Raw genomic sequence first — 55,263 nt, 5'->3', positions numbered from 1 at the left:
GGAACCTGACAAGCCACCGGATCAGGCCATCCGGTAGTTGGGGCTTTCGCGGGTGATCTGAACATCGTGCACGTGGCTTTCCTTCAGCCCCGCTCCGGTGATCCTCACGAAGCTGCAGTTCTGCCGCATCTCTTCGATGGTGGCGTTGCCGGTATAGCCCATGGCTGCGCGCAATCCGCCCACCAGCTGATGCAGCACCGCCGTGGCCGTGCCCTTGTAGGCCACCTGCCCCTCGATCCCCTCGGGCACCAGCTTGTCGCTTGCGGCATCCTTCTGGAAATACCGGTCGGCCGAACCGCTGGCCATGGCGCTGAGCGAGCCCATGCCGCGATAGGCCTTGAACGACCGGCCCTGGTACAGGATCACCTCGCCGGGGCTTTCATCGGTGCCTGCAATCATGCTGCCCACCATCGCGCAGGACGCGCCCGCCGCGATGGCCTTGGCGAAATCGCCCGAAAACTTGATACCGCCGTCGGCGATCACCGGTGTGTCGCCCGCCGCCAGCGCGCAATCCATGATCGCGGTCAGCTGCGGCACACCCACGCCCGCGACCATGCGCGTCGTGCAGATAGAGCCCGGGCCGATGCCCACCTTGATCGCATCCGCCCCGGCGCCGATAAGAGCGCGGGTCGCCTCGGCCGTGGCGACATTGCCCGCGACCACCTGCACCTCGTTCGACAGCTGCTTGGCGCGCTCCACGGCCTTTGCCACGCCTTCGGAATGGCCATGAGCGGTGTCGATCACAACCATGTCGACGCCTGCATCGACCAGCGCGGCGCTGCGCTCGTATCCCGCATCGCCCACGGTCGAGGCTGCGGCGACCCGCAGCCGCCCCAGCCGGTCCTTGCAGGCGGTGGGGTTCAGCACCGCCTGTTCGGTGTCCTTGAGGGTCAGAAGCCCCGTAAGCTTGCCGTCCTTGTCGGTCACCAGCAGCTTTTCGATGCGCCGGCCCTTCATAAGGTTGATCGCCTCGTCGCGGTCGGCCGGTTCGCGCAGGATGGCCAGGTTTTCCGAGGTCATCATAACCTTGACCGGCGTGTCGTCGCTGGTGGCAAAGCGCATGTCGCGGTTGGTCACGATCCCCATGACCCGGCCCTTTTCGTCCACCACCGGAAAGCCGGTGAAATTGTACCGCTCGATCAAGGCCTTGGCATCCGCCAGCGTCTGGTCGGGGCGCAGGGTGACCGGGCTGTAGACGATGCCCGATTCAAAGCGTTTCACCCGCCGCACCTCGCGGGCCTGTTCTTCGACCGTGAGGTTGCGGTGGATGACCCCCATGCCGCCCGCCTGCGCCATGGTGATGGCCATGCGCCCTTCGGTCACGGTGTCCATGGCCGAGCTGAGCAGCGGGATGTTCAAAGCGATGGATTTGGTCACCCGCGTCCGCGTGTCCGCCGTGCTGGGCAGCACGCTTGAGGCGGCCGGAACCAGCAACACATCATCGAAGGTGAGAGCCTCGCGAATCTCCATGGGAGTACCTTCCTCGGGAAACGTCGTTGGCGCGTGCCTATCGCATGGTTGCGGGATCAGGGAAACCCCCCTTGCGCCTTTGCCCCGGCCCGCGCCATCCTGTCGCAAGACCACTTCGGGGGACCCGACCGCATGACCCACAGCTACGCCACAGGCCGCCTGAACTTGCCGTTTACCGGCATCTGCACCTTTGCCAAGAAGCCGTATATCGAAGACTGGGATGGGATCGAGGCTGATGCCTGCATCCTGGGCGCGCCCTTCGATGCGGGCACGCAGTTCCGCGCAGGCGCCCGGTTCGGCCCTCGGGCGGTGCGCGAGGCCTCGACCCTCTTCAGCTTTGGCCACGCCGGGGCCTACGATCACGAGGATGATGCGACCTATCTGGGCGAAGACGTGCGGATCGTCGACCTGGGGGATGCGGATATCGTCCATACCGATACCGAGCGGAGCCATGCCAACATTGAGTCGGGCGTGCGCGCGATTCTGGCTGCGGGCGCGCTGCCGGTGGTGATCGGCGGCGATCATTCGGTCAATATCCCGGCCTTGCGGGCCTTTGACCGCCAGGGCGACATCCATGTGCTGCAGATCGACGCGCATCTGGATTTCGTCGATGAACGCCACGGCGTGCGGCATGGCCACGGCAACCCGATGCGCCGCGCCGCCGAACTGCCCTTCGTCACCGGGCTGACGCAGGTGGGCATCCGCAACGTGAGCTCGACCGCGCGCGAAGGGTACGAGGACGCCCGCGCCATGGGGTCGGACATCCTGTCGGTACGGCAGGCGCGCAAGCTGGGTGTCGCGGCGCTGGCGGACCGGGTGCCCGACGGCGCGCGGGTCTACATCACGCTCGATATCGATGCCTTCTGCCCCTCCATCGCGCCGGGCACCGGCACGCCCAGCCACGGCGGGTTCCTGTACTACGAGGTGCTGGAACTGCTGCAGGCCGTGGCACGGCGGCACGAGGTGGTGGGGATTGATCTGGTCGAGGTCGCGCCGGACTACGATCCGACCGGGTCGACCGCGATTCTGGCCGCTCAGGTGCTGATGAATCTGCTGGGACTTGTGTTCCACGCGCGCGGCTGACCCGGCGGTCCAGCCGAAACGCGCGCATTTGCGCCATTCCCCCTTGCGGCCCGCCTGCAATCCGCCCCAATGAGTCATGCTGCAGTTGCAAAATGACCGGAGGATTCGGGCATGACACTTCCCCTGTCGGGCATCACCGTACTGGACCTGACCCATGTGCTCGCGGGGCCCTTCTGCGCCCTGACGCTGGCCGACCTCGGGGCCAGGGTCATCAAGATCGAACGCCCGGGCAGCGGCGATGACACCCGCGCCTTTCCGCCCTTCAAGGATGGCAAGAGCGCCTATTTCGCCGCCATAAACCATTCCAAGAAATCCATCGCGCTCGATCTCAAGAAAGACGCGGACCGCCTTGTTTTTGAACGGCTTCTGGCCCGGGCCGATATCCTGTTGGAAAACTTCCGCCCCGGCGTGATGGCACGGCTGGGCTATGGCTGGGACAGCCTGCACGCCACCCATCCCTCGCTTATCTACGGGTCGGTCTCGGGCTATGGCCAGACCGGCCCCGATGCCAAGCGCCCGGCCTATGACCTGATTGCCCAGGCTCGGGGCGGCGCCATGTCGATCACCGGGGAGCCGGGCCGCGAGCCGGTGCGCGCGGGCGCGTCCATCGGGGATATCGTGGCCGGGATGTACCTGACCCAGGGCATCCTGGCCGCGCTTTACGACCGGCAACAGAACGGCCGGGGGCGGCGCGTCGACATCGGGATGCTGGACGCGCAGCTGGCCATTCTGGAACATGCGCTGGCGATCACCACCGTCACCGGCAAGCCGCCTGTGCCAACGGGCACCCGGCACCCGTCCATCGCGCCTTTCGAAAGCTTCCACGCCTCCGATGGGCTCTTCGTCATCGCCGCCGGCAACGACGTGCTGTTTGAACGGCTCTGCATCGTGCTGAGCCTGCCGCTGGCCGACGATCCGCGGTTCGCCACCAATGCCGAACGCTGCCGCAACGCCCGGCTGCTCAAGCGCCTGATCGAGGCGGTGACGCTTGACGGGACAAAGGCCCACTGGATCGCCAAGCTGACGGCGGCGGGCATTCCCACCAGCGCGGTGCAAAGCATCGACCAGGTGCTGAAGGATCCGCAGATCCTGGCGCGGAACATGGTTGTCGATGTGCTGGACCGCAACGGCCGCGCGGCGTTCAAGGCCGCGGGTAACCCGATCAAGATGTCCGATGCCGAGGATCGCACCACCCGCGCCCCCGCCCCCGATCTTGACGGCAACCGGGGCGAGATCCTGCGCTGGCTGGACGAAGGCTGAGACCACCCGGGCCCGCGGGTGCCGCCGCACCCCACCTGACGCAATCTGACACAGAGGGTCGGTTCATGGCTTTCCCTGCGCCGCACAGGCGATATGGTGCGCCAAACCGCAGCAGGGATACCCCATGACCACCGATCCTCTTGTCGTCTTCACCCCGTCGGGCAAACGCGGACGCTTTCCCAGGGGCACGCCGGTTCTGACCGCCGCGCGGCAGCTGGGTGTCGACCTGGATTCCGTCTGCGGCGGGCGCGGCATCTGCTCCAAATGCCAGATCACCCCGTCTTACGGCGAATTCTCGAAACACGGGCTGACCTCGGCGCAGGGCGCATTGAGCGAATGGAACGCGGTCGAGGCGCGGTACGACGAAAAACGGGGGCTGAAGCCCGGGCGGCGGCTGGGGTGCCAGGCGCAGATCCAGAGCGACGTTGTGATCGACGTGCCCGCGGAAAGCCAGGTGCATCGGCAGGTGGTGCGCAAGGCAGCCTCGGCCCGGACGATCATCATGGACCCCGCCACCCGGCTTTACTACATCGAGGTGGACGAGCCCGACATGCACGAACCCACCGGCGATCTGGAGCGGGTCAGCCGCGCGCTTCGGCAGCAGTGGGAGATCGCCGAGATATCCACGGACTTGCCCACACTCGCCAAGTTGCAGCCGATCCTGCGCAAGGGTGGCTGGAAAATCACGGTGGCCCTGCACAAAAACGATAAAGACGCAAAACCGCACCTGATCGCCGCCTGGCCCGGCCTGCACGAGGCGGGGCTTTACGGTCTGGCCATCGACCTCGGCTCGACCACCATCGCGGCGCATCTCACCGATCTCGATACCGGGCTGGTCATCGCATCGGCGGGGGTGATGAACCCGCAGATCCGGTTCGGCGAGGATCTGATGAGCCGCGTGTCCTACGCGATGATGAACCCCGGCGGCGACAAGGAGATGACCCGCGCAGTGCGCGAGGCTATCGACACGCTCGCCACCGACATCGCCACCGAAGCGCGGATCGACCTGTCGCTGATCCTCGAGATGGTGTTCGTCTGCAACCCGGTCATGCACCACCTGCTTTTGGGCATCGACCCGGTGGAACTGGGTCAAGCGCCCTTTGCGCTGGCGACCTCGAACGCACTCAACCTCACCGCGCGCGATCTGGAACTCAAGGCGCTTGAACCGGCAGCCCCCGTTTACCTTCTGCCCTGCATCGCGGGCCACGTCGGGGCTGACGCCGCCGCCGTCGCGCTGTCCGAAGAGCCGGGCAAATCCGAGGATCTGGTTCTGGTGGTCGATGTCGGCACCAATGCCGAGATCCTGCTGGGCAACAAAACCCGCGTGCTGGCATGCTCATCGCCCACCGGCCCCGCGTTCGAGGGCGCGCAGATCTCCAGCGGGCAGCGCGCCGCCCCCGGCGCGATCGAGGCGATCCGCATCGACCCCGAGACCAAGGAACCGCGCTTTCGCATCATCGGGTCGGACCTCTGGTCGGACGAGGACGGATTTGACGCCGCCGCCGCCGCCAACGGCATCACCGGCATCTGCGGATCCGGCATCATCGAGGCGGTGGCCGAACTGCGGCTTGCCGGGCTGATGGACCCATCCGGCCTTTTGGGGTCGGCGGACCAGACCGGCACAGCCCGGATGATCCCCGAGGGCCGCACCCATGCCTATGTCATCCACGACGGCACGAAGGACGGCGGGCCGCTGATCACCGTGACCCAGGGCGACATCCGCGCGATCCAGCTGGCGAAATCGGCGCTTTATGCGGGCGCGCGGCTTCTTATGGACGAAATGCAGGTCGACAAGGTCGACCGGGTGGTGCTGGCCGGGGCCTTCGGCGCGCATATCTCGGCCAAGCACGCCATCGTTCTGGGCATGATCCCCGATGTGCCGGTGGAAAAGGTCACGTCCGCCGGCAATGCCGCCGGCACCGGTGCGCGCATCGCGCTATGCAACCTTGCCGCCCGGGCCGAGATCGAGCGGACAGTCCGACAGATCACCAAGGTGGAAACCGCGATCGAGCCGCGGTTTCAGGAACATTTCGTCGCCGCCAACGCGATCCCGCACAAGACCGACCCGTTCCCGGAATTGGCCAAGGTCGCAACCCTGCCCAACGTGTCGTTCAACGCCAAATCCGACGGCGGCGGGGGTGGGCGCCGCCGACGCCGCGCCTGACGTTATCGCTCTTGATCCCGGGGCCGGTTGCGGGTACGCAACGGTCCTGTGATGCGGGTATGGTGAAAAGGTATCACGAAAGCTTCCCAAGCTTCAGTTACGGGTTCGATTCCCGTTACCCGCTCCAATCTCTGACCCCTCGGCACATCATGGCGTATCTGACGCTTGGCGCTAGCCAAAACGCTTGCGCGGGGCCGCTGGCAGCGCTAGGAACAAATTAAGAACACGGCCGCAAGATAAATCGCGGCTTGATCTGGGCGACCACAACGGGTTGTATGTGCGAAAAAAGGGCGGGCAACATGCTGACATCCGTGGAACTTTGCGCCGGTGCGGGCGGTCAGGCCCTGGGGCTGGAAAAGGCCGGGTTCGCCCACACCGCGCTGGTCGAGATCGACAAGCACTGCTGCAACACCCTGCGGCACAACCGCCCCGAATGGAACGTGCTCGAGGAAGACGTGCGCCTCTTCAAGGAGCGCGCCGCCGATTACCGCGGCATGGACCTGCTGGCCGGCGGCCTGCCCTGCCCGCCGTTTTCCGTTGCGGGCAAGCAACTTGGCGAACGGGACGAACGCAACCTCTTCAACGATGCCATCGACATCATCGACGCCGCCCGTCCGCGCGCCGTAATGATCGAAAACGTGCGCGGGTTTCTGGACGCGGTGTTTCACGACTACCGCGAACGCCTGAAATCGAAGCTGGACAAGCTGGGATACACTACCGACTGGCGGCTGCTCAACGCGTCCGATTACGGTGTGCCGCAGTTGCGGCCCCGCGTGGTGATCGTCGCGGTGCAGAAGGCGCGGGCCGAGCTTTTCGACTGGCCCGATCCCAACCCGCACAACCCGCCGACGGTCGGGGCGACCCTGCGCGATCTGATGGCCGCGCGCGGCTGGCGCGGGGCCGAAGATTGGGCGGAAAAGGCGGACGAAATTGCCCCCACCATCGTCGGCGGGTCGAAAAAACACGGCGGCCCCGACCTTGGCCCGACCCGCGCGCGCGCGGCCTGGGCCACGCTGGGGGTCGAAGGCCGGACCATCGCCGCAGAGGCGCCGGACCCCGTCCACAACGGCATGCCGCGTCTGACCGTGCCGATGGTGGCCCGCATCCAGGGCTTTCCCGACGACTGGCACTTTACCGGCGCCAAGACCAACGCCTACCGGCAGGTGGGCAACGCCTTTCCGCCCCCCGTCGCACAGGCCGTGTCGGGCCAGATCGCCAAGACCCTGCGCAAGCGCGTCCTGCGCGCCGTTGGGGCCTGAGCTTTTCACCGCGCGCAAGCTGTGACAGCGTAGGCGCAGAGCCAGGAAACTCAGGACAGCGCGCGCGTGAAGAAGAGCATTCCCGAAAGCACCGTCATTGCGGGCCATCCCGATCACGACCTGCTGAGCCGGATCGCCGACCACATCGTGACGCGCGCGGGCGGTGCCGACGCATTGGCGTCGCGATTCTCCGCCATGCTGCGGCAATGCGTCGACGATGTGATTATGACACCCAAGACCGGGCGTCGGTCATACGACGAGTTGGAGAAGACGGAAAAGACCTATATCGGCACCCGGGTCGAGATCGAACTCCGCGCGCTGCTGAACCTGCCCAGGGGCAAGCTCGACACCGTGATCCTGGGCCACGATGTCGACATCAAGAATACCATGGGAAGCAACTGGATGATTCCGACCGAGGCGGTGGATCATCCCTGCATCCTCGTGGCCGCGGACGAGGCGCGCGCGGCCTGCTATCTGGGCCTGATCGTGGCCCGCCCCGATTACCTCACGCAAGGCCAGAACAAGGATGCGAAGAAGAGCGTGTCGGCCCTGGGGTTCGCCAACATCCTGTGGCTGCTACGGGATCATCCCTATCCGCCGAATGTCTGGCGCACCATCGCGCCGGATGTGATCGAACGGATCTTTGCCGGGACGACGGGCAATCAGCGCATGGCCACCCTGTTTCGCGAGGTGCAGCGCCAGCCGATCACCCGCGACGTGGTGCAGGCCGTGGCGCAGCAACAGGATTTCATGCGGCGCATCCGGTCCGATAACGGGCGCGGCACCCGCGATCATCTGGCACGCGAAGGCATCCTGCTGCTGTCGGGGCATTACGACGCGCCGCTGATCGATGCGTTGGGTCTGCCGGAATGTTCGGGCAGCGAGTTCGTCTCGTACCGCCCGGTGACCCGACAGGAGGCTGACCTGGCTGCGGCGCATGGCGTCCCCTTGGAACTGCGATCCGACGCCAGGCAGCTTCCTCTTTAGAGCGGGATCCAGACAGATTGAATCGCGCGCGAGCAGCCGCGTCATTGCAGTCGCGCGCGGATGCGATCAGGTCTTTCCGCTGCGCGCTTTATGTCAGCCAAGTCCGCACGCCACCGCCGCTTTGCACCAAGCTCAACCAAATCGCAGACGCGTGGGCGCGCGATTGCCCCTCTCGGCAGACTTGGCAAAGCCAAGTCGCCTGCCGGACAATGGATGGCGCGGCGGCCTTCGGCCTTGAGTCCGCGCCGGGTGCTTGGCTCGTACGTCCGCTCAAGACTGCTTCAAGCCAATCGTATCACACATTAGTCGGCCACCAGCCGGGCGCGCAGCTGCCGCACCGCGTGGCGCACCTCGTCGCGCACGGGGCCATGGCGGGGGGTGTCGCGCAAGGTGCTCAGCAGCGCCTCGGCAGGCTGCGCCTTGCGCACCCAGCTGAGCGCACGCAGGATCGACTGCGCCTCTGCAGGCAGGCGGTCGGGCACCTCGTGCCCCACGATCGTGGCCCAGACGCCCGACCACAGGCGCGCCACCGTCCAGGGGTTGTAGCCGCCGCCGCCCGACACGATCAGCCGGGGCGACAGCGCCCGTAGCGCCGCGACGGTGCGCCAGTGGGCGTTGTTGGACAGCGCCAGGCGCGACAGCGGATCCTCGGTCACCGCATCCGCGCCGCATTGCAGGAACACCGCGTCGGGCCTGAAATCGGCGGTGGCGGGCAGGATCACCTCGTTCAGCACAAGATCGAATTCGCTGTCGTTGAACCCGCGCGGCACCGGCAGGTTGAAGGCGGCACCGGCGGCATCGTCCTCAAGCGCGCCGGTAAAGGGCCAGCGCGCCGCTTCGTGGACCGAGATCATCCGCACCGCCTCGGACCCGTCGAACCCCACCGCCACGCCGTCGCAATGATGCGCGTCGATGTCGACATAGACGATGCGGCGCAGGCCCATGGAAAGCAGGCGCTTGATCGTCAGCACCGGTTCATTGAGATAGCAGAAGCCCGCGGCGTAATCCGGCATGCCGTGATGCGTGCCGCCGCCGGGGTTGTAGACCACGCCGCCATCGGCCACCAGTTCCGCCGCCAGCAGCCCGCCACCCACGGCGGTGGCGGGGCGGCGGTACATCTCGGGGAAGACGGGGTTCGACAGGCCGCCCAGCCCGTGCCGGTCGCGCATCAGGTCCGTGGCGCTTTGCGCGGCCTCGGCGGACATGAGCGCCGACACGTAAGGTTCTGTATGAAAGGGATAAAGCGCGCTTGGCTTGGCGCGTGGGCTGGTGCGGTAGTTGTCGGTGTCCAGCCACCCCAGATTGCGGCAAAGGTCGATCACCGTGGGCACCCGGGGGATCGACAGCGGATGCAGCCGTCCGTAGGACGAACCGCGGTAGATGTTGGAACCGATGAAAAGCGGGCGCATGGCGGCAAGGTAACCCACGCCCGCGCCGCGCCAAGGGCGCGCTATTCGGCCTCGGCCTTTTCCTCGAGCGTCAGCCATTCTTCCTCGGCCGCCGCCAGCGCCTCCTGACGGGTCACCAGCGCCTCTGTCGCTTTCTGGAACTTCACCGGATCGCGGGTGAAAAGCGCAGGGTCGGCCAGCAATTGCTCGAGCTTGCCGATCTCGGCCTCGAGCTTGGCGATGATGCCCGGCAGCGCCTCGAGCCGGTGGCGTTCGGTAAAGCTCATGCCCTTGGCCGCAGAGCCGGATTTCGCCGCAGGTTTCGCCGGGCGCGGCGCGGGCTTGGCCGGGGCATCCTCCGCAGGCGCCTTGCGCTGGCGGCGATAGTCGCTCCAGCCGCCAGCATAGACCGTGGCCTTTCCGCCGCCCTCAAGCGCGATGGTCGTGGTGGCGACGCGATCCAGAAAGTCGCGGTCGTGGCTGATCAGCAGCACGGTGCCGTCATAGTCGCCCAGCAGGTCCTGCAGCAGGTCCAGCGTTTCGACGTCCAGATCGTTGGTCGGTTCGTCCAGCACCAGCAGGTTGCTTTCGCGCGCCATGATCCGCGCCAGCAGCAGCCGTGCCTTTTCCCCGCCCGACAGGGCCCGGACCGGCGCGCGGGCCTGACGTTCGTCGAACAGGAATTCCTTGAGATAGCCCACCACGTGTTTGGGCTGGCCGCGCACCAGGATCTGGTCCGCCTTGCCCGACACCCGCATCTCGGGATCGCCGGTCAGGTTTTCCCAAAGCGAGGCGTCGGGATCGAGCTGCGCGCGGGTCTGATCGAAGATCGCGGGAACCAGGTTCGTGCCCTGGGTCACGGTGCCGCTGTCGGGTGCGATCTGGCCCATCAGCATCTTGACCAGCGTCGTCTTGCCCGCGCCATTGGGGCCGACGATGGCCACCCGGTCGCCGCGCTGCACGGTCAGCGTGAGGCCGCTGACGATGGTCTGATCGCCGAAACGCTTGGCGATGTCCTTGGCCTCGATCACCTTCTTGCCGGATTGGGGCCCGCTGCTCAGATCCATGGCCGCAGCACCCTGACGACGGACCATGCCCGCGCGTTCCGCACGCAGATCCTGCAGCGCGCGCACCCGGCCCATGTTGCGCTTGCGCCGGGCGCTGATGCCCTCGACCGCCCAACGGGCCTCGGACTTGATCTTGCGATCTAGCTTGTGGCGCTGCATGTCCTCGTCGTCCCAGACCTTGTCGCGCCAGGCCTCGAAGGCGGCGAAACCCTGCTCCTGGCGCCGCACAGCGCCTCGGTCGATCCAGAGCGTGGCGCGGGTCAGCTCGTTCAGGAAGCGCCGGTCGTGGCTGATCAGGACAAAGCCCTTGCGGGTGGATCTGAGCTCGTCCTCGAGCCAGCCGATCGCCTCGATATCAAGGTGGTTGGTGGGTTCGTCCAGCAGCATCAGGTCCGGGTCCGACGCCATCAGCTTGGCCAGGGCCGCGCGCCTGCGTTCGCCGCCCGAGGCGGTCGCGACCGGCTGATCGGGATCGAACTTGAGCCCCTCGCCCGCACGCTCCACCCGGTAAAGCTCTCCGGGGTCGAGGCTGTCGGTGGCATAATCTCCCAGCGTCTCAAACCCCGAAAGATCGGGATCCTGCTCCATGTAGCCCACGGAAATACCGCTGGGCACGGTACGCTCGCCGCGGTCGGGCTCCACCAGCCCCGCCATCACCTTCATCAGGGTGGATTTGCCCGACCCGTTGCGCCCTACCAGCGTCACGCGGTCGCCGGGCTGGACCACGAGGTCAAGCGCGTCAAAGATCGGATCGCCGCCGAAGGTGAGAGAGATGCCGGAAAGCTGAAGAAGGGGTATCTGTGCCATGCGCCCCGGCTAGGCCCGGTTGCGCAGCCCGTCAAGGTGGCGCGTTCCGTGCCACGGGGCGGCAGCGTTTTCTTTGAAGAAAACGGTCCGGAAAATTTGGAATTTTCCGGCGCCCTACCCGGCCACGGCGCGCAAGAGCCGCTTGCGCGCGGGTGGAATCGCCGCAACCTCGACCCCGGTAAAGACGTGCAGCGTGTTCATCCGCGCATCGACCACCGCGTGATCGCTGACCCAGCCGCCCATCAGCAGGTAGGTTCGCAAGAGCGGTGGCAAACCCGCCTGCGCCTTGCGCGCATCGGGCCGGTGCCGCAGCCGCGCGGCAAAGCGAAAGACATCAGGCGCCTTCACGCGCGGCCGCCACCGCCCGGGCGCCAGATGCCGGGCGCTCAGCATGGCAAAGGTGTCGTGATAGGCCTGCGCGTCGGTCCCCGCAAAGGACGAACAGCCGAAAAGCAGCTTGATCCCCGCCGCATCTACGTATGCGGTGATGGCCCCCCAGGCGACGCGCAGCACGTCCGGATCATGCACATCGGGGTGCAGGCAAAACCGCCCCAGTTCGACCATTGGCCCGTCGAAGGACGCAAGCGCTGTCAGTTCGTAGAACTGCGCCGAGTAGCTTTGCCCGATCTGCGCCCCGCTGGGCAGCGGCAGCAACCGGCAACAGGCGATCAGACGCCGGCTCGCCGCCTCTTCGATCAGGATATGCAGGCAGACAGCATCGAAGGCGTCCGCATCCAGCCCCGCCGTCTTGTGAAAAGCCAGGTGCCGCAATTCCTGCGCCGCGCGAAGATCCTCGGGCGTCTCCGCCAGCCGGGTGCGATAACGCCCCTTGTTCAGACCGATCATGCCGCTGCCCCCGACCGCTGCCATCCCGTTTGCCAGTGGCGTGTCAGAGATTTGCGGCAGGGCCATGACGCCCCGCCGTCAGTTCAGCAGGTTTTCGGCAGAAATTCGGCCGATGTTGCCAAAAAGCTTGCGGATAAAGCTGATGTCGGCATCGCCGGACCGGGTGATGCGGCGCGCGATCGGAACGACCTGGCCGTCCTGCAGACCGTAACGTTCGATATTGCGCACGATCCCGGCGTCGTCGAAGGAAATCGCCAGAACTTCGCGGTCCACCACCTCGGGCCGTTTCCACGCGTAATGCCGCACATCCGATTCGATGTAGTAGAAACCGCTGGAGTTCAGCACGCCCGAGGTCGAGGGCACGCCCACCAGATCCTCGACCGAAGCGCGGGTATCGACGCCGACGACAATCTGTTGCAGGTCTTGCTCGTTCGGCACGTAGCCATGGCTGCGGAAGCGTTCTGTACAGGCCGAAAGCGCGACACAGGCCGCCGCGAGAAGCATCAGCTTCATCCCAGATCGTGTCCCCTGCATGTCGCCCCTCTTGTCATGGCCTGAAACGCCTTCTATCCCGCTTACATAACGAAACAGGATCGTTCAAGTAAAGGAAACCCTACCCGTCATGGCAGCCCCCAAATCCGCACCCGGCGTTTTTCGCGTGGCGGCCCTCTCGACGGGCCAGCCGACGGCCTTCGACCTGCGCCCGGACGCCGAGGCACGGCGCGTCATCGCCGAGGAAATCGGCCTTCTGGCCCTGCGCAAGCTGAGCTTTGAGGGCACGCTGACACCGACGGGCAAACGCGGCTGGGAGCTGAACGCCACGCTGGGCGCCACGGTGGTGCAGCCCTGCGTCGTGACGCTCGAGCCCGTGACGACCCGCATCGACGAGCCGGTGATCCGGCAGTACCTGCCCGACCTCGACACCCGGCCGGTCGATCCCGGGGCCGAAATCGAGATGCCCGAGGATGACACGATCGATCCGCTGGGCGACGTGATCGACGCCTCTGCCGTGATGATCGAGGCGCTGAGCCTGGCGCTGCCGCTCTATCCCCGCGCGGATGGCGCGGAACTGGGCGAGGCGGTCTTTGCCGAGGACGGCACCACCCCGATCCGCGACGCCGATCTCAAGCCCTTCGCGGGCCTCGAGGCGCTGAAAAACAAGCTCGAGGACAAGGACTGACAGCCGCCCCGTGCAGCGCGGCAACAATCTGCTTGCGTCGGAAAATTTTGACCGTATTTTCGCGCCTTCATCAGGATTCTGGGTTGTATCGGTGCCTGCCATACGTCAAAGAGGCCCGACATCCCCACAACCGGGCATGCGCGCCATGCCCTATCACGAAAGATCGAGGTCGAGACATGGCCGTTCAACAGAACAAAGTATCCAAGTCGCGCCGCAACAATCGCCGCGCCCATGACGCACTTGTTGCCGGAAACCCGAACGAGTGCGACAACTGCGGTGAGCTGAAGCGCCCGCATCACGTCTGCCCGTCCTGCGGCCACTACGCCGAGCGCGAAGTCGTCGCCCTGAACGACGAGATCGACCTGGACGAAGACGCAGCCTGAGCTGATCCAGGGCCCTCCGCATGACCTCGACGCAGGATCAAACCAAGGCGGGCACGAAACAGGCTGTTCTGTCCATCGATGCGATGGGGGGCGATCTGGGGCCGGCGGCGGTTGTCGCCGGCATTGCCGCGTCCGCGAGCAAGAATTCCGATATCCGGTTCATCCTGCATGGCCCGGCCGAGGAGCTGCAGCGGCTGGTCGCCAAGAAACGCGGCCTGGCCGAGGTCTGCGAGATTCGCGATGCCAGCGGCGTCGTCAGCATGGACGACAAGCCCAGCCACGTGATGCGCAACGGCAAGAACACGTCGATGTGGTCGGCGCTCGATTCGGTGCGCAATGGCGAAGCGACGGTCGCGGTCAGCTGTGGCAACACCGGCGCGCTGATGGCGCTGTCGATGGTGCGCCTGCGCAAGCTGCCGGGCGTCAACCGCCCCGCCATCGCGATCCTCTGGCCTTCGCGCAACAGCCACGGCTTCAATGTCATGCTGGACGTCGGTGCGGACATCCGCGCCGATGCCCGCGATCTTTTGCAATACGCGCTGATGGGCGCCTCTTACGCCCGCAACGGGCTGGCGCTGGAACGTCCGCGCGTCGGGCTTCTGAACGTCGGCACCGAAGAGCACAAGGGCCGGGCCGAGCTGAAAGAGGCGCATGACCTGATCGGTGAGCACGCCGAAAGCGCCAACTACGAATTCGTGGGCTTTGTCGAAGGCGGCGACATTCCGGGCGATGCGGCGGATGTGATCGTGACCGACGGCTTTACCGGCAATGTCGCGCTCAAGACCGGCGAAGGCACCGCCAGCCTGATCGGCGACTTGCTGAAAGAAGCCTTCGCCTATTCGCCCCTGTCGCGGCTGGCATCCTTGCTGGCGCTGACCTCCCTGCGCCGCCTGAAGAAACGCATCGACCCGCGCCGGGTCAACGGCGGCGTCTTCCTGGGGCTGAACGGCACCGTGGTGAAATCGCACGGATCGGCCGACGCCACCGGCATTTCCGCCGCGGTCAAGCTGGCCTTCAAGCTGGCGCAGACCGGCTTTGGCGACAAGGTCGCCGCGCGCGTCGCATCGACCGTGGCGCTGGACGAGGCCCCCAAAGACACCGGCGCTTCCGAGGAAACACAAACATGACCCTTCGCGCCGTGGTCGCCGGTGTCGGCCATTATCTCCCCGCCCGCGTGGTGCCGAATTCGGAATTCGAACGCACGCTCGACACATCGGACGAATGGATCCGTTCGCGGTCGGGCATCGAACGCCGCCACATCGCGGCCCCGGGCGAAACCACCTCCGGCATGGCAACGCAGGCCGCGCTGGCGGCGCTCAGGGATGCGGGGCTGGGCCCCGATGACGTCGACGCCATCGTTCTCGCCACCTCGACCGCCGATCTGACCTTTCCCTCGGCAGCGACCATGGTGCAGGCCGAATTGGGCATGACCCGCGGTTTTGCCTTCGACGTGCAGGCGGTCTGCGCGGGCTTCATCTACGCGCTGACCAATGCAAATGCGCTGATCGTGTCAGGCCAGGCCAACCGCGTGCTGGTGATCGGGGCGGAAACCTTCAGCCGCATCATGGACTGGTCCGACCGGTCGACCTGCGTGCTGTTCGGCGACGGCGCGGGCGCGCTGGTGCTCGAGGCGGCGCAGGGCACCGGCACCAATGCCGACAGGGGCGTGCTGTCGACCGACCTGAACTCCGACGGACGGCACCGCGAGATCCTTTATGTCGACGGTGGTGTGTCGACCCAGACCACCGGCCATCTGCGCATGGAAGGCAAAGAGGTGTTTCGCCACGCGGTCGAAAAGCTCGCCGCCACGGCCACCACGGCGCTGACCAAGGTCGGGCTGACCGGGCAGGATGTCGATTGGGTGGTGCCGCACCAGGCCAACATCCGCATCATCCAGGGCACCGCGAAAAAGCTGGGTCTGCCGATGGACCGCGTTGTCGTGACCGTGCAGGACCATGGCAACACATCTGCCGCGTCGATTCCCCTGGCGCTGTCGGTGGGTCAGGAACGCGGGCAGATCAAGCCCGGCGATTTGGTCGTGACCGAGGCGATCGGCGGCGGTCTGGCCTGGGGTGCCGTGGTTCTGCGCTGGTAGCAGTTCGCCCACCGCCTAAAATCCGTGTTCCAAGCCGTTGATATTGACTCGGAAAATCACAACCGCCTATGCTGCCCAAAATCTGGAGGAATGGTTATGGGCGACAAGACCTTGACACGCATGGACCTGAGCGAGGCCGTGTTTCGCGAGGTGGGGCTTTCGCGCAACGAAAGCGCCGAACTGGTGGAAAGCGTTCTGAGCCATATGTCCGACGCGCTGGTCGCGGGTGAGCAGGTGAAGATCTCGTCCTTCGGCACTTTTTCGGTACGTGACAAGGCCGCCCGGGTGGGCCGCAACCCCAAGACCGGCGAAGAGGTGCCGATTCAGCCGCGCCGCGTGCTGACCTTCCGGCCGTCGCACCTGATGAAAGACCGCGTCGCGGACGGCAACAGGCGCTGAGGCGAACAGATGGCAAAATCCCGCGACGCGTTCCGCACCATCAGCGAGGTGGCGGAGTGGCTTGATACACCCGCGCATGTGTTGCGGTTCTGGGAAAGCAAGTTCAGCCAGGTGAAACCGGTCAAACGTGCCGGAGGGCGCCGCTATTACCGCCCCGCCGACATGGAATTGCTGGGCGGGATCAAGCGGTTGCTGCATGATGAGGGCATGACCATCAAGGGTGTGCAGAAGATCCTGCGCGAACAGGGTGTCAAGCATGTGAGCGCCCTGTCCGACCGGGTGGATGAGGAGGAGGCCGTGGCCGACGCCCCGTTCATCGATGCGCCCGAAGCATCGGAAACCGTCGTGCCCTTCGCTCCCGTCTCTGCCGCTGGACCCGAGCAGGAGGAAGAATCCGCGCCCGAACCTGCGGCAGAAGCTGATCCCGCACCGGAGCCAGAGCCCGATCCGGAACCTGCGCCAGAGACACAGCCCGAGGAAGCGCCCTTGTCCGCTGCCCCGGTCGCCGAGGACATGCCAGCCATGGCGGAAACCCCGGCCCCGGTGGAAGAGGTCGCGGCCGAGCCGGTGTCTGAGGACGTAGCCCCGGCAGAAGATGCGCCAGCGGAAGAGCATTTCGCGCAGGACGACACCCAAAGCCCCCTGCCCGACTTCCTGCGACAGCCGCTCAGCGCCGATGCCGAAACGCCGACCGAAGACGAGACGCCTCCTGAACTCACGCCCGCGCCGGAACCCGAGGTCGCCGCCGTGCCAGGGGTCGCACCCGTGCCAGAGGTTGCCGACGAGGCCGATGTCGCGGCAGAGCCGGAAAAGGCCGTCGAGCCGGATGTCGCAGCCGCCCTCGAACCCGACCCCGAGCCCGAGCCGGACGAAGGCCCCGCGCCGGCCCGCGCGATCCCCGATCTGCCCGACCTTGACTCGATCACCGTCAGCCCCGGCGCGATGACCGCGCTTGTTGGCATCAAAGGGCTGTCTGCCGACCAGGCCGCCGAGATCGCGCCGGTGCTGGTGCGGCTGCGGGACCTGCAGGACCGACTGACCGCCTCCCGGCGATAAGACCGCGCGTCAGGCGCAATTCGGGCTTGCCCCCACACGCAAATCCGGTATGACACCCGCAGTCGGGCTATAGCGCAGCCTGGTAGCGCGTCCGTCTGGGGGACGGAAGGTCGCAGGTTCGAGTCCTGCTAGCCCGACCAGCTACCACACTTGCGGGGCACAGTTTCCCCCAAGAGCGCATTATAAGCGCATTTTCTGCTCCCCCTCGTGAAATCGACTTGATAATCAAGGGCACCACGAAGGAGAGGCGCATGACCGGCGTTCTGGCAAGCCAACAGATTTCGCAGATGATCGCCGACGGCACATTGTCGGCCGAAACGCCCGTTATGGATGCGCAGATCCAACCTGCCAGCCTCGATCTGCGGCTGGGGTCGGTGGCCTACCGGGTGCGCGCATCGTTTCTGGCCGGGCGTGCCGCCAGCGTGGCCGACCGCATCGCGGAGTTCGAGATGCACCGGGTCGATCTGTCCGACGGCGCGGTGCTGGAAAAGGGCTGCGTTTACGTGGTGCCGCTTCTGGAACGGCTGGATCTGCCGCAGGGCGTGCAGGCCATCGCCAACGCCAAAAGCTCTACCGGACGGCTTGATCTGCTGACCCGCACGATCACCGATGGCGGGGTCGAATTCGACCGCATCCCCGAAGGCTACAGCGGCCCGCTTTACGCCGAAATCTGCCCGCGCTCGTTTTCGGTACTGGTGCGCCCCGGCATGCGGCTCAATCAGATCCGGTTCCGCAAGGGCCGATCAGTGCTGAGCGACACCGAACTGGCGGCGCTGCACGACAGCGACAGCCTGGTCAACGGCGGCCCGGCGGTGATCAGCGACGGCCTGGGCTTTTCCGTCGATCTGCGCCCCGAGGGCACGGACCTCGTCGGCTACCGCGCCAAGCCGCATACCGGGGTGATCGACCTCGATCGGATCGGCCAGTTCGACCCGGCCGAGTTCTGGGAAGAGATCCGCACCGACCGAGGCCGGATCATCCTAGATCCGGATGCCTTTTACATCCTCGTCAGCCGCGAAGCGGTGCATATCCCGCCCCAGTATGCTGCGGAAATGGCGCCTTATCTGGCGATGGTGGGCGAATTCCGGGTGCATTACGCGGGCTTCTTCGATCCCGGTTTTGGCCATGCGGATGCGGGCGGCAGCGGCTCTCGCGGCGTGCTCGAGGTGCGCTGCCACGAGGCGCCCTTCGTGCTGGAACACGGTCAGATCGTCGGGCGGCTTGTCTACGAGCGGATGGCCGAGGTCCCCGCGCAGCTATACGGCACGGGGATCGCGTCGAACTACCAGGGCCAGGGCCTGAAACTGTCGAAACACTTCCGCGCCTGAACACTGCGCGCAGGCTCAGGTGCCCTCGGGCCTCGGGATCGGTCGGCCTGTGGCAGGGCGCGGCGCGTCGTTCTCTTCCCGCGTCTCCGCAACCGGGGCCGCATCGTTGGTGGTGTCGCCGTTCTTGTCTTCGGCGGTCTGGTCGGTTTCGGGCTTGTCCTCAGGCTTGGACTTGTCGGCGCTGAAGACGCTCCGTCCGAATTTGGCGATGCTCGAGAACGCGCTTTCCGCCATGAATCCCGACACGAAGGCCAGGAACGCCACGGTGAAGGGGCTGAGTTCAAGCCGCCCCTCGGACCCGCCACCCTGCGTCAGCATCAGCATGCCCGACCCTGCAAAGAGAAAGATGCCGATGGCCGCCGCAATGCCTTCGCCCAGCGTGATCAGCAGGCGCGAGACACGCGGGTTGGCAAGGTCCAGAAACGCGGTGCGCGAATAGGCCACCAGCGTGCCAAGCGCCCCGGCGGCGATGGTCGCCAGCAGCGTCACCATGATGGTCTGGGATTTGACCAGCGACGGCAACGGGTTGATGAAGCCCCAGCCGCCCAGCGATACCCAGCGGGCGCGAAACTCCGAATCCGCTGGCAGCTTCTCCAGCAGCTTTTCGCGCGCCGTTTCGACCGAGCTTTGCCGCTTCAGGTGGTGCGAGCGCATTTCGTGCTCTCGCTCCATATCGCTCAGCGCCCCTTCGAGGCTTTGCGCGGTTTCGCGGGATTTGCTGTTCGCCTGCTCCAGATCGGTGGCGATCCGCGCGGCGGTTTCGCGGGCCTTGGTGATCTCGGGCTCGGGCACGTCGTCCAGGAACGCCGCGCTGGCGATCTGCGTCAGTCCGGCCGAGATATCGGCGCGCGCCGCGAGGCGGGGTTCCAACGCGTCGCGGTCCGTCACCTCGAGCCGCGGCAGAAGCCGTTTGAGGTGCTGCTCGCCCTGTTGCAGCAGCCGCGATACGCCAAGTTCTGCCGCCTGAGCCTCTGTCCGGACGGTGTCGCGCGTGGCGGTGGCCCGAGCGATCCGTTCGTTGGTGGCTTCGATCTGTGCTTGCAGATCGTTGATCTGGGACTGCAGGTTTTCGTCCTGCTTGATCAGGTAGATCAGATTGTCGAGGTCCGTCACCTCGGAGCCGCTATCCGCAAGCTCGCCATTCCAGTCGGTCCGGATCACGTAGGCGGAAAAGCTGATCACCACGAGGTAGACGCAAATGGCATAGAGAACGACCAGCATCACCCCCGCGGTGACGGTGTTGGTCCGTTGATTGAACGCGAAAAAACGCCCGTTATCAGAGTCGGTCATCGGAATACATCCATCAAAATCGGTTGAGCAATAATTGGAAAAGCATACCACAGATTGCCGCCGCCGACAACGACCCAGCGTCAAGCCAGGGAACCGGCAGGCTTTCGCGCAGCGCCGCTCACAGCTCGGCAGAAAGCCACTCGCATTCTGTAACACGCTGATTTTGCGTCGGAACCGGGGCGGCTGCGCGCGGCTTGTCTGTCCGAAGGCGCAAGAGCCTTGAACACAAAATGGAAGGACCAGACCATGCAACTCAAGAAGATCGCACTCTTTTCGACCGCCATCGTCAGCATCGCCGCAAGCCCGGCCCTCGCCGCGCTCAGCGCCAGCGCCACGACCGACCTCAACTTCCGCGCTGGTCCCGGGCCGCAGTATGAAATCCAGTCGGTCATCCCCGCCGAAGCGGACGTGGAGGTGCTGGGCTGCCTGGAACAGGGCGAATGGTGCGAGGTCAGCTTTGACGGTCAGACCGGCTGGGCTTACTCGGCTTACCTGACCACCCCGGTCGAGGATCAGCCGGTCGTGCTTTATGAGGCGCCCCAGACGGTCGAGATCGAAACCGTCACCTATGACGACGGCGACAAGGCCATTGGCGGTGCCGCCGGTGCCGGATGGGGTGCTGCCGCGGGCGCGCTTCTTGTGGGTGGCCCTGCCGCCATCGCCGCAGGTGCCGTTCTGGGCGCCGCAACAGGCGCCGCCTCGACCATCGACGAGGAAACCGTGACCTACGTGCGGCAGAACCCGGTGGAACCGGTCTATCTGGACGGTGAAGTCGCCGTTGGCGCTGGCGTGCCCGAGACGGTGGAAATCTACGAAATCCCGTCGGCGGACTACAGCTATGTCAACGTGAACCAGCAGTTGGTTCTGCTTGACCCCGAAACCCGCCGCATCGTGCAGGTGGTGCGCTAAGCGCACGGATGCGCGGGGGGCCGCCCCCGCGCGTCAATCGCGCCTTGGGGCGGTCAGAACCGTCCCATGCGGCGCGTGGCACGGGCGGCCTGCCGGGCACGGCGGGCCGCCTGTTTGCCTTGTCGGGCCTGCTGGCGTTCCTCGGGGGTCATATCCTCGCGCGCGCGTCCCTTCTTGCCAAGAACGCGGTCCACCCCGGCATTCACGCCCTTGTTCAGAACCCGGCGAAAGATCATCCGGGTGACCATGTTGATAAGCTGGTTGGCGTTCATTGCGCCGATCCTTTCTGCTGCCTCACCGGATCTATAGCAGGAAATTGTGCAGATTTCAGGGCTTTCGGCGCGGCAATGCGCTCAATCGTCCTCGAAAAGCTCGCTCTGGCCTTCGTTGGTGGCCTCTTCGCTGTCGACATCGCCCTCTCCGCCGAGGGGCAGCGCACCAGGGGGCGGGCGATTGTCCAAAAGCCCGGCCGAGCGCAATTCCTGCAGCCCCGGCAGATCGCGCGCGGATTCAAGGCCGAAGTGATCAAGAAAGGTCGACGTGACGACAAAGGTGACGGGGCGCCCGGGCGTCATCTTGCGGCGGCCGAACCGGATCCATTCCATTTCCAGCAGCTGATCCACCGTGCCCCGCGATACCGACACGCCGCGGATTTCCTCGATCTCGGCGCGGGTGACGGGTTGGTGATAGGCGATGATCGCCAGCGTTTCGATGGCCGCACGGCTGAGCTTGCGGGTCTCAACCGTTTCCTTCTGCATCAGGAACCCCAGATCGCCCGCCGTGCGCATCGCCCAGTTGTCGCCGATCTTGACCACCTGCACCCCGCGTCCCTCGTAGCGGCGGCGCAGATGCACCAGCGCCTCTGCTGCGTCGCAACCGTGCGGCATGCGGTCGTTGAGTTCCTTCACCGACACAGGTTCAGCGGTGGCAAAGAGGATCGCCTCGACCATGCGTTCCTGTTCGGCCATCACCGGGGCGGCAAACAGGCTTTCGCTCTGCTGAGGTTCCGTCCCGTCGTCCGTCATTTGGGGGTCTTCATCCGTCATCACGGCCCTCGCGGCGGCGCAGCTGAATGGGCGCGAAAAGTTCGGACTGGCGCAGCTCGGCCTTGCCTTCCTTGACCAGTTCGAGCGATGCGGCAAAGGTCGCCGCCGTGGCCGAGCGCCATTTGACCGGATCCACGTCCCAGCCATCGGGCAGGTAGGACGAAATATCGGTCCAGGTTCCGGCAAAGCCGATCATCCCACGCATCCGGTCCAGCGCCTGTTCCATGGTCCAGACGGAATCGCGGTCCATCACGAAGGGGCGGAATTCGTCGCGGGTGCGGATGCGGGCATAGGCCTGCATGAGGTCGAGCAGGTTGGCAGTGTATTTCACCGCACGCACCCTTTCGACCTGCTGGGTGTGACCGCGAGCAAAGAAATCCCGGCCCAGCCGGTCGCGCCCCATCAGCCGCGCCGCGACCTCGCGCATCGCCTGCAGGCGTTCCAGCTGAAAGGCCAGATGCGCGGCCAGATCCTCGCCCGACGGGCCCTCCTCCTCGGGATCGGGCGGCAGCAGCAGGCGCGATTTCAGAAAGGCCAGCCAGGCCGCCATCACGAGGTAGTCGGCGGCCAGTTCGATGCGCAACTCCTTGGCCTTGTCCACAAAGGCCAGGTATTGCCGCGCCAGCGCCAGGACCGAGATCTTGCGCAGATCGACCTTTTGCGTCCGGCTGAGCGTCAGAAGCAGGTCAAGCGGGCCTTCGAAGCCGTCCACATCCACGATCAGCGCTTCGGCGGCCAGACGGTCGGCGACGCTTTGCGGATCGGGGGTGAAGGTGTCGGGTTCAGTCATCGGCAGGCTTCAACGGCAGCGCACCCAGCTTGTGCTTCAGGCTTTCGATGTCAACCTCTTCGGGGGCGCGGCGGGCGGCGATGGCGGCCTTGGCGCGGGCCTGCGCCGCCGCGTCCGCCTGCCCCACCCGGTCCATCAGGGCCCGCATCTCTTCCAGATCGCCGTTGCAATGCAGCACGAAATCGCAGCCAGCTGCCAGCGACGCGGCCCCGCGTTCCGCCACCGTGCCCGACAGCGCCTGCATGGAAATGTCGTCGGTCATGATCAGCCCGCCAAAGCCGATGTCGTCACGGATCAGGCTCATCATCTTTGGCGATATGGTCGCCGGATCGGGGTCCAGCGCGCTGTAGACGAGATGCGCGGTCATGCCCATCGGCAGATCGGCAAAGGCGCGGAACGGCGCAAAATCGACCGCATCCAGCGTCTGCACGTCCGCGTCGATGCGCGGCAGCTCCAGGTGGCTGTCCATCTGCGCCAGCCCGTGCCCCGGCATGTGCTTGATCACCGGCAACACCCCGCCCGCCATCAGCCCGTCTGCCACGGCCCGGCCGATGGCGATCACCCGATCGGGCGTCGTGCCATAGCAGCGGTTGCGCAGGAAGGGATGTGTGCTGTCGCGCGCCACGTCCAGCATAGGGGCGCAGTTGGCGTCGATGCCGACGGCGCGCATCTCAAGCGCGGTGATCTGGAACCGCAGCGCCATGCCCTGGGCCGCATTGTCACCCAAGGCCCGCACGTGATCCAGCGGCGCAGGCCAATCGGTTGCCAGTGGCGGGCGCAGGCGCTGCACGCGACCGCCTTCCTGATCGAGGAAGATCGGCGCGTCCCATCCAACACTCTCGCGCAGATCGGCGCACAGCGCGCGGGTCTGATCGCCCGTGTCGATGTTGCGGGCGAACAGGATGAAGCCGAAGGGATTGGCCTTTTGGAAAAACGCCCGCTCTTCGGGCGTCAGGACCGGCCCGGCGCAGCCCAGGATCGCCGCACCGAAACGGCCGCTCACCGGGTGACCACCGGGATGCAGTCGGCGTTCTCCGACACGAAGGCGGCGCAGAAGCGGCGCGCATCCGAAAGATCGGCGAATCCGTGCGCGCGCAGGCGGTAGAACACGCGCCCGCCGCTGGTCGCGCGCTGGATCACCCGCGACTTGCCGGCAAGGTAGTCGCCAAAGCGCTCTTCCAGCCGCGCCCATTCGGTGCGCGCGACCTCGGGGCTGTCATAGGCGCCCAGCTGCACCAGTCGGGTGCCGCCAGGCAGCGTTTCGGGGTCGACCTCGGGCGTTTGCGGCACGGCAGCGATCTCAGCGGGCGACCGCACCACGGTGCTGAGGGTCACGGGCCGGGTCTGCGGGCGCAGCGACCGGGCAACGCCGCCGTCGAAAGTGCGGGTCGCGGCTGCCGGCTCTGCCTCTGCCGCGCCCAGAGTGGCGATCACCGGGGCGGTTTCGGGCGCCTCGGCCCCGGCGTCAAAGATGGGTTCGATATCCGCGGCAATCTGGTCGGCCAGCGCCTGGATCGGATCGTCGGAGGCGGGAGTGTCAACCTCGGTCGCCGCGACCTCCGCGCCCGCCTCGTCCTCGTCGATGTCCTCCGACAGCGACGCCGCGGTCACGGTTTCGCGCGCCGACTGCGCCGTGCTTTGTGCTGTCATCTCGCCCAGTGGCAGATCCTCGCCCGCAAGCTGCACGGGCTTCGGCGCCAGGCGCAGGGTATCGGCGGGGTCTGCCGCCGTTCCGCGACCGGCCACGGCGTTCACCGACAGGCCCTGGTGATCGGCGGCCAGCCCGCCGGGGTTTTTCGGCGCGATGCGCATCGGGCCTTGGGTGGCTTCGACCACCGGCACGCCGGTCACGTCGCGCACCAAAAGCCGGTAGCCCCAGACGCCGACGCCCGCGATCAGCGCCAGCGACACCAGCGCGCCCGCCCAGTTGGTCATATTCGCCAGATTGCCCTTTGGTCCGCCCCCGCCTGCAACGGGGCCCGCCTGATCGTAGGTCGCCATGTCTGCCTCTCTGCCCCCGACGGCATGCCGTCGGACGTCTCTTGCCACTGCCTCATCCGGCGATGGCGCGCTTTTGTCAGCGCATCTCGGTTGCCGGAGTTACGCCCAAGATACCAAGACCGGCGGAAATAACAACAGAGACAGCCCGCGCCAGCGCGATTTTCGCCTGGCTGGTGGCGGCGTCACCCTCCTGCAGGAAGCGCAACGCCGGTTCGTCGTTGCCACGGTTCCACAGGCTGTGCAGGTCCGAGGCAAGCTCGAACAGGTAAAACGCCACCCGGTGCGGTTCGTGCGTACGCGCCGCAATCTCGACCAGACGCGGCCATTCGGCGAGCTTTCTGGCCACGGCCAGTTCGGACTCGTGCGTCATCCCGCTCAGATCGGTCTTGAGCAGCGTCGCGTCGCTGCAATCGATACCCGCCTCTGCCGCCTTGCGCAGAACGGAACTGATCCGGGCATGGGCGTATTGCACGTAAAAGACGGGGTTGTCCTTCGACTGTTCCTTGACCTTGTCGAAATCGAAATCGAGCGCGGCGTCCGATTTGCGGGTCAGCATGTGGAACCGCGCGGCATCGGGGCCGACCATCTCGACCACATCGCGCAGCGTGACGAAAGTGCCAGCCCGTTTGGACATCTTGAACGGCTCGCCATTCTTGTAGAGCTTCACGAGCTGGATAAGCTTGATATCGAGCGGCACACGCCCGTCCGACAGTGCCGAAACGGCAGCCTTCATACGCTTGACGTAGCCGCCGTGGTCGGCGCCGAAGATGTCGATCAGCATGTCGAAGCCGCGTTCCACCTTGTCATAGTGGTAGGCGATGTCGGGGGCGAAATAGGTCCAGCTGCCGTCCGATTTCATGATCGGGCGGTCCACGTCGTCGCCATGGGCGGTGGATTTGAACAGTGTCTGTTCGCGCGGCTCCCAGTCTTCGGGTTTCTTGCCCTTGGGCGGTTCGAGCGTGCCGCGATAGATCAGGCCCTTGCCGCGCAGCGTGTCGATGGCCGTCTCGATGAGGCCGGTGCCATAAAGCGACTTTTCGCTGAAGAAATGATCCATCCGCACCCCGAGCGAGGCGAGATCGTCGCGGATAAGCGCCATCATCGCGTCGGTGGCAAAGGTGCGCACCTCGTCAAGCCAGACCTCTTCGGGCTGATCCACATAGGCGTCGCCGACCTTGGTCTTGAGCGCCTCGCCCACCTCGATCAGGTAGTCGCCGGGATAGCTGCCCTCGGGCCAGTCGACGCTGAGGTCATGCGCTTCGAGATAGCGCAGGTAGACCGACCGGGCGAGCACATCGACCTGCGCGCCGCCGTCGTTGATGTAGTATTCGCGCGTGACGACATAGCCCGCATAGGCAAGCAGGGACGCTGTGGCGTCACCCACGATGGCGCCGCGGGCATGGCCCACGTGCATCGGGCCGGTGGGATTGGCGCTCACGTATTCGACATTGACGCGCGCGCCCTGCCCCATGGTCGACCGGCCGTAGTCAGTGCCGCCCGCGATCACTGCATGCGCCATGCCCTGCCAGACCGACGGCGCGAGCCGCAGGTTCAGGAACCCAGGCCCCGCCACCTCGGCCGCAGTGACGCGCGGATCGTCGGTCAGCAGCGGTGCCAGCGCCTCGGCGATGTCGCGCGGCTTCATCTGGGCGGGCTTGGCCAGTACCATCGCGGCGTTGGTTGCCATGTCGCCATGCAGCGGATCGCGCGGCGGTTCGACCGTGACGGGCCCGAGGTTCAGCCCCCGGGGCAAGGTGCCCCGGCCCTGCAGGACGGCGATGGCGTCGGTCACAAGGATGCCGATGTCGGTGAAAAGGTTCATGGTCGTGCTCCGCTCTGTTGGCGCTCCTCTAGCATGGCGGTGAGGGAGGTCAAAGAGCACGTGAACCGGAACGCCGCCATCGGCGTCCGGGGTCGCTGCGCGGTCGAGGCAGTACACTAAGACGGCCCGCCCCGCCCGTCAGGTCAGCCTTTGTCGTCGGTCTTACCGTGGTCGTCGCTCTTTCCGTTGGGTTCGCGTTTCTGGGACTCCTTGCGCTCGGGCCGAGCGGGCAACAACGACAGGATGCGCATGTCGACGGTTTCGCGCGGCTCGTCCTCCGGGCCCAGCAGGCGAAGCTCACCGGCAGAGCCGATGTCGGCCAGCACCATGGCGCCGGGGTGGGTTTCGCGCCAGTCCTCGATGGTGAATTCGTCAGACAGGCGCGTGACCCGGAATTCACAGTCGCCCTGCATCCGCGCGTTCGCCTCCAGATAGGTGTCGTCGGGACCGAACTTGCGGCCGCCAAGCGATGGCGGCAGCGCGTGGCGGCTGCTGCTTTCCTTGGCGCGGCGCAGCTGGAACACGTTTTCGCGGCCGAACTCGGGCGCAAGGTCGGTGGCGACCAGCGTGTTGTAGGCATCGTTGTCGGTGGCGGCGATGATCTTTTCATAGCGGACAAGATCAAGTCGGTCCTCAGCCACCTCGGCCAGGATGTCCCCAAAGAACGTCTCGACCCCCGCCTCGCGCGCGCCGCGCAGGTGGCTGTGATTGGGGTCGGCGATGGCGACGGGCAGGTCCATCTTCTGCAGCGCCTGGGCCAGGGCAACCGACCAGGGCGACCCGCCGACGATCAGCACGCCGGGCCGTTCCGTCGCGATCAAGCCCAGCCAGCGCGCGATGGGTTGCAGGGTAAAGCCGTGTAGCACGACGCTTGCCGCGACCAGCGCAAACGCCAGTTTCGACACCTCGGTCCCGTCCTCGATCCCGATACTGGCGAGGCGTTCGCCGAAAAGGCCCGCCACGGCCACCAGCACCACGCCGCGCGGGCCGGTAAAGGCGACCAGAAGCCGTTCGTTCCAGGGAATGTCCGACAGCGCCAGCGACATCAGCACCGCCACCGGCCGCGCAATCAGGATCACCACCGCGACGAAGGCCAGTGTCGACCAATCGATGCTCATCAGCGTTTCGCGGGTCATGTTCGCGGCCAGCAGGATGAATACGCCCGACACGAGCATGACCGTGGCGTGTTCCTTGAACCGCCGCAATTCGGCGTAGCTGGGCAGATTGGCATTGGCGATGTAGATACCCATGAGCGTCACGGCCAGCAGGCCGCTTTCGTGCAGCACCGCGTCCGACAGGGCGAACACCCCCAAGAGCAGGACGAAGAGCACAGGCACCTTCATGTATTCCGGCACCTTGCCCAAGCTGAACGCCTTGGACAGCGCCCAGCCTGCCGCGAGGCCGAGAACAGAAGCGACGAGGATGCCCGTCACCAGATCCTGTATCGCGGCGCCCGCGCCCGTCGCGGTCTGCAGCACGATCACCACCTCGAAGGCCAGCACCGCCGCCAGGGCGCCGACGGGGTCGTTCACAATCGCCTCCCACTGCAGCAGCGCTGCGGGACGGCGGCGCAGGCGGGCCTGGCGCAGCAGCGGCGCGATGACGGTGGGGCCGGTGACGATCATGATGCCGCCGAAAACGGTCGAGGTTTCCCAGCTGAGCCCGGCAACGTAGTGCAGCGCCGCGGCAGAAACTGCCCAACCCAGCGGCGCACCGACGAGGACCAGCCGCCGAACACCGACAGCAGCGTCGCGCAAGGACGCGAAGTTAAGTGTCAGCCCGCCCTCGAACAGGATGATGGCCACGGCGATCGCAATGATGGGTGACATCAGGTTGCCGAAATCGCGCGACGGGTCCAGCACACCCAGCACCGGCCCGATGATCAGCCCGGCAAGCAGCATCAGCACGATCGCGGGCATCCGAAGGCGCCATGCCAGCCACTGCGATCCGACCCCCAGAGCCCCCACAAGGGCAAAGCCCAGAACCGGGTCGATGCCCGCAATGTCCGATGTTGCCATGATTTCTCCGTTTCGAAAGACTTGCCGGTCGCGCGACCCGCGTCCGTAACTATAGGCGGCTGGTGACGGTTTGGTAGGGGGCCAGTCCGCGAGAGACCGGATGCCCCAGCATCAGCACCAGATCGCCCACATCAACGCAGCGCGCGGGCGACCAGTTCCCGCGCACCATCGGGATTTGCAAGCCGATCAGCCGCGCAGGGTCGGCATAGCCCGGCATGCGGGCTACGAAGGCCTGCAGCGCCGCCGACTCGGCCACCCGGTCGGCGCTGTCCTGCGGGCCCGCCACCGGCACGGCGACGATGCCGCGCCCTGCACCGGCGGCCAGACCCTGCGCCAGCGCCGCGGCCAGACCCAGCAGCTGCCGCTGCCGCGACACCAGCGATCTGGCGGTCTGCAGCGCGCTGAGGTCTATGCACAGATGCACCGGCTCGCTGCCCCAGGCCTCCGTCAGTACGTCGGCTGCATGGGTGGTTTCCAACGCCAGGGCCAGCGGTTCGATCCAGCCCGGCACGGCGCGCGCCAGCTCTTCCAAGGGAGGCGCCGCGTCGTCGATGGCAAGGATGGTGGCGTAAAAGCCCGCCAGGCGATGCACCAGCGGATGACACGCCCCGACACCACCACGGTGCGACCCTTGAAATACGAAACCCCCAACACCCGTTCACACGCACCCGTCAACTCACCCGCAACGGCCTAGCACCAAGCGGCCCGCATTCCTATCCCGGAATGTGTGCCTGCGGATCAGGTCGCGTCATGCAGGATGTCGACACCGAAAAGCCGGGCGTGCTGCTGCAAGGCAAAGCGGTCGGTCATGCCGGCGATATAGTCCGCCACCAGCCGGGCCAGGTCGGTTTCGTCGCGGGCGGCCTCGATCTCGGCCTGCCAGCGGCGCGGCAAAAGCTCGGACCGCTGCAGGTAAAGCGGAAAAAGGTCGTTGACCACGGTCGTCACGCGCGCCCGCTGCTCCATCACCGACGGTGCGCGATACATCTTGTGGAACAGGAAATCGCGCAGCGCGCGGATGTAGTCGGTCATGACGGGCGAAAATGCGATCACCGGACGGCCCAGTTCGCGGATCGCCTGGGCATCGGCGCAATCGGCGCGGTCGAGCGCAGCGCGCGAAGTGTCGATGACATCGCTCACCATGGCGCCAAACACCCGGCGCAGCGCCTCGTGACGACGGCGATAGGCACCAAGCTCGGGATAAAGCCGATCCACCTCGGCATAGGCCGCGCCGATGACGGGCAGTTCCGCGATCTCATCCTCGGAGAACAGCCCCGCGCGCAGCCCGTCGTGGATGTCGTGATTGTTGTAGGCCACGTCGTCGGCCAGGGCCGCCACCTGCGCCTCGGCGCTGGCGTGGGTGTGCAGTTCCAGATCGTGCAGCGCGTCGTATTCGGCCAGAGCGTAAGGCAGATCACCCGTCACCGGACCGTTGTGTTTCGCAATGCCTTCAAGGGTTTCCCAGGTGAGGTTCAAGCCGTCGAATTCGGCATAATGGCGTTCGAGCGAGGTCACGATGCGGATCGTCTGGGCATTGTGATCGAACCCGCCGTAAGGCGCCATCAGCGCGTGCAGCGCATCCTCGCCCGTATGACCAAAGGGGGTGTGCCCCAGGTCATGCGCCAGCGCCACCGCTTCCGTCAGGTCGGTGTTGAGCCCCAGCGCCCCCGCAATGGTGCGCGCCACCTGCGCCACTTCGATCGAATGGGTCAGCCGCGTGCGGTAAAAATCGCCCTCGTGTTCGACGAACACCTGTGTCTTGTGCTTGAGCCTGCGAAAGGCCGAGGAATGGATGATCCGGTCGCGGTCGCGCTGGAAACAGGAGCGGAAGGCGCTTTCCTCTTCGGCCACGCGCCGCCCCCTGATCCGTTCCGGATCGCATGCATACACCTGCTGCATTTCGCGCATGTCCTTGTCGCCTGTCCCGGGCGTTCGTATATTACGGTGATGCGCAATTAGAAACCTTGGAAGAGGATGCCATGCAACTGCCCCCGAAAGTGACCGAACGCGCCTTTGCCCGCCTGGCCGAAATCGGCGCGGGTGATCAGGGTCAGGCCCTGCGTGTCGCCGTCGAAGGTGGCGGCTGTTCCGGCTTTCAGTACGAGATCAAGCTTGACGCGCCCGAAGACGACGACCTGATCCTGGAAAGCCAGGGGCAGAAAGTGGTGGTGGACGCGGTGTCGCTGCCGTTCCTGTCGAATGCCGTCATCGACTTTTCGGACGAGCTGATCGGCGCGCGTTTCGTCATCGAAAACCCCAATGCCACGTCGTCCTGCGGCTGCGGCACCAGCTTTTCGATGTAGCGACCTCAGGCCCGCTGCTGCGCTTGGGCGCGGCGCGGCAACCAGTCGTCCATCACCAGCCACAGCCCCGATGCGATCACCAGCGTCACGCCGGTTATGGTGCCAGCGCCCGGCACCTCGCCAAATGCGGCATAGCCGATCACCACCATCCAGACGAACTGCAGGTTCATCAGTGGCGTCGCCACATAGGCAGGCAGCAGCCGCAACGCCACGGTGACCAGCCAGCGCGCCGCGAACAGGCACAGCGCATAGCCCGCGACCCAAGCCAGATCGGCCAGCGGCATCGGCCGCCAGACGAATGGCAATGCCAGCGCCATCACCGCAAAGATCGCCAGGTTCGGATAGAAGACCTGCGCCAGCGCGTTGCGTTCGTACCGGCCGATGTAGCGCGCGCAAAGCATCGACCCCGTGCCCGTGACCGCCGCCATCAGCGCCCAGGCGTGGCCCGCCTGTGCCGCCGACAGCCCAGCGGGCATCAGGCACCAGATCCCCAGCACCCCCAAAGCCAGACCCAACAGGGCAGAGGGACGCAGCGGTTCGCCGAGTGTCGGACCACTCAGCGTCGCGGCGATCACCGGCATCAATCCAATGAACAGGAACACATCCGCAAAGGGCAAGAGCCGAAAGGCCTGAAAAAAACCGATGCAGGCCAGCACGGTAAGCGCCGCGCGCAGGGCCATCGCCCGGGGGCATGTGGTGCGCAGGCCACCCGCCGCGACCGCCCCCTGCCCGCCCAAGCGGTTCGCGCCGAGCGTCAGCAGCAAAACCAACGCCGCCGACAGCGCGAAAAGCTGCGGCGCCGCATAGCCGCCGGCGATCAACTTGGTGATTCCGTCGGCGGCGGAAATGGTCAGCGTGTAAAGCGCCACCAGCCCCGCGCCGATCAACGGCGTCGATGCCAGGCTCATGCCGGGACCGCCAGGGGTGCGGCGCGCGAAAATCCTTCGAAGAAATCCTCGAAAAGGTCCGAGGATCGCTCCGCCTGCATCAACACCTCAAGCGCGCCGTCCGACAGCCGGTCGGCGATGATCGGGCGCATGTCGTGCCAGTCGGTGCTGCGGGCCTCGGCCATGGCGAACATGCATTCGGACATCTCGCGCAAAGGTGCGGCGGTGTGCGCCGCGCGGTCGAACCGCATCCGGCCGGGGACGAGCGCCGCGTCAAAGACGGGGCGGCCCGCCGTGGCCTGATGCCAGTTGCAGACCAGGAAATCGTGATAATCGTCCTGCACGCCAACATCCTGCGCCGCGGTGATACGGAAGCGCCGGGTTTCGGCCTCGAGCCAATCGGCCCAAAGCACGGGCGGCACCTGGCCTGCATAGCGCAGGGCGACGCAGATTTCGGCCAGCAGATCGGCGTTCTGATCCAGATAGGCCAGCAGCCCTGCAAAATGCAGGCTGGTGATCGCCGCCGTATCCAGTTGCGGATCGCGACGACCGTATTCCGACAGGTAAAAGACCGTATGCGTCAGCTCGTAGGCGGCCTTCTTGTTGGGCAAAGCAAAGGTCTGCGAGCGGTTGATGAAACGGTGCATCCGCGCCTCCAACCCGCCGTCGTCGGGCAACGGGTCGCGGCCCCGGCGGGCCATGATGCGCCGCGCCTCCATCCGCTGCAAGTCCGACAGTTCCGCCTCGGCCAGCCCTTCGTCGCAGGCCCAGCCGACCAACCGCGCGCCGGTGTCACCCGCAAGCCCCAAATCCTCGAGGTCGAGCGTGATCGACAACAGGAACCGATAATACTGCGGAAAGAACCGCAGCCGCTGTTCGACCGTGTCGTAAAAGCCCCGGTGGGACGCCAGCGCGGCGTCGGACAGGCGCTGGCCGGTGCATTCCAGGATGTTCAGGATTTCCGCGTTTTCCTTGAGCCAAAAGACATCGTCGCCAGACCTGCGTTCGCTGGCAAAGCTGTGCAAAAGCGCCCCAATCCGGGTCTCGGTCGGGCGCAGCCTGGGTGGGGTCTTAAGCTGGATCACGTTGGTCATGGCGGATGCTCCTGTCATTGAAAAAGGGGGCACGCACGGCCCCCTTTCTGTGTCACCTGCGGGATCAGGACCCGGAGGTGTAAAGCGCGCAGCCCTCACCCTCGGCCGCCGTTTCGGCACGCAGCGGGGCGGAGCCGGAGGTGAACATTTCGACCGCGTCACCGGTCACGGCCTTCGCGCCTGCGGGGGCGGAGCCGGAGGTGAACATCTCGACCGCGTCACCGGTCGCGGCCTTCGTGCCTGCCGGGGCGGAGCCGGAGGTGAACATTTCGACCGCATCGCCGGTCACGGCCTTCGTGCCTGCCGGGGCGGAGCCGGAGGTGAACATTTCGACCGCATCGCCGGTCACGGCCTTCGTGCCTGCCGGGGCGGAGCCGGAGGTGAACATTTCGACCGCGTCACCGGTCATGGCCTTCGTGCCTGCGGGTGCGGAGCCGGAGGTGAAAAACCCGGTCATGTCACCCAAAAGCGCGTCTGACGATGCCATCGGAGCGGAGCCCGAGGTGAACATTGCGCATCCGTCCCCGGCATGCATATTCCCGGCCCGAAGCGGGCTGGTCAGAGAAAGGAAATCTTCGGAATTGGTGTGCTTGAGTTGTGCCGACATGGTGTCCTCCTTGGCTACTGTGCCCTTAAACGCTTGCACGCCATGATTGATTTCAGAAATGTTTTTTCTAGTCATGCGTGTTCTCAGAACAGTTATCCACACGAGCGACATCAGGCAGTTTTCTGACCGCCTTACCCTTCATCAGGTTATCCACATCCGCGAAATTTTTTGGAAAAACACCTACGGGCCGCGACAAAGGCCCTTTGTCGACGGTCGAATCACACCCCGTTTTTCACGCCCATCCGGCGGCGCCCCGGACCCTGAAGGGAGGATCGGCCCCGTCCCGATTCGACGCCTCGGGCAAAACCCCGGCAAGATGCTTGCCAGTGCCGCCGCCATCGGCGATAGAGTCGGAACGCTCTGGGGATCCGAGATGAAAATCGCGACATTCAACATCAACGGGATCAAGGCGCGTATCGACGCGCTGCCCGCCTGGCTGGACGAAGCCAAGCCTGATGTCGTCCTGCTGCAGGAAATCAAGTCGGTGGACGAGACCTTTCCCCGAGAGATTTTCGAGGATCGCGGATATAACGTCGAAACGCACGGTCAGAAATCGTTCAACGGCGTCGCAATTCTTTCCAAGCTGACGCTCGAAGACGTCAGCCGCGGCCTGCCGGGCGACAATTCCGACGAACAGGCGCGCTGGATCGAGGCGACGGTCGTGGGTGACGCTCAGGCGGTGCGGATTTGCGGGCTGTACCTGCCCAACGGCAACCCGGTCACCTTCGACGGCGACGGCGCACCCGAGCGCAGCGGCAAGTACGGCTACAAGCTTGACTGGATGCAGCGGCTGCACGCCCGCGCCGTCACACTTCTGGCCGAGGAGATGCCGACGCTCATGGCGGGCGATTACAATATCATCCCGCAGGCCGAGGATGCGGCCAAACCCAAGGCCTGGGAAAAGGACGCGCTGTTTCTGCCCGAAAGCCGCGCCGCCTTTCGCCGGATCCTGAACCTGGGGTTCACCGACGCCTTTCGCGCCCGCACCCAGGGCCCCGGACATTATTCATTCTGGGACTACCAGGCCGGCGCCTGGGAGCGGAACAACGGCATCCGGATCGACCATTTCCTGCTGTCCCCGGCCTGCGCCGACCTGCTGACCGACTGCCAGATCGACAGCGCCGTGCGCGGCCGCGACAAACCGTCGGATCACGTGCCGGTCTGGGTGGAGCTTGCCGCCTGAGGGCTGCGACCCGCTTGCACCCGCGCATCTGCGCGCTTACACCTTTGCCGACATAAGGACCGGAGCCCAGACCATGGCGATGCAGGCGCAGGAAATCGAAGATCTGATCCGTGCGGAATTTCCGCAGGCAAGGATCACCATCACCGACCTTGCCGGCGACGGAAACCACTACGCCGCCGAGGTCATCGACGAGTCGTTCCGCGGCAAGAATCGGGTCCAGCAGCAACGCGCCGTCTATGCCGCGCTCAAGGGCAAGATGGACGGCGCGCAGGGCGAGTTGCACGCGCTGGCGCTGACCACCAAGGTGCCGGAGTGACCGAAAGCGGGCGGAAATGATGACGTTTCTTGCCAACACATGGCCGATCCTGGGCGCGATGGCGCTGGTGGGCCTGATCACATACGGCGCGCTGATGCCCATGATCCGCGCAGAGCGCCGCCGCCAAGAAGGAAAGAGCCAAGATGACTGATGCGAAGACCAAGATCGACGAAACCGTCCGGGCCAACGACGTGGTGCTTTACATGAAAGGCACCAAATCGATGCCGCAATGCGGCTTTTCCAGCCGCGTCGCCGGGGTGCTGAACTACATGGGCGTGGAGTATGCCGATGTGAACGTGCTGGCCGATGACGAGATCCGGCAAGGCATCAAGGATTATTCCGACTGGCCGACGATCCCGCAGCTGTATGTGAAGGGCGAATTCGTCGGCGGCTGCGACATCATCACCGAAATGACGCTGTCGGGCGAACTGGACCAGCTTTTCGAGCAGAACGGCGTGACCTACGACAAGGATGCCGCCGACAAGATTCGCGAAGCCAACGGCTAACGAAGGCGCGGTATTCGTTGAAGGGCGTGGCCGGTGGCTGCGCCCTTTTTCGTTCGGTCGGCAGGGATGGTAAGACAGGGAGCGAGGGGCCAGCCCCTCGCGCACCCCGAAGTATTTCCGGGCAGATGAAAGCAGGATCGATGTCGCCGGTTCGCGCATTTATCGGCGTGGGTGGTCAGCCCGCCGCCTTTTCCTCGATCTCCGACGCCAGCGACTCCGCCCTTGCGGCGATTTCTGCCAGGCTGTCGGTGACGCCCGCAGGCAGGACCGGGACCTCGACGCGCTGGGGTTCGGGGGCCGGCGCCTCCTTGAGCGCGCGCAGCTCGTCATGCAGGCCCGCGGCGCGGTCTTCGCTTTCGCGCAGCTTGTCCTCGAGCCCGGCAGTCTTGTCAGCCAGCATCAGCCCCGCCATCAACAGCATGCGCGATTCCGGCACCCGGCCGATCTGATCGACCAGCACCTGCGCTTCGGCGTTGAGCATGGCGGCGGCGGACTGCAGATACTGTTCCTCGCCGTCCTGGCAGGCGACCTCGAACGTGCGGCCGCCAATGGTGATGGCTACTTCGGGCATCAGGCAGTCTCCTCTGACGGGTCGGTCGGGGCGCTGGCGGCCTGCGCCAGCAGCGGCTCGAGCGTGTCGAGCACGACGCGGTTCTCGGCGGCATCGGCGGCGCGCGCGGCGCGCAGGCCCTCGAGCTCGGCCAGCATGGCCTTGTTGATCAGATGCGGCTCTCCGACATTTTCCTCGAGCGCGCTGCGCATTTCCTGGTTGGTCGCGGCCAGCATGTCGTTGGCGCGGCGCAGGCGCTGCAGTTCGGTGTCGAGCCGGGCGATGTTTTCGCCCTGCCCCGCCACCTGAGCCCGAAGGTCGGTGACCTCGCCTTCCTGCTTCTGGCGGATCGCCTTCACCCGCTCTTCCAGCTGGGCATTGGCCAGCCGCTCGTCCTCGAGCGCCTCGCGCAGGCGGGCGAGCTCTTCGGGATCGGCCTGCGGCACCTCGACCGGTGCAGGCTCTTCCACAGCGGCGGCGGGCGGCGTTTCCAGCGCTTCCACGCCTTGCGCGATCCGGTCCAGAGCGGCCGTGATCCGACGCTCCAACTCATCAATCTGGGTCATGGGCTTGCCCTTTGTACTGCCTCGGGGCGTTCTTGACAGCCTTCGCCTGCGCGAATCGCCGTGGCCCCGTTGGTTGCCGAGTTTAACAATGCTGATCGGAAATTGCGCCCCCTTAACTGTCAAGGCCTTATGGGCCATGCTTGATCTTCGCGCGCGGGCTGATAAGAGCAAGCCCAAGCTCTTTTCAACCAAAGGATGCCGCCCCGTGGATATCGACGCCCTTCGCCAAGCCCACCCCGATCACTGGATGCGCGCCGCCGCCATCCGCGCCCTGACGCTGGATGCCGTGGCCGCCGCCAATTCCGGCCATTCCGGAATGCCCATCGGCATGGCCGACGTGGCCACGGTGCTGTTCGAAAAGCATCTGAAGTTCGATGCCGCCAACCCGCAGTGGCCGGACCGCGATCGGTTCATCCTGTCGGCGGGCCACGGGTCGATGCTGATCTATGCGCTGCTCTACCTTGTCGGCGATCCCGAGATCACGCTCGACCAGATCAAGGACTTCCGCCAGTGGGGCGCCAAGACCGCAGGCCACCCCGAGAATTTCCTTGCGCAGGCGATCGAATCCACCACCGGCCCGCTGGGTCAGGGCATTTCCATGTCTGTGGGCTTTGCCATCGCCGAAGAGGCGATGCGCGCGCGCTTCGGCTCCAAACTGGTTGATCACCACACCTATGTCATCGCCGGGGACGGCTGCCTGATGGAAGGCGTGAGCCACGAGGCCATCGGCCTTGCCGGGCGCCAGCAGCTGTCGCGGCTCATCGTCTTCTGGGACAACAACAACATCACCATTGACGGCAAGGTTGATCTCTCGGACCGCACCGATCAGGTCCAACGGTTCGAGGCGGCGGGCTGGCACGTCCAGGAGATCGACGGGCACAACCCTGACGAGATCGACACCGCCATCACCGCGGCCAAGAAATCCAAACAGCCTTCGATGATCGCCTGCAAGACCCACATCGCGCTCGGCCATGCGGCGCAGGACACCTCCAAGGGCCACGGCGCGCTGACCAATGCGGATCAGAACGCCGAAGCCAAGGCCGCCTATGGCTGGACCACCGGCCCGTTCGAGGTTCCGGCCGAGATCAAGGCGCAGTGGGAAGAGATCGGCAAGCGTGGCGCCGCGGACCGCGATGCTTGGGAAGCGCGGCTCGAAGGCCTGTCGGCGGGCAAGCAGGCGGAATTCGCCCGCACCCTTTCCGGCACCGCGCCCAAGAAGATGAGCGCGACCATCAAGGCGCTGAAAAAGCAGGTTTCCGAAAGCGCACCCAAGGTCGCGACGCGCAAGTCGTCGGAAATGGTGCTCGAGGTCATCAACCCGATCCTGCCCGAAACCATCGGCGGGTCGGCGGACCTGACCGGGTCGAACAACACGCTGACCCAGGATCTGGGCACATTCGACACCGACAACCGCAAGGGCCGCTACATCTATTACGGCATACGTGAACACGGCATGGCCGCGGCGATGAACGGCATGGCGCTGCACGGTGGCATCCGCCCCTACGGCGGCACGTTCTTCTGCTTTACCGACTATGCCCGCCCCGCGATGCGGCTGGCGGCGCTGATGAAGGTGCCGACGGTCTTTGTCATGACTCATGACAGCATCGGCCTGGGCGAAGACGGCCCGACCCACCAGCCGGTCGAACACCTGGCGATCTGCCGCGCCACGCCCAACACTCTGGTCTTCCGCCCCGCCGACACGGTCGAGACGGCAGAGGCCTGGGAACTGGCGCTGACGCAGGAAAGCACACCGTCGGTGCTGGCGCTCAGCCGTCAGAACCTGCCCACCGTGCGGACCGAGCACAAGACCAAGAACCTGGTGAGCCAGGGGGCCTATGTGCTGGCCGATGCCGAAGGCAAACGCCAGGCGCTGATCATGGCCACCGGCTCCGAAGTGTCGGTCGCCATGGCCGCGCGCGAGATCCTGCACGCCGAAGGCATCGGCACGCGCGTCGTGTCCATGCCCTGCTGGGAGCTTTTCGAGGCGCAGGAGGAAAGCTATCGCAAGCGGGTCCTGCCCGGCGGCCCGGTGCGCGTCGCGGTCGAGGCGGGTGTGCGGTTCGGCTGGGACCGCTGGCTTCTGGGCGAGCGGGGCAAGCGCGAAAAGGCGGGCTTTGTCGGAATGGACAGCTTTGGCGCCTCGGCCCCGGCGGAAACGCTTTATGAAAAGTTCGGCATCACCGCCGAGGCGACCGCGCAGAAGGTGCGCGATCTGCTGATGGGTCACTGGCGGGAAAAGTAAGCCGCGGTCGACATGATGTGATCGGAACGCCCCGTGACCCGAAAGGTCCGGGGCGTTTTCACGTCCGATCACAGGCAGTTTATGCAACCCCGGCGCCCCCCGGCGCGTTGGAGAAGAATGCCAACGATAACCGGAGATTGTCATGACCGTCCGCCTGTCCCTTTCGCTGATTGCCACACTCGCCGCCCTGCCCGCCTGTGCGCAAAGCTTTGAGCGTGGCGAGCGCAACACCGATCTGCAGCCGCAGGACCCCAGCCAGTTCCGCGCGCCTTTGGAAACTTCGGATATCGAGATCAGCCAGGATGTCGTGGCCTCCGGCCTCGAACACCCATGGGGGATCGAGGTGCTGCCTGACGGCGGCGGCTACCTTGTCACCGAACGCCCCGGTCGTCTGCGCCACGTTGCGCCTGACGGGACCTTGTCGGACCCCATTTCTGGCGTGCCCGAGGTGGTGGCCGAGCGTCAGGGCGGATTGCTCGACGTGGCACTGTCGCCCGATTTTGCCGAAACGCGCCGGGTCTACCTCAGCTATGCGAAGCCCGTGGGCGACAACCTGTCGGCGACCGCCGCCGCCTATGGCACGTTGTCAGAGGATCTGAGCAGCCTGACGGATGTGACCGACATTTTCGTGCAGACGCCCGGGTCGACCGCGCCGATGCATTTCGGTAGCCGCGTCGTTTTCGATGATGCGGGCCATGTCTTTGTCACGACGGGCGAGCATTCCACCCGCAAGTACCGCCACTATGCGCAGGATCTGGACAAGACCTACGGCAAGGTCGTGCGCCTGACCGGCGACGGCGATGTGCCCTCCGACAACCCGTTCGTCGACACCGAAGGCGCGCGGCCCGAAATCTGGTCGCTGGGCCAGCGCAACATCCAGGGTGCGATGATGCGCGACGGCCAGCTTTGGACCATCGAACACGGTCCGCAGGGCGGCGATGAGCTGAACCTGATCGAACCGGGCAAGAACTACGGCTGGCCGGTGATCAGCTACGGCCAGAATTACAACGGCAGCACCATCGGCGACGGCATCGCACAGATGGAGGGCATGGAACAGCCGGTCTATTTCTGGGACCCGGTGATCGCCCCCGCGGGCATGATGACCTACGACGGCAGCGCCTTTGCCGACTGGCAGGGCGACGTGCTGATCTCGTCGCTTTACCCCGGCGGCATCGTGCGGCTGGAACTCGACGGCAACACCGTGGCGGCCGAAGAGCGCGTGCTGATGGATCTGGGCCGCGTGCGCGACGTGGAAACCGATGCCGACGGGACGATCCTGCTGATCACCGACCAGCCCGACGGCGCGCTGATCCGGCTGTCGCCCGCAACCTCGGGCTAAGGTCCGGCTTGCCGATTTGCGCGGCAGTGGGTCGGCGGATTTCAGCAGATTCGGCAGGAATTGGCCCTCACGCTGTGACGGGCCTTTTCTCTGTCCGCGTCGCGGCGGTAGGGATGGCCCATGCGGATCACATCCATCGCCCCGGCGCTTGCGGCGCTGCTGTTCCTGTCCCCCGATCCGGCCGTGCCGCAGGGGATCGACGGCTATGCCGACACGCTGCGCAACCGCTCGGGCGCGCCGGGCGTGGGAATCGGCTGGATCATCGACGGCGCGTCGGGCATCAACGTGGCGGGCGTGCGCGCCCGCAACACCGATGCGGCGATCGGGCCGCAGGATCTGTGGCACATCGGATCGAACGCCAAGGCCATGACCGCCACCCTTGTGGCGCGGCTGGTCGAGGCGGGCGTGCTGCGATGGGATGACACCATCGGCCAGAGCCTGGGTGATCTCGACCCGCATCCCGACTACCGCGACGTGACGCTGCAAATGCTGCTGGCGCATCGCGGCGGTTTGCCCGCCAATCTTGGCCCTCTGGCCCGGCGCGGTCTGTCCGGGCGGCTGGCAGAGCGTGAGATGATCGCCGACCGCCGCAGCTATGCCCGCAGCGTGCTGGAAGGCGCGCCCGTGTCGCGCCCCGGGACCGAATTCCTGTATTCCAACGCCGGTTACGTGGTCGCGGGCGCGATGATCGAGGCCGCGACCGGCCAGACCTGGGAAACCCTGATCGAGGCCTGGGTGTTCGAGCCGCTGGACATCCAGACCGCCGGGTTCGGCGCGCCGGGTAACGCCCAGACGCTGAGCCAGCCGCGCGGTCACGGCGGCACCTTTCCGTGGTCACGCGGCGCCGTGGCCCCCGGCCCCGACGCGGACAACATCCCCGCCATGGGCCCGGCCGGAACGGTGCACCTGAGCCTGCGCGACCATCTGCGCTTTCTCAACGCGCATCTGACGCGCCGCGGTGGATTCCTGAGCGCAGAGAGCTGGGAAAAATTGCAAAGCGACGTGGCGGACCAGGGCTATGCGCTTGGTTGGGTGGTGCGCGACGACGGGGCGCTAGCGCATGCGGGGTCGAACACGCTGTGGTTCAACATCGCGCTCATCGACCGGACGCGCGGCCTCGCGCTGGTGCTGGCGCTCAATGACGGTGCGCTGTCGCGGGTTCGCCCGGCAAGCGAGGCGGTGCTGGCGGCCATCCTGGCGCAACAGCCAGACTAGAGCGCGATGCAGACAGATTGAACCGCGCGCGAACGTGCTGAAGCGGACCTTGCGCAGCCGGGAGAGGAGCCGCGCCATTGCTGTCGCGCGCAAATGCGATCCGACCTCTGCGCTCAGGCGCTTTATACCAGCCAGGTCCGCACGCCACCCCGGCGATGCACCAAGCTCAGCCAAATCGCAGCCGCGTGGGAGCGCGACTGCAATGGCGCGGCGGCCGCAAGCGGCCTTGATTCCGCGCGGGGTGCTTGGCTCGTCCGTCCGCTCAAGGCCATTTCGAGCCTTTCGCATCACGCTTTAGCATTCAAAGCGCGGCGGCAACGCCCAGGTAAAAGCCAAGCTCGGTCAGCTGCTGCGTGCCGCCCAGACAATCGCCGGTATAGCCGCCCAACTTGCGCAGAAAGAGCGCGCGAAAGCCCCAACCCAGCACCGCCATGCCAAGAAGCCCGCACACCAGCGCGCCTGCCCCCAGCATCAGGAGCGCCGCGATCAGGATCACGAAAGAGATCAGCAGCGCGACGCGGTACCCCTGCGGCGTGACGGTGGGGGCGGCAAACTTGTTGCCATCGACGCGCGCATAGTCGGTCGTTGCGATCAGGTGTACCGGCGCCATCCGGCTTAGCCCGTGTGCGCAGATCAGCGCCGCGACCGCAATCTGCGGCGGCATCGCCGCCAGCACGGCGATCTTGAGCGCCAGCACCACGGCGATCGTCACCACGCCGTAGGATCCAATGCGGCTGTCGCGCATGATCTCGAGCGCACGGTCCCGTGTGGTCCCGCCGCCCAGCCCGTCGGCGGCATCGGCCAGCCCGTCCTCGTGCAGCGCGCCGGTGGCCAGCAGCGTCGCCGCCAGCGACAGCAGCAGCGCAGGCGCGCCCGGCCAGACCTGCGCCGCCGCCCAAAGCGCCGCGCCGCCGATCAGCCCCACCACCACGCCGACCAGCGGGTAGTATTGCGCGGACCGGGTCTGCAGATCATCGGAAAACGGCACATCGCCCGGCACCGGCAGCCGTGTCAGGAACTGCAACGCCAGCAGAAAAACCTGCCATTCCTGCCGCCAACGCGCCCTCGCCTGCCTCACCGCCGCGCCCTTTCCGGCCAAATCCCCGTCACCCGCCCTCTCTAGCCCTGCGGTGAAAGCGGCTCAATGCCCCTTGCGGCCGATTTCCCCCTTGACGCATGGCCTCCCCCCGGCAAAGAGGGCGGCATGGCCGTACCTCTTCTCACCGTCGATCTTTCCGCTCTGCGCCAGAACTGGCGCGCCCTTGCCGCCCTGTCAGAGACCGAGACCGCGGCAGTGGTCAAGGCCGACGGATACGGCCTGGGCGTGGGCCCGGTCGCGACCGCGCTGGCCCGCGAAGGCGCGCGGCGTTTCTTCGTGGCCGTCGCCGAAGAAGGTGTCACCCTGCGCAAGGTGCTTGGGGCGGGCCCCGAAATCTACGTGTTTTCCGGGCATATGGACGGCGATGCCGACCACATCCGCGCGGCCACCCTGACCCCGATGATCAATTCCATCGACCAGATGCTGCGGCATGTGGAGGCGCTGCCGGGACACCCGTTCGGCATCCAGCTTGATACCGGCATGAACCGGCTGGGGATGGAGCCGGGCGAATGGGCGGCGCTGCGCGACATCGCGCTGGCGCAGAACCCGACGCTGGTGATGAGTCACCTTGCCTGCGCGGACGAGCCCGAGCACGGCATGAACGCTTTTCAGCTGCAGACCTTCCGCGACATGACCGACGGCATCGACGCGCCCCGCGGGCTGGCGGCGACGGGCGGCATCCTGCTGGGCCGGAACTATCACTTTGACCTGACGCGCCCCGGGATCGGCCTTTACGGCGGGCGCCCCTTTGCCGACGCGGCGCCGGTGGCGCATCTGGACATTCCGGTGATCCAGGTCCGCGACGTCGCAGCGGGGGAATCCGTGGGTTATGGCAATTCCTGGGTCGCGCGTACCCCGGCGCGCATCGCCACCATCGCCGCGGGCTATGCCGATGGCATCATCCGCGCCATGGGACCCAAGGCCCATGTCTTTGCGGGCGACGCGCGCTGCAAGATCGTCGGCCGCGTGTCGATGGATCTGATCGGGGTCGATGTCACCCATCTGGACGACCAGCCCGAGACGGTGTCCCTGCTGGGCCACCATCAGGGTGTCGACGATCTGGCCGATGCGGCGGGCACCATCGGGTACGAGATCCTGACCTCGCTTGGCGCGCGCTACGCCCGCCGCTATTCCGGCGGCTGACCGCAGGCGCGGCCCGCTGCCCCACCGTCCCGCTTGACCGCGGCGCGGGGTGCATTAGCACTTTGCCACAGCGTCAGCACAAAGGATGGCACGCGATGAGCAGCCTGATGGAGCCGAATTACACCCTGCTTGCCTTTCTCTTTGCGCAGAAGTTCGTCTATGCCGAGGCGGTGTTCGTGCTGGCCCTGCTGCGCGCGCTGCTGGCGACAGCGGCGGCGCGGTTTTCGGCGCTGCTGGCGGCGGCGCTGGCCGCGGCAATCACGCTCACCGTCTTTGCCCCGGCGCTGAACCTGCAGGCGCACCCGGTCTATCCGGTCGCGACCCGCGCGCTAGACCACGGCCAGGGCATGACCGCGCTGCTTTGCCTGATGGCGGTGATGCTGGCCAGCGGCGTGCTGCCCGGTCACCGGCATCGCTGGATCGACGCGCTGCATGGTCTGCTGTGCCTGGGCTTGCTGGGCCTTTGGATCGCGACCATGTTCTAGGGCACGGCCCCCGGTGAAAGGCCTCGCATGCGCTGGCTCAACCTGATGTTGCTGATCCTCTATCCGGTCGCGTGGAGCGCGCCGCTGATGCGCGCGGGCCTGTTGCCGATCTTCGGCCTGAGCGAAATCTCGGTCCTGACAGGGCTGCAGTCGCTCTGGGCCAGCGACATCTTCCTGGCGCTGGTGGTCACGGTCTGCGCGCTCTTCGCACCGTATCTTAAGACCATCGGGCTGGCGCTCGTGCAATTCGGGCTGCTCAGCCGCCGGGTGATGCCGGTGCTGACGATGCTGGGCAAGCTTGCCATGGCCGACGTTTTCCTGATCGCGCTTTACATCACCCTGTCGCGCGGAATCGGGGTGGGCCGGATCGAAAGCGCCTGGGGTCTTTACCTGTTCACCGGGTGCATCCTGTCGTCGCTGATCCTGGGGCTGTTGACCGAAAAACGCACCTCAATTGATGACGGCCGGGAAACAATCGGTCCGGACGCCAAGGATTGACGAAGCATTCATGCGGGCGCAAAATAAAGACGAAATTTTTATTTCGTATTTTGGAACAGGTGAGCAAAAATTCGCTTAGTATTGAGTGACGTGGGTTCCGAGGGGAAAATTTGAATGGGCCAGACCTTGCAATCATCATTTGTATTGCTGCGCGATCTGCTGCAGCGGCTGGCCTTTCTGACGATCGTCGCCCTGTCGCTCTCGCTTCTGGCCTATGCCGGTGCCTGTGCGCTGGGGTATGCCCCTTGGCTGACGATGGATCTGCGCTTCGGCGATTATGTCGTGCCCGAGGCCGGAATGATCGTGCAACTGTCGCTGACCGGGCTTGCCGTCACCTTATGCTTTTTTCTGCCCACAAATGCGCGGGTCATGGCGCTGGAAACCTCGCACCGGCGGTTTCACATCGGCATGCAGGACGTGGCGCGGGCCTATGCCGTGGCGCATGCGGCGGACCGGACGGGCGTCTTTACCCTGTCATCGGAATTCGATTCGATCCGCGAACGCATCGCCTTCCTGCGCGACCACCCGGACCTCGGGGAACTGGAATCCTCGGTGTTGGAAGTCGCCGCCCAGATGAGCCACCTGAGCCGCGAATTGGGCCAGGTCTATTCGGACCGCAACGTCGCGCGCGCCCGCGATTTCCTGATCCAGCGCCAGCAGGAGATCGAGGATTTCAACACCCGCCTCGACCACGCGAAAGCCGTCGCCGCCGAGATGCGCGGATGGCTCGACCGGGTCGAGATGGACGAGGCGGTGGCCGAAGCGCAGCTGGCGCGGCTTTGCGATGAACTGGCCGACATCCTGCCCGAACTGGACCAAACGCACGAAGAGCCCGCTCAGGCTGAGCCCGCCAAGCTAGACGAGACGCAGGACCGGGAGGACACCCTGCCCCAGGACGACGACCGGATCGTCGCCCTTCTGGCCCGCCGCGCCGCTGAATAACGCCCGCACGGACCTGCGGCCGCGCCGCTGCCCCTTGCCGCCGCCGGGCCCTTGGGCCACAAGACCGGCATGGCCAAATCCTCCTCCACTTTCGTTTGTAACGCCTGTGGCAACACCACCTCCAAATGGTCGGGGCGGTGCGAGGCGTGCGGCGCGTGGAACACCATCACCGAAGAGGCGCCACTGACCGCCGGTCCCGCGAAGAAATCGCTGGGCGGCGCCCGGGGCCGCGCCACGCCGCTCACCGATCTGTCCAGCAGCGAAGCGCCGCCGCCGCGCACCTCCTCGGGCCTGTCGGAACTGGACAGGGTGTTGGGCGGCGGGCTTGTGCCCTCGTCGGCCATCCTCGTGGGCGGCGATCCGGGCATCGGCAAATCCACGCTGCTCTTGCAGGCGGCGGCGATGTTCGCGCGCGCCGGGCTGGGCGTGATCTATGCCAGCGGCGAAGAGGCGTCGGCCCAGGTGCGGATGCGCGCGCAGCGGTTGGGGCTGGCGGATGCGCCGGTGAAGCTCGCCGCTGAAACCAATCTGCGCGACATCCTGACCACGCTGGAGCAGGAACGCCCGGCGCTGGCCATCATCGATTCGATCCAGACCATGTGGGCCGACAATGTCGACAGCGCGCCGGGATCGGTCAGCCAGGTCCGCGCCGCCGCGCATGAGCTGACGAATTTCGCCAAGAAGCGCGGCATGGCGGTGATCATGGTCGGCCACGTGACCAAGGACGGCCAGATCGCGGGTCCGCGCGTCATCGAACACATGGTCGACACGGTGCTGTATTTCGAAGGCGAGCGCGGCCACCAGTTCCGCATCCTGCGTGCCGTGAAGAACCGCTTTGGCCCGGCGGACGAGATCGGCGTGTTCGAGATGACCGGCGGCGGGCTGGCCGAGGTCACGAACCCCTCGGCCCTCTTTCTCAGCGAACGCGGCCAGCCGTCGCCCGGATCGGTGGTGTTCTCGGGCATCGAAGGCACGCGTCCGGTGCTGTGCGAATTCCAGGCGCTGGTCGCCCCCACCCCGCACAGCCAGCCGCGGCGCACGGTCGTCGGCTGGGACGGCGGGCGTCTTGCGATGATTCTGGCCGTGCTCGAGGCGCGCTGCGGCATCCCCTTTGCCGGGCTCGACGTCTATCTGAACGTGGCGGGCGGCATGAAGATCAGCGAACCCGCCGCCGATCTGGCTGTGGCCGCCGCGCTACTTTCCGCCCGTGAAGACACCGCCCTGCCGCCCGAGACTGTCGTTTTCGGCGAAATCAGCCTATCAGGTGCCCTGCGTCCCGTCAGCCAGACCGAATTGAGGTTGAAAGAAGCGCAGAAACTTGGTTTCACCAGCGCCATCGCGCCCGAGGGCGGCAAGGCCGGGGAAGTCAACGGCATGTCGCTGAACCAGATGGGCGATCTGACCGCGTTCGTGGGTGATGTTTTCGGTGCCGGGTAAGGTGCCACCGTTGATCAGAGGGACCTGATGGAAGGTTTTACAGCAGTCGATGGCGTCGTCGCCGTCATCATCGTGCTTTCGGCGCTTCTGGCCTATTCGCGCGGCCTTGTGCGCGAAGCGATGGCCATCGCCGGATGGGTCGCCGCGGCGATTCTGGCGTTCATCTTTGCGCCGCAGGTGCAACCGCTGGTCAAGGAACTGCCGGTGGTCGGCGATTTCCTGTCCGACAGCTGCGAGCTGAGCATCATCGCCGCCTTCGCCGCGGTCTTTGCGCTGGCACTGGTGGTGGTGTCGCTCTTTACTCCGCTGTTTTCCTCGCTGGTGCAACGCTCGGCCCTGGGCGGTCTGGATCAGGCGTTGGGGTTCCTCTTCGGCGTGGCGCGCGGCATCCTGCTCGTGGCGATCGGGTTCTTCGTCTACCAGACCGTGATTACCGCGCAGGACATCCCTATGATCGACGACAGCCGCTCTGCCGCGGTCTTTACCCGCTTTACCGACCGGATCGAAGAGCAGAACCCCGAACAGGCCCTGGGTTGGATCACCACCCAGTACGAGGAACTGGTCGGCGTCTGCGAAGTCCCGGGCGCCAACGACGCCTGATCGCTCAGCTCCGGCGCGGCCGTTCACTCCGCCAGAAACGCATCCACCGCTTCCATCAACCGCGCAAACCCCGGCTCGTCGGGCACCAGCACGTGATTGCCGCTGTCGATGCTCAGCAGCGTCGCATCGGGCAACAGCCGCGCAAACAGCTGCGCCTGCGAAAACGGCTGGAGCGAGTCGTGCAGCGCATGGGCAACCAGCACCGGCGCGCGCACCTGCGGCAGGATCCCGGTCACATCTACCCGCCCGCAGACGGCGCGCAAGGTCACGGCCCATTCCGGAGAGGCAGAGGCCACCTGCATGTCGATGAAACTCTGAATCTGCGCTTCGCTGGCCTGCGGCATGAACAGCGAGGTAAAGCACCGCATCGCCCCGACATTGGGCTGACCCCAGCCCTTGCGGATCAGATCGCCAAAGGTCTGCGTCATCGCCGCCCCCAGCTCGCCGTCGCGCACCATGCTGCCTTGGGTAAACCCGCCATACAGGATCAGGCTCTTGACCCGTTCGGGATGGCGCGCCGCATAGATGCACGCGACCGACGCGCTCTGTGACGCCGCAAAGATCGAAAAGTGATCCAGCTCCGCCGCATCCGCCACCGCTTCCAGATCCTCGACCAGCTTGTCTTCGCTTACCTCGGTACAGCTGCGGTCCGACATGCCGGTGCCGCGCGGGTCATAACGCACCAGCCGCCGCCCGCGCCCCAGCCGGTGCAGCCAGGCGGACCAGACCGGGCTCTGCCAGTCCATTTCCTGATGGGTCATCCAGTGACCCGCCCGCAGCAGTGGCGGCCCCTGACCAATACTGCTCCAGGCCAGCCCCGCGCCGTCGGCAGAGCTTGTCATGCGCACCCGAAACGCCGGGATCTCGCCAACCGGCGCGACGCCCAGCTGATCCTCGGCTTCATTGCAGCGCGTCACCGGGGCAATCAGCTGCACACCGACGCGCTGCACCGTGCGGATGATCGCCTGTTCGCGCCCGCTGTCGCCGACGGCACTGCGCGCCGCACTGATTCGCGCCGCGATGGTCGCATCCGACACGATCTGCCCCTTCCAGACCGTTTCGATCAATTCGTCCCGCGTCACCACGCTTCCCGCCCGTTCGGCCAGCAGCTGCAACAGAGCAAAGACCTGCGGCTCCACATGGACCTCTTCGCCGCCGCGCAGCAGACGGTGACGGGACAGGTCCAAGCGACACTCTGCGAATTGAAATATCATGCCCCAGAGTAAACCGCAGAAAATGGCCTCGAACAACGGCAATACCCGTCTCAAGAACAACACAAGCTCAGGGCAAGCAAATCACAAGACCGCCTTCAAGCGCGTCGCCGCCGGGTCTGTCAGGGTCATCCCATCAGACATGACCTCAACCGGAGACACCGCTATGAACCGCCAGATCCCCAATCACCGCCTGCGCCACGATGGCTCGATCGACACCGCCTATTACATGGCCCGTGGCCGCCGCCTGCGCTCCGAAGCCGCCCATCGCATGGTCGGCCACGACATTCAGGATAGTCCGGCCCGCGCCCGGCCGCGCCAGACGGGTCTGTTCGGCATGCTTTTCAGCTGAACCGGCCCGGCGGCGGCATCCCTGCCGCCGCGACCGGCCCGGATACCGAAAACGCCGGCGTTCTCCGGCATCCGGGCCACCAAATGTACAAAGGGCAACAGCTGACCCTTGTATTGTGATCGTTTCGTGACACATACGGTCTGACCCCTTAAGAGGGGGATACAAAACCGCGCCACGGATTCGGAGCTGCTCCTTGGATCTCGAAATGCCCCCCGCCCACCCTTTCGACGACGACAAGCTGCGTGAAGAATGCGGCATCTTCGGCGTCGTCGGCCTGTCGGACGCCGCGAATTTCGTGGCGCTTGGCCTGCACGCGTTGCAACACCGCGGACAAGAGGCGGGCGGAATCGTCAGTCACGAGGCTGGACAGGGCTTCAACTCGGCCCGCCGGTTCGGCTACGTGCGCGACAACTTCACCTCACAATCGCTGATGCAGACGCTGCCCGGGCCACTGGCCATCGGGCATGTACGCTATTCCACCGCCGGATCGAAAGGCCCGACGCAGATCCGCGACGTGCAGCCGTTCTTTGGCGAATTTTCCATGGGCGGCGCGGCCATCGCGCATAACGGCAACATCACCAATGCCGATGCGCTGCGGCGCGAACTGATCGAACGCGGCTCGATCTTCCAGTCCTCGTCGGACAGTGAATGCATCATCCACCTGATGGCCCGGTCGCTGCAACGCGACATCCCCAGCCGGATGGAGGATGCACTGCGCCGTGTCGAAGGCGCGTTTTCGGTCATCGCCATGACCCGTACCAAGCTGATCGGCGTACGCGACCCGCTGGGCGTGCGGCCGCTGGTGCTGGGCAAGATCGGCGATGGCTGGGTGCTGAGCTCGGAAACCTGCGCGCTCGACATCATCGGCGCGGACTATGTGCGCGAGATCGAACCGGGCGAAATGGTCGTCATCACGCCCGAGACCGGGGTTGAGTCGATCCGGCCCTTCCGTCCGCGCAGATCGCGGTTCTGCATCTTCGAACATGTCTATTTCAGCCGCCCCGATTCGATCATCGGCACGCGGTCGGTTTATGAAACCCGCCGTCAGATCGGTGTGGAACTGGCGCGTGAGGCGCCGGTCGAGGCTGATCTGGTCTGCCCCGTGCCCGACAGCGGCACCCCCGCCGCCATCGGCTATGCGCATGAGAGCGGCATCCCCTACGGCATGGGCATCGTGCGCAACCAGTACATGGGCCGCACCTTCATCGAACCGACCGAGCAGATCCGCAACATGGGTGTGCGGCTCAAGCTCAACGTCAACCGCGCGCTGATCGAAGGCAAGCGGGTGATCCTGGTGGACGATTCAGTCGTGCGCGGCACCACCAGCCGCAAGATCAAGGAAATGATCCTGGATGCCGGCGCGGCCGAGGTGCATTTTCGCATCGCCTCGCCCCCCACGGCGTGGCCGTGCTTTTACGGTGTCGACACACCGCAGCGCGAAAAGCTGCTGGCCGCCACCATGTCCGAGGACGAGATGCGCGACCATCTGCAGGTGGACAGCCTGCGGTTCATCTCGCTCGACGGGCTGTACCGGGCCGTGGGCGAATCCGGGGGCCGCAATCCCGATCAGCCGCAGTATTGCGATGCCTGTTTTTCCGGAGAATACCCGGTCGAACCTGCGGATCAGATCGAAAAGGGCTTCAGGCTCAAGACCGCCGCGGAATGACCCTTCTCGACCTCGACGCCCGCTGGCGGCGCTTCAACGATCCCGACCGTGCCTGCCCCTGTTGCGGGCAGAGTTTCAGCGGCATCTTCGACATCGGCTTTGACCACCCCGATGCCTGGCCCTATGGCGAACGCCTTGGCGACAGCGGCGACGATCTGACGGTGGGCGAGGATCGGCTGGGCAGCGATCTGTGCAGGCTGGGACCCCAGCGTTTTGTCCGCTGCATCCTGCCGCTGCCCCTGCGCGGCAGCGAAGAGGTGTTCTATTTTGGTGTCTGGGCCAGCGTCGCGCCAGAGGCTTTCTATGCCTATCTCGACGCGAGCCTGGGCGAGGAACCGGCGTTCGAAGGCTGCGCGGGACTGCTGGAAAACGCCCTGCCCGGCTTTGACCTGCCCGCGCTGACCCCCGGTATCCTGGTGCCCGGCGGCCCCGGCGAACGCCCGCGCCTGATGGCGCAGGCCGACACGCCCTTGGCCAAGGCGCAGGCCGACGGCATTTCCTTTGACGATCTGCTGGATATCTACGCGGCCTCGGGCCAGGACATCCGCCCGCATCTGCAGAAGGACTGAACGGCCCGCTAGTTCCGGATCACCGTGACCGAGCAGGTGGCATGGCGCACGATACGCGCCGCATTCGCGCCCAGCAGGAAATCCGACGCTTTCGGGCGGTGCGCGCCGATCACGATCTGGTCGACCTGCAGCTCCTTCGCGACCTCAAGCACCTCTTCATAGACGGTGCCGTGGCGCGCCACTGTCTTGAAGGTCACGCCATCGGGGATCTGGTCCGCCGCCACGTCGTTGAGATGGGCGATCGTCGCCTTCAGCGCCTTCTTGACGTCCCATTCCTCGGACCCGCCGGTTTCCCCGCGGATGGCATAGCGCCAGTCCAGGCCGGCGACCATTTCCGGCACCACGGTCATCAGGATCAGCTCAGGGTCCTTCAGGGTGTTCCACTGTTTCACGGCACCGGCCAGCACCGCCTGGGTGTTCGCCGGATCGGCCAGATCGACCGGGACAAGTATGCGGTTGGGCATGTCGTCGTCTCCTCAGCGGTATTCGGGGCGGATCAGCAGCCAGCCCAGCCAGATGAAAAAAGCCACCAGGATCAGGCTCAGGATCGAGATGCCGGGCGACGGGTTGAGCGCTGCGGGCGGCTGCGGCAGCACCGGCGCCAGGGACGCCGCCAGCGGCAGCGCCGGATCGACGGCCAGATTGCCCGGAATCGCGGCGTTGAGCTGCGCCACCGTGGAGCCCGGAAGCGGCTGCTGGTCCACCGTCACCGCCGCCGGGCCCTGATCCCCCACCGCGTCATCCTGTTGCGGCGCGGGGCCCGCCAGAACCAACTGCGTGCGCAGGGTTTCGACCGGGGTCAGCTGGCCGGCATAGGTGTTGGCGGCAATCCGCGCCTCGCGCAGGAAGGGAAAGCGCACGAGGTTCGCGCCATCGCTCCAGCCGTCCACGGAAAAGAGCCGTTTGCTGCGGTCCGCCATCGCCGCCGCAACGGCCGGATCGCCCTCGACGGTCATGATCAGCGCGGCATCCGCCGTGCCGTCCGACACCGCCGCCAGCACCTGGGCCGTGTCACCGTCGACCGCGACGGTCTGCGCCGACAGGCCTAGGGCGTCGATCACCAGCGCCGCGATCCGGGCCGAGGAGCTGCCCTCGCCCCCGATGGCGAGGGTCTCGATCCCGTCGATGGAGGTGACGGCGTCACGGCTGCCGATGAGGTGCAGCACGCTTTGCCCCACGGCGGCGACCGCCTCAAAGCCCGCGATCCGCGCGGGCGCGGGGTTGCTCAGGTCATAGAACGCGTCCGCTCCGACCAGCGCCAGCCGCGCGTCGCCTGCCCCGACCGCATCCAGCGGATCGGTCACGGCGCCGAACTGTGCATCACGCCCGGGAAAGGCCTTTTGCACCGCGTGCAGGACCAGCGCGCCCTGTGCGCCGTCGGCGAAATTCGCCTCGGTCGCGATCACCAGCGGGTCGGGCGTCTGCACCGCACCGGCGTCGATCAGGTCCATCCGGGCCAGCGCATCGCGCGCCACCGCGCGGGGCGACCGACCTTCAAGATCGACGCGCCCGTTCAGCGACTGGATGAGCTCGGGCGTGACCTTGCCCGCCAGCGACGCCAGCGCCGGGCCCAGCACGCCATGCCGTGACAGCGCATCAGCCCGCGCCAGCGGCAGCGCGTCGTAGATCGGGAAAAAGTCCAGGTCATCCTCCAGCACCACAAGGCCGTATTCGGCGATCTGGCCGTCGGTGGTATAGATCTCAGCCACGTCGACCTCGGACCTCAGCAGCTTGTCATAGACCCGCTCACGGTCGTCCAGCGGCACCACATCCACGCTGCCGAAGGTCATGCCGTAGCGCTGCGACATCGGCGCAAGGCCGTCCAGCGGCCGCCCGGTGAAATCCTCCTCGACCGCGATGGCGAGATCCCCGGCCGACGGCACGAGGTCCGAAATACGTTCGACCCCCAGTTCTGCGGCGCGGTCGGCGCGCATGGCGAGGCCATAGTTGTTGGCAAATCCGAAGCCGTCGAGCCAGGTCAGCCCCAGTGGGCCGTAAAGCTCTTTCACCCGAGCGGTGGCCGCCGCGCCGTCGCTGATCGGGTTCTGGCCCAGCATCACCAGCCCGGTGCCGTTGTATTCGGGATAGATGTCCAGCGATCCGTCCTTGATCGCCGCCATGATCGCGGGCGTCGTCGGATAGTCGACGATGCCGGAGGTCGGCACATCCTGTTCCTCGGCCAGGGCCAGGATCATCTCGGCCAGGATGCGGCTTTCGGAAAAGTTCTTGGCCCCGATCCGCAGGTCCGGGGTGGCATCGTCGCAACCCGCGAGCAAAACGGGCAGCGCCAGGAGGGTCAGAAAAAACCGTTTCACGACTGACCCTCCTTCAGGCTGGCGGGCGGCGCGGCACGGCCGCGCCCGACCCCGTGGCCCACGGCCTCAATCGGTTTGGGCGGCTTGATCTCGCGCTTGATCTCGCGAAAGAAGCCGACAAGCTGGATCAGCACGATGGCGGTGAACGGGATCGCGCCGGTGACCGCCATTGCCTTTGCCACGGCCACGGATTCCGAAAACAGCGTGCCCGCCGTCAGCGCCGCGATCAGCGTGCCCCAGACCATCTTTTGCAGCACCGGCGGGTTCAGGTTGCCGTCCGTCGTCATCATCGACAGCACGAAGGTGCCCGAATCCGCCGAGGTGACGAGAAAGATGAACATCAGCGCCACCGCCAGCGTCTGCAGCACCTGCGCCGCCGGGAAATAGGCGAGGAAGGCGAAAAGCGCCTTGGTCGCGTCCTCAAAGATGATCTCCTTGAGCCCGCCGCCGCCGAACATCTCGATATAGAACCCCGCGCCGCCGAAGACCGCGAACCACAGGATCGAGAACATCGTCGGCACGAAAATCACGCCCATGCAGAATTCCCGGATCGTCCGCCCGCGTGAAATGCGTGCCACGAAGATGCCGATGAACGGCCCCCAGGCGATCCACCAGATGAGGTAGGTCAGAGTCCAGCCCGCGGACCATCCGCCCAGATCCTCGAACGGGAACAGGCGGAAGCTCATGGTGATCAGACCGGCGAAGTAATTGCCGATGGAATCGATGAAGACCTCGAACAGGAACCGTGTCGGCCCGGCGAAAAGCACCATCAGCATGATCGCGATGGCGATCACCATGTTCAGGTTCGACAGGATCTTGATCCCCTTGTCGACGCCGGTGGTGGCCGACAGCATGTAGCAGACGAAGAGCACGGCGAGGATGATCATCGAGGTGGTCACGGTTTCCTCGAACCCGAAGGCGTAGAAGGTGCCCGACCGCACCGCCAACGTGCCCATCGACAGCGATCCGGCAAGGCCGAAGACCACCGACAGCACCGCGAGAATATCGGCGGTCCGGCCCATGCCTTCGCCCGCCGCGCCGCTGAAGACGGCCTTGATCGGGGTCGAGATCATCGACGGCTGGCCCCGCCTGAAGGTGAAATAGGCGATCACCAGCGCGCAGACCGCGTAGATCGACCAGGCGTGAAAGCCCCAGTGCAGGTTGGTGATGACCAGCGCCTGACGCGCCGCCGCCATCGTTTCCCCCTCCATCCCGGGGGGCGAGACGTAGTGATACATCGGCTCTGCCGGACCCCAGAGCAACAGCCCCGATCCCATGCCGCCGGCAAACAGCATGGCGATCCACGACACGGTCGAAAATTCCGGTTCCTCGTCGTCGGCACCCAGCCGAATGTGGCCGTAAGGTCCGAAGGCGAGGTAGAGCGACAGGAACAGGAACATCGAACAGATCGCCAACCAGGCCCAGCTGACCCCGGTCAGCATGTAGTTCACAAAGCCCAGCATCGCGCCGGTCATGCTGTCCGGTTCAAC

The 55,263-nt window shown here is 65.9% G+C and carries 55 protein-coding genes and 2 tRNA genes (1 of these 57 cut by a window edge); 32 read left to right on the top strand and 25 right to left on the bottom strand.

Going from position 1 to position 55,263, the window contains the following annotated elements; genetic code table 11:
• Positions 1-21 precede the first annotated feature (21 nt).
• Positions 22-1,470 (bottom strand): IMP dehydrogenase, encoded by a 1,449-nt coding sequence (gene guaB / locus ACOXXX_RS01530; RefSeq protein WP_422824770.1) that lies wholly within the window; start codon positions 1,468-1,470, stop codon positions 22-24.
• A gap of 132 nt (positions 1,471-1,602) precedes the next feature.
• Between guaB and speB the strand changes: the two genes are divergently transcribed.
• The 6 genes from speB (at position 1,603) to ACOXXX_RS01500 (ending at position 8,223) form a co-directional block, all read left to right on the top strand.
• The gene (gene speB, locus ACOXXX_RS01525; RefSeq protein ID WP_422824769.1) at positions 1,603-2,553 is read left to right on the top strand and encodes an agmatinase; all 951 of its coding nucleotides are present in this window, start codon (positions 1,603-1,605) and stop codon (positions 2,551-2,553) included.
• Between the two features lie 111 nt (positions 2,554-2,664).
• The gene (locus tag ACOXXX_RS01520) at positions 2,665-3,813 is read left to right on the top strand and encodes a CaiB/BaiF CoA transferase family protein (RefSeq protein WP_422824768.1); all 1,149 of its coding nucleotides are present in this window, start codon (positions 2,665-2,667) and stop codon (positions 3,811-3,813) included.
• A 124-nt stretch (positions 3,814-3,937) separates the two neighbouring features.
• Positions 3,938-5,977, top strand: a complete 2,040-nt coding sequence (locus ACOXXX_RS01515; protein ID WP_422824767.1) for an ASKHA domain-containing protein — start codon at positions 3,938-3,940, stop codon at positions 5,975-5,977.
• Positions 5,978-6,030: 53 nt separating this feature from the next.
• A tRNA-Gly gene (locus ACOXXX_RS01510) sits at positions 6,031-6,104 on the top strand.
• A 172-nt stretch (positions 6,105-6,276) separates the two neighbouring features.
• Positions 6,277-7,236 (top strand): DNA cytosine methyltransferase, encoded by a 960-nt coding sequence (locus ACOXXX_RS01505; RefSeq protein ID WP_422824766.1) that lies wholly within the window; start codon positions 6,277-6,279, stop codon positions 7,234-7,236.
• Positions 7,237-7,302: 66 nt separating this feature from the next.
• Positions 7,303-8,223 carry a NaeI family type II restriction endonuclease gene (locus ACOXXX_RS01500; RefSeq protein ID WP_422824765.1) on the top strand — a complete coding sequence of 307 codons (921 nt, stop codon included), beginning with the start codon at positions 7,303-7,305 and terminating at the stop codon, positions 8,221-8,223.
• A 302-nt stretch (positions 8,224-8,525) separates the two neighbouring features.
• Here the strand turns inward: ACOXXX_RS01500 and ACOXXX_RS01495 are convergent, their stop codons facing one another.
• From ACOXXX_RS01495 to ACOXXX_RS01480, 4 genes are all read right to left on the bottom strand, one after another.
• The gene (locus tag ACOXXX_RS01495) at positions 8,526-9,632 is read right to left on the bottom strand and encodes an acetoin utilization protein AcuC (protein ID WP_422824949.1); all 1,107 of its coding nucleotides are present in this window, start codon (positions 9,630-9,632) and stop codon (positions 8,526-8,528) included.
• A 41-nt stretch (positions 9,633-9,673) separates the two neighbouring features.
• Complete coding sequence (locus tag ACOXXX_RS01490) at positions 9,674-11,485, bottom strand: ABC-F family ATP-binding cassette domain-containing protein (RefSeq protein ID WP_422824764.1); 1,812 nt, start codon at positions 11,483-11,485, stop codon at positions 9,674-9,676.
• 114 nt (positions 11,486-11,599) lie between these two features.
• Positions 11,600-12,331 carry a GNAT family N-acetyltransferase gene (locus tag ACOXXX_RS01485; RefSeq protein WP_422824948.1) on the bottom strand — a complete coding sequence of 244 codons (732 nt, stop codon included), beginning with the start codon at positions 12,329-12,331 and terminating at the stop codon, positions 11,600-11,602.
• Positions 12,332-12,409: 78 nt separating this feature from the next.
• Positions 12,410-12,844, bottom strand: coding sequence for an outer membrane protein assembly factor BamE (locus ACOXXX_RS01480; RefSeq protein WP_422824763.1), 435 nt, complete (start codon positions 12,842-12,844; stop codon positions 12,410-12,412).
• Positions 12,845-12,953: 109 nt separating this feature from the next.
• Here ACOXXX_RS01480 and ACOXXX_RS01475 point away from each other — a divergent pair, with 109 nt between their 5' ends.
• The 8 genes from ACOXXX_RS01475 (at position 12,954) to ACOXXX_RS01440 (ending at position 18,772) form a co-directional block, all read left to right on the top strand.
• Positions 12,954-13,511 carry a YceD family protein gene (locus ACOXXX_RS01475; protein ID WP_422824762.1) on the top strand — a complete coding sequence of 186 codons (558 nt, stop codon included), beginning with the start codon at positions 12,954-12,956 and terminating at the stop codon, positions 13,509-13,511.
• Positions 13,512-13,687: 176 nt separating this feature from the next.
• Positions 13,688-13,894: a 50S ribosomal protein L32 gene (rpmF, locus tag ACOXXX_RS01470; RefSeq protein WP_114510376.1), complete on the top strand. Its 207-nt coding sequence runs from the start codon at positions 13,688-13,690 to the stop codon at positions 13,892-13,894.
• A gap of 20 nt (positions 13,895-13,914) precedes the next feature.
• Positions 13,915-15,021, top strand: coding sequence for a phosphate acyltransferase PlsX (gene plsX, locus ACOXXX_RS01465; protein WP_422824761.1), 1,107 nt, complete (start codon positions 13,915-13,917; stop codon positions 15,019-15,021).
• Entirely contained in the window at positions 15,018-15,989 is a 972-nt protein-coding gene (locus ACOXXX_RS01460) for a beta-ketoacyl-ACP synthase III (protein WP_422824760.1), read from the top strand. The genes plsX and ACOXXX_RS01460 overlap by 4 nt, the downstream gene beginning before the upstream one ends.
• Before the next feature lie 96 nt (positions 15,990-16,085).
• The gene (ihfA, locus tag ACOXXX_RS01455; RefSeq protein WP_422824759.1) at positions 16,086-16,388 is read left to right on the top strand and encodes an integration host factor subunit alpha; all 303 of its coding nucleotides are present in this window, start codon (positions 16,086-16,088) and stop codon (positions 16,386-16,388) included.
• Positions 16,389-16,397: 9 nt separating this feature from the next.
• Positions 16,398-17,444 carry a MerR family transcriptional regulator gene (locus ACOXXX_RS01450; RefSeq protein ID WP_422824758.1) on the top strand — a complete coding sequence of 349 codons (1,047 nt, stop codon included), beginning with the start codon at positions 16,398-16,400 and terminating at the stop codon, positions 17,442-17,444.
• A 63-nt stretch (positions 17,445-17,507) separates the two neighbouring features.
• A tRNA-Pro gene (locus ACOXXX_RS01445) sits at positions 17,508-17,584 on the top strand.
• 111 nt (positions 17,585-17,695) lie between these two features.
• Positions 17,696-18,772 carry a 2'-deoxycytidine 5'-triphosphate deaminase gene (locus tag ACOXXX_RS01440; protein ID WP_422824757.1) on the top strand — a complete coding sequence of 359 codons (1,077 nt, stop codon included), beginning with the start codon at positions 17,696-17,698 and terminating at the stop codon, positions 18,770-18,772.
• A 15-nt stretch (positions 18,773-18,787) separates the two neighbouring features.
• Here ACOXXX_RS01440 and ACOXXX_RS01435 read toward each other — a convergent pair whose 3' ends face one another.
• Positions 18,788-20,062 carry a hypothetical protein gene (locus ACOXXX_RS01435; protein WP_422824756.1) on the bottom strand — a complete coding sequence of 425 codons (1,275 nt, stop codon included), beginning with the start codon at positions 20,060-20,062 and terminating at the stop codon, positions 18,788-18,790.
• 246 nt (positions 20,063-20,308) lie between these two features.
• Here ACOXXX_RS01435 and ACOXXX_RS01430 point away from each other — a divergent pair, with 246 nt between their 5' ends.
• The gene (locus ACOXXX_RS01430) at positions 20,309-20,971 is read left to right on the top strand and encodes a DUF1236 domain-containing protein (protein WP_422824755.1); all 663 of its coding nucleotides are present in this window, start codon (positions 20,309-20,311) and stop codon (positions 20,969-20,971) included.
• Between the two features lie 53 nt (positions 20,972-21,024).
• On the opposite strand, the gene ACOXXX_RS01425 is transcribed toward ACOXXX_RS01430, so the two are convergent.
• From ACOXXX_RS01425 to ACOXXX_RS01385, 9 genes are all read right to left on the bottom strand, one after another.
• Positions 21,025-21,243, bottom strand: a complete 219-nt coding sequence (locus ACOXXX_RS01425; RefSeq protein ID WP_422824754.1) for a hypothetical protein — start codon at positions 21,241-21,243, stop codon at positions 21,025-21,027.
• An 81-nt stretch (positions 21,244-21,324) separates the two neighbouring features.
• On the bottom strand, positions 21,325-21,996 hold the full coding sequence (gene scpB / locus ACOXXX_RS01420; protein WP_422824753.1) for an SMC-Scp complex subunit ScpB: 672 nt from the start codon (positions 21,994-21,996) through the stop codon (positions 21,325-21,327).
• A gap of 10 nt (positions 21,997-22,006) precedes the next feature.
• Positions 22,007-22,807, bottom strand: coding sequence for a segregation and condensation protein A (locus tag ACOXXX_RS01415; RefSeq protein ID WP_422824752.1), 801 nt, complete (start codon positions 22,805-22,807; stop codon positions 22,007-22,009).
• Entirely contained in the window at positions 22,800-23,810 is a 1,011-nt protein-coding gene (nagZ, locus tag ACOXXX_RS01410) for a beta-N-acetylhexosaminidase (protein ID WP_422824751.1), read from the bottom strand. Before nagZ ends, ACOXXX_RS01415 begins: the two co-directional genes overlap by 8 nt.
• Entirely contained in the window at positions 23,807-24,808 is a 1,002-nt protein-coding gene (locus ACOXXX_RS01405; RefSeq protein WP_422824750.1) for an SPOR domain-containing protein, read from the bottom strand. The genes nagZ and ACOXXX_RS01405 overlap by 4 nt, the downstream gene beginning before the upstream one ends.
• A gap of 76 nt (positions 24,809-24,884) precedes the next feature.
• Positions 24,885-26,630 (bottom strand): arginine--tRNA ligase, encoded by a 1,746-nt coding sequence (gene argS / locus ACOXXX_RS01400; protein ID WP_422824749.1) that lies wholly within the window; start codon positions 26,628-26,630, stop codon positions 24,885-24,887.
• 143 nt (positions 26,631-26,773) lie between these two features.
• Positions 26,774-28,648, bottom strand: a complete 1,875-nt coding sequence (locus ACOXXX_RS01395; RefSeq protein WP_422824748.1) for a cation:proton antiporter — start codon at positions 28,646-28,648, stop codon at positions 26,774-26,776.
• Positions 28,649-28,697: 49 nt separating this feature from the next.
• Positions 28,698-29,240 (bottom strand): hypothetical protein, encoded by a 543-nt coding sequence (locus tag ACOXXX_RS01390; RefSeq protein ID WP_422824747.1) that lies wholly within the window; start codon positions 29,238-29,240, stop codon positions 28,698-28,700.
• A 146-nt stretch (positions 29,241-29,386) separates the two neighbouring features.
• Positions 29,387-30,547: a deoxyguanosinetriphosphate triphosphohydrolase gene (locus tag ACOXXX_RS01385; protein WP_422824746.1), complete on the bottom strand. Its 1,161-nt coding sequence runs from the start codon at positions 30,545-30,547 to the stop codon at positions 29,387-29,389.
• Between the two features lie 80 nt (positions 30,548-30,627).
• On the opposite strand from ACOXXX_RS01385, the gene ACOXXX_RS01380 reads away from it, so the two are divergent.
• Positions 30,628-30,951, top strand: a complete 324-nt coding sequence (locus ACOXXX_RS01380; protein WP_422824745.1) for a HesB/IscA family protein — start codon at positions 30,628-30,630, stop codon at positions 30,949-30,951.
• A 5-nt stretch (positions 30,952-30,956) separates the two neighbouring features.
• Here ACOXXX_RS01380 and ACOXXX_RS01375 read toward each other — a convergent pair whose 3' ends face one another.
• The 3 genes from ACOXXX_RS01375 to ACOXXX_RS01365 all read right to left on the bottom strand — a co-directional run bounded on the left by ACOXXX_RS01375 (position 30,957) and on the right by ACOXXX_RS01365 (position 33,539).
• Complete coding sequence (locus tag ACOXXX_RS01375; protein ID WP_422824744.1) at positions 30,957-31,859, bottom strand: DMT family transporter; 903 nt, start codon at positions 31,857-31,859, stop codon at positions 30,957-30,959.
• The gene (locus ACOXXX_RS01370) at positions 31,856-32,932 is read right to left on the bottom strand and encodes a DUF6902 family protein (protein ID WP_422824743.1); all 1,077 of its coding nucleotides are present in this window, start codon (positions 32,930-32,932) and stop codon (positions 31,856-31,858) included. Before ACOXXX_RS01370 ends, ACOXXX_RS01375 begins: the two co-directional genes overlap by 4 nt.
• A gap of 64 nt (positions 32,933-32,996) precedes the next feature.
• Positions 32,997-33,539 carry a hypothetical protein gene (locus tag ACOXXX_RS01365; RefSeq protein ID WP_422824742.1) on the bottom strand — a complete coding sequence of 181 codons (543 nt, stop codon included), beginning with the start codon at positions 33,537-33,539 and terminating at the stop codon, positions 32,997-32,999.
• Between the two features lie 373 nt (positions 33,540-33,912).
• Between ACOXXX_RS01365 and xth the strand changes: the two genes are divergently transcribed.
• The 4 genes from xth (at position 33,913) to grxD (ending at position 35,544) form a co-directional block, all read left to right on the top strand.
• A complete protein-coding gene (xth, locus tag ACOXXX_RS01360) occupies positions 33,913-34,722 on the top strand; it encodes an exodeoxyribonuclease III (protein WP_422824741.1) in 810 nt (269 codons plus the stop codon).
• Positions 34,723-34,795: 73 nt separating this feature from the next.
• Positions 34,796-35,038, top strand: coding sequence for a BolA/IbaG family iron-sulfur metabolism protein (locus ACOXXX_RS01355; protein WP_422824740.1), 243 nt, complete (start codon positions 34,796-34,798; stop codon positions 35,036-35,038).
• A gap of 16 nt (positions 35,039-35,054) precedes the next feature.
• A complete protein-coding gene (locus tag ACOXXX_RS01350; RefSeq protein ID WP_422824739.1) occupies positions 35,055-35,189 on the top strand; it encodes a hypothetical protein in 135 nt (44 codons plus the stop codon).
• On the top strand, positions 35,182-35,544 hold the full coding sequence (grxD, locus tag ACOXXX_RS01345) for a Grx4 family monothiol glutaredoxin (RefSeq protein ID WP_422824738.1): 363 nt from the start codon (positions 35,182-35,184) through the stop codon (positions 35,542-35,544). Before ACOXXX_RS01350 ends, grxD begins: the two co-directional genes overlap by 8 nt.
• Positions 35,545-35,719: 175 nt before the next feature.
• Here grxD and ACOXXX_RS01340 read toward each other — a convergent pair whose 3' ends face one another.
• Entirely contained in the window at positions 35,720-36,115 is a 396-nt protein-coding gene (locus ACOXXX_RS01340) for a cell division protein ZapA (RefSeq protein WP_422824737.1), read from the bottom strand.
• Positions 36,115-36,660: a hypothetical protein gene (locus ACOXXX_RS01335; RefSeq protein ID WP_422824736.1), complete on the bottom strand. Its 546-nt coding sequence runs from the start codon at positions 36,658-36,660 to the stop codon at positions 36,115-36,117. The genes ACOXXX_RS01340 and ACOXXX_RS01335 overlap by 1 nt, the downstream gene beginning before the upstream one ends.
• A 205-nt stretch (positions 36,661-36,865) precedes the next feature.
• Here ACOXXX_RS01335 and tkt point away from each other — a divergent pair, with 205 nt between their 5' ends.
• The 3 genes from tkt to ACOXXX_RS01320 all read left to right on the top strand — a co-directional run bounded on the left by tkt (position 36,866) and on the right by ACOXXX_RS01320 (position 41,456).
• Complete coding sequence (gene tkt, locus ACOXXX_RS01330; protein ID WP_422824735.1) at positions 36,866-38,902, top strand: transketolase; 2,037 nt, start codon at positions 36,866-36,868, stop codon at positions 38,900-38,902.
• Positions 38,903-39,044: 142 nt separating this feature from the next.
• Positions 39,045-40,241, top strand: a complete 1,197-nt coding sequence (locus ACOXXX_RS01325; RefSeq protein WP_422824734.1) for a PQQ-dependent sugar dehydrogenase — start codon at positions 39,045-39,047, stop codon at positions 40,239-40,241.
• Between the two features lie 120 nt (positions 40,242-40,361).
• Positions 40,362-41,456 (top strand): serine hydrolase domain-containing protein, encoded by a 1,095-nt coding sequence (locus ACOXXX_RS01320; RefSeq protein WP_422824733.1) that lies wholly within the window; start codon positions 40,362-40,364, stop codon positions 41,454-41,456.
• 301 nt (positions 41,457-41,757) lie between these two features.
• Here the strand turns inward: ACOXXX_RS01320 and cobS are convergent, their stop codons facing one another.
• A complete protein-coding gene (gene cobS, locus ACOXXX_RS01315) occupies positions 41,758-42,534 on the bottom strand; it encodes an adenosylcobinamide-GDP ribazoletransferase (protein ID WP_422824732.1) in 777 nt (258 codons plus the stop codon).
• Positions 42,535-42,660: 126 nt separating this feature from the next.
• On the opposite strand from cobS, the gene alr reads away from it, so the two are divergent.
• From alr to ACOXXX_RS01285, 6 genes are all read left to right on the top strand, one after another.
• Positions 42,661-43,698, top strand: a complete 1,038-nt coding sequence (gene alr, locus ACOXXX_RS01310) for an alanine racemase (RefSeq protein WP_422824731.1) — start codon at positions 42,661-42,663, stop codon at positions 43,696-43,698.
• Between the two features lie 95 nt (positions 43,699-43,793).
• The gene (locus ACOXXX_RS01305; RefSeq protein WP_422824730.1) at positions 43,794-44,183 is read left to right on the top strand and encodes a hypothetical protein; all 390 of its coding nucleotides are present in this window, start codon (positions 43,794-43,796) and stop codon (positions 44,181-44,183) included.
• 27 nt (positions 44,184-44,210) lie between these two features.
• Positions 44,211-44,681 carry a paraquat-inducible protein A gene (locus ACOXXX_RS01300; protein ID WP_422824729.1) on the top strand — a complete coding sequence of 157 codons (471 nt, stop codon included), beginning with the start codon at positions 44,211-44,213 and terminating at the stop codon, positions 44,679-44,681.
• 144 nt (positions 44,682-44,825) lie between these two features.
• Positions 44,826-45,623, top strand: coding sequence for a DNA repair protein (locus tag ACOXXX_RS01295; protein ID WP_422824728.1), 798 nt, complete (start codon positions 44,826-44,828; stop codon positions 45,621-45,623).
• Positions 45,624-45,692: 69 nt separating this feature from the next.
• Entirely contained in the window at positions 45,693-47,060 is a 1,368-nt protein-coding gene (gene radA / locus ACOXXX_RS01290; RefSeq protein ID WP_422824727.1) for a DNA repair protein RadA, read from the top strand.
• A gap of 27 nt (positions 47,061-47,087) precedes the next feature.
• On the top strand, positions 47,088-47,660 hold the full coding sequence (locus ACOXXX_RS01285; RefSeq protein WP_422824726.1) for a CvpA family protein: 573 nt from the start codon (positions 47,088-47,090) through the stop codon (positions 47,658-47,660).
• Between the two features lie 23 nt (positions 47,661-47,683).
• On the opposite strand, the gene ACOXXX_RS01280 is transcribed toward ACOXXX_RS01285, so the two are convergent.
• The gene (locus tag ACOXXX_RS01280; RefSeq protein WP_422824725.1) at positions 47,684-48,847 is read right to left on the bottom strand and encodes an alpha/beta fold hydrolase; all 1,164 of its coding nucleotides are present in this window, start codon (positions 48,845-48,847) and stop codon (positions 47,684-47,686) included.
• Between the two features lie 49 nt (positions 48,848-48,896).
• Here ACOXXX_RS01280 and ACOXXX_RS01275 point away from each other — a divergent pair, with 49 nt between their 5' ends.
• The 3 genes from ACOXXX_RS01275 to ACOXXX_RS01265 all read left to right on the top strand — a co-directional run bounded on the left by ACOXXX_RS01275 (position 48,897) and on the right by ACOXXX_RS01265 (position 51,458).
• Positions 48,897-49,223: a hypothetical protein gene (locus ACOXXX_RS01275; RefSeq protein ID WP_422824724.1), complete on the top strand. Its 327-nt coding sequence runs from the start codon at positions 48,897-48,899 to the stop codon at positions 49,221-49,223.
• A gap of 205 nt (positions 49,224-49,428) precedes the next feature.
• Complete coding sequence (gene purF / locus ACOXXX_RS01270; protein WP_422824723.1) at positions 49,429-50,889, top strand: amidophosphoribosyltransferase; 1,461 nt, start codon at positions 49,429-49,431, stop codon at positions 50,887-50,889.
• Positions 50,886-51,458, top strand: coding sequence for a DUF2199 domain-containing protein (locus ACOXXX_RS01265; protein ID WP_422824722.1), 573 nt, complete (start codon positions 50,886-50,888; stop codon positions 51,456-51,458). The genes purF and ACOXXX_RS01265 overlap by 4 nt, the downstream gene beginning before the upstream one ends.
• Before the next feature lie 8 nt (positions 51,459-51,466).
• Here ACOXXX_RS01265 and ACOXXX_RS01260 read toward each other — a convergent pair whose 3' ends face one another.
• The 3 genes in view from ACOXXX_RS01260 to ACOXXX_RS01250 are tightly spaced (at most 12 nt apart) and all read right to left on the bottom strand, a layout consistent with a single transcriptional unit that may run on beyond the window.
• Complete coding sequence (locus ACOXXX_RS01260; protein ID WP_422824721.1) at positions 51,467-51,922, bottom strand: universal stress protein; 456 nt, start codon at positions 51,920-51,922, stop codon at positions 51,467-51,469.
• Between the two features lie 12 nt (positions 51,923-51,934).
• Positions 51,935-53,773, bottom strand: a complete 1,839-nt coding sequence (locus ACOXXX_RS01255) for a glycine betaine ABC transporter substrate-binding protein (protein WP_422824720.1) — start codon at positions 53,771-53,773, stop codon at positions 51,935-51,937.
• Positions 53,770-55,263: the 3' portion of a BCCT family transporter gene (locus ACOXXX_RS01250; RefSeq protein ID WP_422824719.1), read on the bottom strand. 93 nt of this gene lie beyond the right edge of the window; 1,494 of the gene's 1,587 nt are visible here — the last part of the coding sequence; its start codon lies beyond the right edge, outside the window; it ends in the stop codon at positions 53,770-53,772. The genes ACOXXX_RS01255 and ACOXXX_RS01250 overlap by 4 nt, the downstream gene beginning before the upstream one ends.

The sequence above is a fragment of the Thalassococcus sp. BH17M4-6 genome, from assembly GCF_049323015.1.
Lineage (GTDB): Bacteria > Pseudomonadota > Alphaproteobacteria > Rhodobacterales > Rhodobacteraceae > Puniceibacterium.
Note: the sequence above shows the minus strand (reverse complement) of the source record. Positions and strands in the feature narration are given on the sequence as shown.

Excerpts from the sequence above, each read along its gene's own strand:
- ACOXXX_RS01515 (WP_422824767.1), top strand. The coding sequence starts at position 3,938 with ATGACCACCGATCCTCTTGTCGTCTTCACCCCGTCGGGCAAACGCGGA.
- ACOXXX_RS01275 (WP_422824724.1), top strand. The coding sequence starts at position 48,897 with ATGGCCTCGAACAACGGCAATACCCGTCTCAAGAACAACACAAGCTCA.
- ACOXXX_RS01480 (WP_422824763.1), bottom strand. The coding sequence starts at position 12,844 with ATGAAGCTGATGCTTCTCGCGGCGGCCTGTGTCGCGCTTTCGGCCTGT.
- ACOXXX_RS01460 (WP_422824760.1), top strand. The coding sequence starts at position 15,018 with ATGACCCTTCGCGCCGTGGTCGCCGGTGTCGGCCATTATCTCCCCGCC.
- ACOXXX_RS01440 (WP_422824757.1), top strand. The coding sequence starts at position 17,696 with ATGACCGGCGTTCTGGCAAGCCAACAGATTTCGCAGATGATCGCCGAC.
- ACOXXX_RS01415 (WP_422824752.1), bottom strand. The coding sequence starts at position 22,807 with ATGACTGAACCCGACACCTTCACCCCCGATCCGCAAAGCGTCGCCGAC.
- ACOXXX_RS01450 (WP_422824758.1), top strand. The coding sequence starts at position 16,398 with ATGGCAAAATCCCGCGACGCGTTCCGCACCATCAGCGAGGTGGCGGAG.
- ACOXXX_RS01430 (WP_422824755.1), top strand. The coding sequence starts at position 20,309 with ATGCAACTCAAGAAGATCGCACTCTTTTCGACCGCCATCGTCAGCATC.
- ACOXXX_RS01375 (WP_422824744.1), bottom strand. The coding sequence starts at position 31,859 with ATGAGCCTGGCATCGACGCCGTTGATCGGCGCGGGGCTGGTGGCGCTT.
- ACOXXX_RS01325 (WP_422824734.1), top strand. The coding sequence starts at position 39,045 with ATGACCGTCCGCCTGTCCCTTTCGCTGATTGCCACACTCGCCGCCCTG.
- ACOXXX_RS01495 (WP_422824949.1), bottom strand. The coding sequence starts at position 9,632 with ATGCGCCCGCTTTTCATCGGTTCCAACATCTACCGCGGTTCGTCCTAC.
- ACOXXX_RS01380 (WP_422824745.1), top strand. The coding sequence starts at position 30,628 with ATGCAACTGCCCCCGAAAGTGACCGAACGCGCCTTTGCCCGCCTGGCC.
- rpmF (WP_114510376.1), top strand. The coding sequence starts at position 13,688 with ATGGCCGTTCAACAGAACAAAGTATCCAAGTCGCGCCGCAACAATCGC.
- ACOXXX_RS01335 (WP_422824736.1), bottom strand. The coding sequence starts at position 36,660 with ATGACCCAGATTGATGAGTTGGAGCGTCGGATCACGGCCGCTCTGGAC.
- scpB (WP_422824753.1), bottom strand. The coding sequence starts at position 21,996 with ATGACGGACGACGGGACGGAACCTCAGCAGAGCGAAAGCCTGTTTGCC.
- ACOXXX_RS01260 (WP_422824721.1), bottom strand. The coding sequence starts at position 51,922 with ATGCCCAACCGCATACTTGTCCCGGTCGATCTGGCCGATCCGGCGAAC.
- plsX (WP_422824761.1), top strand. The coding sequence starts at position 13,915 with ATGACCTCGACGCAGGATCAAACCAAGGCGGGCACGAAACAGGCTGTT.
- ACOXXX_RS01475 (WP_422824762.1), top strand. The coding sequence starts at position 12,954 with ATGGCAGCCCCCAAATCCGCACCCGGCGTTTTTCGCGTGGCGGCCCTC.
- argS (WP_422824749.1), bottom strand. The coding sequence starts at position 26,630 with ATGAACCTTTTCACCGACATCGGCATCCTTGTGACCGACGCCATCGCC.
- ACOXXX_RS01435 (WP_422824756.1), bottom strand. The coding sequence starts at position 20,062 with ATGACCGACTCTGATAACGGGCGTTTTTTCGCGTTCAATCAACGGACC.
- ACOXXX_RS01300 (WP_422824729.1), top strand. The coding sequence starts at position 44,211 with ATGCGCTGGCTCAACCTGATGTTGCTGATCCTCTATCCGGTCGCGTGG.
- guaB (WP_422824770.1), bottom strand. The coding sequence starts at position 1,470 with ATGGAGATTCGCGAGGCTCTCACCTTCGATGATGTGTTGCTGGTTCCG.
- ACOXXX_RS01355 (WP_422824740.1), top strand. The coding sequence starts at position 34,796 with ATGGCGATGCAGGCGCAGGAAATCGAAGATCTGATCCGTGCGGAATTT.
- ACOXXX_RS01365 (WP_422824742.1), bottom strand. The coding sequence starts at position 33,539 with ATGTCGGCACAACTCAAGCACACCAATTCCGAAGATTTCCTTTCTCTG.
- ACOXXX_RS01320 (WP_422824733.1), top strand. The coding sequence starts at position 40,362 with ATGCGGATCACATCCATCGCCCCGGCGCTTGCGGCGCTGCTGTTCCTG.
- ACOXXX_RS01490 (WP_422824764.1), bottom strand. The coding sequence starts at position 11,485 with ATGGCACAGATACCCCTTCTTCAGCTTTCCGGCATCTCTCTCACCTTC.
- ACOXXX_RS01505 (WP_422824766.1), top strand. The coding sequence starts at position 6,277 with ATGCTGACATCCGTGGAACTTTGCGCCGGTGCGGGCGGTCAGGCCCTG.
- radA (WP_422824727.1), top strand. The coding sequence starts at position 45,693 with ATGGCCAAATCCTCCTCCACTTTCGTTTGTAACGCCTGTGGCAACACC.
- ACOXXX_RS01370 (WP_422824743.1), bottom strand. The coding sequence starts at position 32,932 with ATGACCAACGTGATCCAGCTTAAGACCCCACCCAGGCTGCGCCCGACC.
- speB (WP_422824769.1), top strand. The coding sequence starts at position 1,603 with ATGACCCACAGCTACGCCACAGGCCGCCTGAACTTGCCGTTTACCGGC.
- alr (WP_422824731.1), top strand. The coding sequence starts at position 42,661 with ATGGCCGTACCTCTTCTCACCGTCGATCTTTCCGCTCTGCGCCAGAAC.
- ACOXXX_RS01265 (WP_422824722.1), top strand. The coding sequence starts at position 50,886 with ATGACCCTTCTCGACCTCGACGCCCGCTGGCGGCGCTTCAACGATCCC.
- grxD (WP_422824738.1), top strand. The coding sequence starts at position 35,182 with ATGACTGATGCGAAGACCAAGATCGACGAAACCGTCCGGGCCAACGAC.
- ihfA (WP_422824759.1), top strand. The coding sequence starts at position 16,086 with ATGGGCGACAAGACCTTGACACGCATGGACCTGAGCGAGGCCGTGTTT.
- ACOXXX_RS01285 (WP_422824726.1), top strand. The coding sequence starts at position 47,088 with ATGGAAGGTTTTACAGCAGTCGATGGCGTCGTCGCCGTCATCATCGTG.
- ACOXXX_RS01395 (WP_422824748.1), bottom strand. The coding sequence starts at position 28,648 with ATGGCAACATCGGACATTGCGGGCATCGACCCGGTTCTGGGCTTTGCC.
- ACOXXX_RS01305 (WP_422824730.1), top strand. The coding sequence starts at position 43,794 with ATGAGCAGCCTGATGGAGCCGAATTACACCCTGCTTGCCTTTCTCTTT.
- ACOXXX_RS01385 (WP_422824746.1), bottom strand. The coding sequence starts at position 30,547 with ATGCAGCAGGTGTATGCATGCGATCCGGAACGGATCAGGGGGCGGCGC.
- ACOXXX_RS01405 (WP_422824750.1), bottom strand. The coding sequence starts at position 24,808 with ATGGCGACCTACGATCAGGCGGGCCCCGTTGCAGGCGGGGGCGGACCA.
- xth (WP_422824741.1), top strand. The coding sequence starts at position 33,913 with ATGAAAATCGCGACATTCAACATCAACGGGATCAAGGCGCGTATCGAC.
- ACOXXX_RS01350 (WP_422824739.1), top strand. The coding sequence starts at position 35,055 with ATGATGACGTTTCTTGCCAACACATGGCCGATCCTGGGCGCGATGGCG.
- purF (WP_422824723.1), top strand. The coding sequence starts at position 49,429 with ATGCCCCCCGCCCACCCTTTCGACGACGACAAGCTGCGTGAAGAATGC.
- ACOXXX_RS01425 (WP_422824754.1), bottom strand. The coding sequence starts at position 21,243 with ATGAACGCCAACCAGCTTATCAACATGGTCACCCGGATGATCTTTCGC.
- ACOXXX_RS01520 (WP_422824768.1), top strand. The coding sequence starts at position 2,665 with ATGACACTTCCCCTGTCGGGCATCACCGTACTGGACCTGACCCATGTG.
- ACOXXX_RS01485 (WP_422824948.1), bottom strand. The coding sequence starts at position 12,331 with ATGATCGGTCTGAACAAGGGGCGTTATCGCACCCGGCTGGCGGAGACG.
- ACOXXX_RS01340 (WP_422824737.1), bottom strand. The coding sequence starts at position 36,115 with ATGCCCGAAGTAGCCATCACCATTGGCGGCCGCACGTTCGAGGTCGCC.